The sequence below is a fragment of the Helicobacter pullorum NCTC 12824 genome, from assembly GCF_017979475.1.
Lineage (GTDB): Bacteria > Campylobacterota > Campylobacteria > Campylobacterales > Helicobacteraceae > Helicobacter_D > Helicobacter_D pullorum.
The window spans coordinates 1-57,671 of sequence record NZ_JAERIT010000006.1; the positions used below are offsets into that span (position 1 = coordinate 1).

General features: G+C 34.6%; 53 protein-coding genes and 1 pseudogene (1 of these 54 running past the window's edge). 19 read left to right on the forward strand and 35 right to left on the reverse strand.

Annotated features, from left to right (window positions below; genetic code table 11):
* Nucleotides 1–141: 141 nt before the first annotated feature.
* The gene (locus tag JJQ98_RS05575; protein WP_151105079.1) at nucleotides 142–1,464 is read right to left on the reverse strand and encodes a CDP-glycerol glycerophosphotransferase family protein; all 1,323 of its coding nucleotides are present in this window, start codon (nucleotides 1,462–1,464) and stop codon (nucleotides 142–144) included.
* Nucleotides 1,461–3,521 carry a glycosyltransferase family protein gene (locus JJQ98_RS05580; RefSeq protein WP_247596705.1) on the reverse strand — a complete coding sequence of 687 codons (2,061 nt, stop codon included), beginning with the start codon at nucleotides 3,519–3,521 and terminating at the stop codon, nucleotides 1,461–1,463. The genes JJQ98_RS05575 and JJQ98_RS05580 overlap by 4 nt, the downstream gene beginning before the upstream one ends.
* A gap of 180 nt (nucleotides 3,522–3,701) precedes the next feature.
* Between JJQ98_RS05580 and JJQ98_RS05585 the strand changes: the two genes are divergently transcribed.
* Complete coding sequence (locus JJQ98_RS05585; protein ID WP_065826474.1) at nucleotides 3,702–5,252, forward strand: flagellin B; 1,551 nt, start codon at nucleotides 3,702–3,704, stop codon at nucleotides 5,250–5,252.
* A gap of 55 nt (nucleotides 5,253–5,307) precedes the next feature.
* Entirely contained in the window at nucleotides 5,308–7,236 is a 1,929-nt protein-coding gene (locus JJQ98_RS05590; protein ID WP_151105078.1) for a motility associated factor glycosyltransferase family protein, read from the forward strand.
* A gap of 26 nt (nucleotides 7,237–7,262) precedes the next feature.
* On the opposite strand, the gene JJQ98_RS05595 is transcribed toward JJQ98_RS05590, so the two are convergent.
* A complete protein-coding gene (locus JJQ98_RS05595; RefSeq protein WP_230845590.1) occupies nucleotides 7,263–7,496 on the reverse strand; it encodes a hypothetical protein in 234 nt (77 codons plus the stop codon).
* Nucleotides 7,497–7,595: 99 nt separating this feature from the next.
* Here JJQ98_RS05595 and JJQ98_RS05600 point away from each other — a divergent pair, with 99 nt between their 5' ends.
* Nucleotides 7,596–7,853, forward strand: a complete 258-nt coding sequence (locus JJQ98_RS05600; protein ID WP_005022479.1) for a helix-turn-helix domain-containing protein — start codon at nucleotides 7,596–7,598, stop codon at nucleotides 7,851–7,853.
* A 13-nt stretch (nucleotides 7,854–7,866) separates the two neighbouring features.
* Here the strand turns inward: JJQ98_RS05600 and JJQ98_RS05605 are convergent, their stop codons facing one another.
* From JJQ98_RS05605 to JJQ98_RS05720, 24 genes are all read right to left on the reverse strand, one after another.
* Nucleotides 7,867–9,555 (reverse strand): ATP-binding protein, encoded by a 1,689-nt coding sequence (locus tag JJQ98_RS05605; protein WP_247596706.1) that lies wholly within the window; start codon nucleotides 9,553–9,555, stop codon nucleotides 7,867–7,869.
* A gap of 6 nt (nucleotides 9,556–9,561) precedes the next feature.
* Nucleotides 9,562–10,230: a response regulator transcription factor gene (locus JJQ98_RS05610; protein ID WP_104745942.1), complete on the reverse strand. Its 669-nt coding sequence runs from the start codon at nucleotides 10,228–10,230 to the stop codon at nucleotides 9,562–9,564.
* A 35-nt stretch (nucleotides 10,231–10,265) separates the two neighbouring features.
* Nucleotides 10,266–11,021, reverse strand: coding sequence for a phosphate ABC transporter ATP-binding protein PstB (gene pstB / locus JJQ98_RS05615; protein WP_065827829.1), 756 nt, complete (start codon nucleotides 11,019–11,021; stop codon nucleotides 10,266–10,268).
* Nucleotides 11,018–11,851, reverse strand: a complete 834-nt coding sequence (pstA, locus tag JJQ98_RS05620) for a phosphate ABC transporter permease PstA (protein ID WP_005022475.1) — start codon at nucleotides 11,849–11,851, stop codon at nucleotides 11,018–11,020. The genes pstB and pstA overlap by 4 nt, the downstream gene beginning before the upstream one ends.
* On the reverse strand, nucleotides 11,848–12,696 hold the full coding sequence (gene pstC, locus JJQ98_RS05625; RefSeq protein WP_005022474.1) for a phosphate ABC transporter permease subunit PstC: 849 nt from the start codon (nucleotides 12,694–12,696) through the stop codon (nucleotides 11,848–11,850). The genes pstA and pstC overlap by 4 nt, the downstream gene beginning before the upstream one ends.
* On the reverse strand, nucleotides 12,696–13,523 hold the full coding sequence (locus JJQ98_RS05630; RefSeq protein WP_151105077.1) for a substrate-binding domain-containing protein: 828 nt from the start codon (nucleotides 13,521–13,523) through the stop codon (nucleotides 12,696–12,698). Before JJQ98_RS05630 ends, pstC begins: the two co-directional genes overlap by 1 nt.
* 90 nt (nucleotides 13,524–13,613) lie before the next feature.
* Complete coding sequence (locus JJQ98_RS05635) at nucleotides 13,614–15,179, reverse strand: hypothetical protein (protein ID WP_151105076.1); 1,566 nt, start codon at nucleotides 15,177–15,179, stop codon at nucleotides 13,614–13,616.
* Nucleotides 15,176–16,309 (reverse strand): LamG domain-containing protein, encoded by a 1,134-nt coding sequence (locus JJQ98_RS05640; RefSeq protein ID WP_151105075.1) that lies wholly within the window; start codon nucleotides 16,307–16,309, stop codon nucleotides 15,176–15,178. Before JJQ98_RS05640 ends, JJQ98_RS05635 begins: the two co-directional genes overlap by 4 nt.
* A gap of 368 nt (nucleotides 16,310–16,677) precedes the next feature.
* Nucleotides 16,678–17,538, reverse strand: coding sequence for a thiamine-phosphate kinase (locus tag JJQ98_RS05645; RefSeq protein WP_151105074.1), 861 nt, complete (start codon nucleotides 17,536–17,538; stop codon nucleotides 16,678–16,680).
* A gap of 32 nt (nucleotides 17,539–17,570) precedes the next feature.
* Nucleotides 17,571–18,395: a carboxylating nicotinate-nucleotide diphosphorylase gene (gene nadC / locus JJQ98_RS05650; RefSeq protein ID WP_054198304.1), complete on the reverse strand. Its 825-nt coding sequence runs from the start codon at nucleotides 18,393–18,395 to the stop codon at nucleotides 17,571–17,573.
* 11 nt (nucleotides 18,396–18,406) lie between these two features.
* Complete coding sequence (nadA, locus tag JJQ98_RS05655) at nucleotides 18,407–19,402, reverse strand: quinolinate synthase NadA (protein WP_151105073.1); 996 nt, start codon at nucleotides 19,400–19,402, stop codon at nucleotides 18,407–18,409.
* Nucleotides 19,403–19,405: 3 nt separating this feature from the next.
* The gene (locus JJQ98_RS05660) at nucleotides 19,406–20,188 is read right to left on the reverse strand and encodes a phosphatidylserine decarboxylase (RefSeq protein ID WP_077246842.1); all 783 of its coding nucleotides are present in this window, start codon (nucleotides 20,186–20,188) and stop codon (nucleotides 19,406–19,408) included.
* On the reverse strand, nucleotides 20,170–20,904 hold the full coding sequence (locus tag JJQ98_RS05665; RefSeq protein WP_151105072.1) for an arginyltransferase: 735 nt from the start codon (nucleotides 20,902–20,904) through the stop codon (nucleotides 20,170–20,172). The genes JJQ98_RS05660 and JJQ98_RS05665 overlap by 19 nt, the downstream gene beginning before the upstream one ends.
* The gene (locus JJQ98_RS05670) at nucleotides 20,904–22,163 is read right to left on the reverse strand and encodes a murein transglycosylase domain-containing protein (RefSeq protein ID WP_247596707.1); all 1,260 of its coding nucleotides are present in this window, start codon (nucleotides 22,161–22,163) and stop codon (nucleotides 20,904–20,906) included. Before JJQ98_RS05670 ends, JJQ98_RS05665 begins: the two co-directional genes overlap by 1 nt.
* Nucleotides 22,160–22,711 carry a DJ-1 family glyoxalase III gene (locus tag JJQ98_RS05675; protein ID WP_060661614.1) on the reverse strand — a complete coding sequence of 184 codons (552 nt, stop codon included), beginning with the start codon at nucleotides 22,709–22,711 and terminating at the stop codon, nucleotides 22,160–22,162. Before JJQ98_RS05675 ends, JJQ98_RS05670 begins: the two co-directional genes overlap by 4 nt.
* 8 nt (nucleotides 22,712–22,719) lie before the next feature.
* Entirely contained in the window at nucleotides 22,720–23,283 is a 564-nt protein-coding gene (efp, locus tag JJQ98_RS05680) for an elongation factor P (RefSeq protein ID WP_005022452.1), read from the reverse strand.
* Between the two features lie 11 nt (nucleotides 23,284–23,294).
* The gene (locus JJQ98_RS05685) at nucleotides 23,295–24,218 is read right to left on the reverse strand and encodes a class II fructose-bisphosphate aldolase (RefSeq protein ID WP_005022451.1); all 924 of its coding nucleotides are present in this window, start codon (nucleotides 24,216–24,218) and stop codon (nucleotides 23,295–23,297) included.
* 9 nt (nucleotides 24,219–24,227) lie between these two features.
* A complete protein-coding gene (locus tag JJQ98_RS05690) occupies nucleotides 24,228–25,046 on the reverse strand; it encodes a peptidyl-prolyl cis-trans isomerase (RefSeq protein ID WP_005022448.1) in 819 nt (272 codons plus the stop codon).
* Between the two features lie 162 nt (nucleotides 25,047–25,208).
* Nucleotides 25,209–27,050 (reverse strand): ammonia-forming cytochrome c nitrite reductase subunit c552, encoded by a 1,842-nt coding sequence (locus JJQ98_RS05695; protein WP_040500000.1) that lies wholly within the window; start codon nucleotides 27,048–27,050, stop codon nucleotides 25,209–25,211.
* A gap of 20 nt (nucleotides 27,051–27,070) precedes the next feature.
* On the reverse strand, nucleotides 27,071–27,544 hold the full coding sequence (gene nrfH, locus JJQ98_RS05700) for a cytochrome c nitrite reductase small subunit (protein WP_005022445.1): 474 nt from the start codon (nucleotides 27,542–27,544) through the stop codon (nucleotides 27,071–27,073).
* Nucleotides 27,545–27,707: 163 nt separating this feature from the next.
* Nucleotides 27,708–28,340, reverse strand: a complete 633-nt coding sequence (locus JJQ98_RS05705; RefSeq protein ID WP_005022444.1) for a trimeric intracellular cation channel family protein — start codon at nucleotides 28,338–28,340, stop codon at nucleotides 27,708–27,710.
* The gene (locus JJQ98_RS05710; RefSeq protein ID WP_060661599.1) at nucleotides 28,340–29,536 is read right to left on the reverse strand and encodes an HD domain-containing protein; all 1,197 of its coding nucleotides are present in this window, start codon (nucleotides 29,534–29,536) and stop codon (nucleotides 28,340–28,342) included. The genes JJQ98_RS05705 and JJQ98_RS05710 overlap by 1 nt, the downstream gene beginning before the upstream one ends.
* 249 nt (nucleotides 29,537–29,785) lie before the next feature.
* Complete coding sequence (locus JJQ98_RS05715; RefSeq protein WP_151105071.1) at nucleotides 29,786–31,282, reverse strand: flagellin B; 1,497 nt, start codon at nucleotides 31,280–31,282, stop codon at nucleotides 29,786–29,788.
* Nucleotides 31,283–31,468: 186 nt separating this feature from the next.
* Nucleotides 31,469–32,614 (reverse strand): tyrosine-type recombinase/integrase, encoded by a 1,146-nt coding sequence (locus JJQ98_RS05720; RefSeq protein WP_151105070.1) that lies wholly within the window; start codon nucleotides 32,612–32,614, stop codon nucleotides 31,469–31,471.
* Between the two features lie 148 nt (nucleotides 32,615–32,762).
* On the opposite strand from JJQ98_RS05720, the pseudogene JJQ98_RS05725 reads away from it, so the two are divergent.
* Nucleotides 32,763–33,911 (forward strand): annotated as a pseudogene (locus JJQ98_RS05725) (flagellin); the annotation flags it as partial.
* 29 nt (nucleotides 33,912–33,940) lie between these two features.
* Here JJQ98_RS05725 and JJQ98_RS05730 read toward each other — a convergent pair.
* From JJQ98_RS05730 to msrA, 5 genes are all read right to left on the reverse strand, one after another.
* Nucleotides 33,941–34,867 (reverse strand): Ppx/GppA phosphatase family protein, encoded by a 927-nt coding sequence (locus JJQ98_RS05730; RefSeq protein WP_151105069.1) that lies wholly within the window; start codon nucleotides 34,865–34,867, stop codon nucleotides 33,941–33,943.
* Entirely contained in the window at nucleotides 34,867–36,108 is a 1,242-nt protein-coding gene (locus JJQ98_RS05735) for an ATP-binding protein (protein WP_151105068.1), read from the reverse strand. Before JJQ98_RS05735 ends, JJQ98_RS05730 begins: the two co-directional genes overlap by 1 nt.
* A complete protein-coding gene (locus tag JJQ98_RS05740) occupies nucleotides 36,101–36,769 on the reverse strand; it encodes a response regulator transcription factor (RefSeq protein WP_005022433.1) in 669 nt (222 codons plus the stop codon). The genes JJQ98_RS05735 and JJQ98_RS05740 overlap by 8 nt, the downstream gene beginning before the upstream one ends.
* The gene (locus tag JJQ98_RS05745; RefSeq protein WP_151105067.1) at nucleotides 36,770–37,132 is read right to left on the reverse strand and encodes a hypothetical protein; all 363 of its coding nucleotides are present in this window, start codon (nucleotides 37,130–37,132) and stop codon (nucleotides 36,770–36,772) included.
* 62 nt (nucleotides 37,133–37,194) lie between these two features.
* Complete coding sequence (gene msrA / locus JJQ98_RS05750; protein WP_151105066.1) at nucleotides 37,195–37,683, reverse strand: peptide-methionine (S)-S-oxide reductase MsrA; 489 nt, start codon at nucleotides 37,681–37,683, stop codon at nucleotides 37,195–37,197.
* A 453-nt stretch (nucleotides 37,684–38,136) separates the two neighbouring features.
* Here msrA and JJQ98_RS05755 point away from each other — a divergent pair, with 453 nt between their 5' ends.
* Complete coding sequence (locus tag JJQ98_RS05755; RefSeq protein WP_054195501.1) at nucleotides 38,137–40,710, forward strand: ATP-dependent Clp protease ATP-binding subunit; 2,574 nt, start codon at nucleotides 38,137–38,139, stop codon at nucleotides 40,708–40,710.
* Nucleotides 40,711–40,778: 68 nt separating this feature from the next.
* On the opposite strand, the gene JJQ98_RS05760 is transcribed toward JJQ98_RS05755, so the two are convergent.
* Nucleotides 40,779–42,221, reverse strand: coding sequence for a polysaccharide pyruvyl transferase family protein (locus JJQ98_RS05760; RefSeq protein WP_210670793.1), 1,443 nt, complete (start codon nucleotides 42,219–42,221; stop codon nucleotides 40,779–40,781).
* Nucleotides 42,222–42,335: 114 nt separating this feature from the next.
* Between JJQ98_RS05760 and pyrD the strand changes: the two genes are divergently transcribed.
* Genes pyrD through JJQ98_RS05795 form a run of 7 tightly spaced genes read left to right on the forward strand, consistent with a single transcriptional unit; the run spans nucleotide 42,336 to nucleotide 48,708 of the window.
* Nucleotides 42,336–43,391 (forward strand): dihydroorotate dehydrogenase (quinone), encoded by a 1,056-nt coding sequence (gene pyrD / locus JJQ98_RS05765; protein ID WP_151105064.1) that lies wholly within the window; start codon nucleotides 42,336–42,338, stop codon nucleotides 43,389–43,391.
* A 47-nt stretch (nucleotides 43,392–43,438) separates the two neighbouring features.
* Nucleotides 43,439–44,698, forward strand: a complete 1,260-nt coding sequence (locus tag JJQ98_RS05770; RefSeq protein ID WP_151105063.1) for a M16 family metallopeptidase — start codon at nucleotides 43,439–43,441, stop codon at nucleotides 44,696–44,698.
* A gap of 6 nt (nucleotides 44,699–44,704) precedes the next feature.
* Entirely contained in the window at nucleotides 44,705–45,619 is a 915-nt protein-coding gene (dapA, locus tag JJQ98_RS05775) for a 4-hydroxy-tetrahydrodipicolinate synthase (RefSeq protein WP_151105062.1), read from the forward strand.
* Entirely contained in the window at nucleotides 45,616–46,398 is a 783-nt protein-coding gene (locus JJQ98_RS05780; RefSeq protein ID WP_005022418.1) for an enoyl-ACP reductase, read from the forward strand. Before dapA ends, JJQ98_RS05780 begins: the two co-directional genes overlap by 4 nt.
* Nucleotides 46,398–46,940: a CDP-diacylglycerol--glycerol-3-phosphate 3-phosphatidyltransferase gene (pgsA, locus tag JJQ98_RS05785; protein ID WP_054198286.1), complete on the forward strand. Its 543-nt coding sequence runs from the start codon at nucleotides 46,398–46,400 to the stop codon at nucleotides 46,938–46,940. Before JJQ98_RS05780 ends, pgsA begins: the two co-directional genes overlap by 1 nt.
* 16 nt (nucleotides 46,941–46,956) lie before the next feature.
* On the forward strand, nucleotides 46,957–48,027 hold the full coding sequence (gene rseP / locus JJQ98_RS05790; protein ID WP_134044555.1) for an RIP metalloprotease RseP: 1,071 nt from the start codon (nucleotides 46,957–46,959) through the stop codon (nucleotides 48,025–48,027).
* Nucleotides 48,028–48,036: 9 nt separating this feature from the next.
* Entirely contained in the window at nucleotides 48,037–48,708 is a 672-nt protein-coding gene (locus JJQ98_RS05795) for a YggS family pyridoxal phosphate-dependent enzyme (RefSeq protein ID WP_005022414.1), read from the forward strand.
* 248 nt (nucleotides 48,709–48,956) lie between these two features.
* On the opposite strand, the gene trpA is transcribed toward JJQ98_RS05795, so the two are convergent.
* Together trpA and trpB are read right to left on the reverse strand one after the other, a co-directional pair.
* Nucleotides 48,957–49,727: a tryptophan synthase subunit alpha gene (trpA, locus tag JJQ98_RS05800; protein WP_210670794.1), complete on the reverse strand. Its 771-nt coding sequence runs from the start codon at nucleotides 49,725–49,727 to the stop codon at nucleotides 48,957–48,959.
* Nucleotides 49,728–49,730: 3 nt separating this feature from the next.
* Nucleotides 49,731–50,996, reverse strand: coding sequence for a tryptophan synthase subunit beta (gene trpB / locus JJQ98_RS05805; RefSeq protein WP_060663107.1), 1,266 nt, complete (start codon nucleotides 50,994–50,996; stop codon nucleotides 49,731–49,733).
* Nucleotides 50,997–51,117: 121 nt separating this feature from the next.
* On the opposite strand from trpB, the gene JJQ98_RS05810 reads away from it, so the two are divergent.
* The 7 genes from JJQ98_RS05810 to JJQ98_RS05840 all read left to right on the forward strand — a co-directional run.
* The gene (locus JJQ98_RS05810; RefSeq protein ID WP_151105060.1) at nucleotides 51,118–52,575 is read left to right on the forward strand and encodes a chorismate-binding protein; all 1,458 of its coding nucleotides are present in this window, start codon (nucleotides 51,118–51,120) and stop codon (nucleotides 52,573–52,575) included.
* Between the two features lie 21 nt (nucleotides 52,576–52,596).
* The gene (locus JJQ98_RS05815) at nucleotides 52,597–54,219 is read left to right on the forward strand and encodes a bifunctional anthranilate synthase component II/anthranilate phosphoribosyltransferase (RefSeq protein WP_151105059.1); all 1,623 of its coding nucleotides are present in this window, start codon (nucleotides 52,597–52,599) and stop codon (nucleotides 54,217–54,219) included.
* On the forward strand, nucleotides 54,216–55,724 hold the full coding sequence (gene trpF / locus JJQ98_RS05820) for a bifunctional indole-3-glycerol phosphate synthase/phosphoribosylanthranilate isomerase (protein WP_151105058.1): 1,509 nt from the start codon (nucleotides 54,216–54,218) through the stop codon (nucleotides 55,722–55,724). Before JJQ98_RS05815 ends, trpF begins: the two co-directional genes overlap by 4 nt.
* A gap of 96 nt (nucleotides 55,725–55,820) precedes the next feature.
* A complete protein-coding gene (locus JJQ98_RS05825) occupies nucleotides 55,821–56,069 on the forward strand; it encodes a tetratricopeptide repeat protein (protein WP_005022405.1) in 249 nt (82 codons plus the stop codon).
* Nucleotides 56,060–56,479, forward strand: coding sequence for a CiaD-like domain-containing protein (locus JJQ98_RS05830; RefSeq protein ID WP_151105057.1), 420 nt, complete (start codon nucleotides 56,060–56,062; stop codon nucleotides 56,477–56,479). Before JJQ98_RS05825 ends, JJQ98_RS05830 begins: the two co-directional genes overlap by 10 nt.
* 235 nt (nucleotides 56,480–56,714) lie before the next feature.
* Complete coding sequence (locus JJQ98_RS05835) at nucleotides 56,715–57,401, forward strand: response regulator transcription factor (protein ID WP_054198277.1); 687 nt, start codon at nucleotides 56,715–56,717, stop codon at nucleotides 57,399–57,401.
* Nucleotides 57,394–57,671, forward strand: the start of a protein-coding gene (locus tag JJQ98_RS05840; protein ID WP_005022399.1) for an ArsS family sensor histidine kinase. Its footprint extends 973 nt past the window's final position; only the first 278 of its 1,251 coding nucleotides appear in the window; its start codon is at nucleotides 57,394–57,396; the stop codon falls past the right edge of the window. Before JJQ98_RS05835 ends, JJQ98_RS05840 begins: the two co-directional genes overlap by 8 nt.

Consider the following 57,671-nt stretch of genomic DNA (forward strand, 5'->3'; position numbering starts at 1 on the left):
CTTCAAATTCTTCTAAACTCATATCTCTGTTAAATTCTGGACGTTTATTGAAATAATCCTCTTTGTAGTCGTCGCCATGATATGGACACATACCACAGGTATAATTACATTTAGAAGTGATTCTAATAGTAATAACATTCATTATATATCTCCTCTAAGTTTTTTAACAATCCAATCTACAATTTTTTCCTCTGAACAGCCAAAATTAAAACATTCATTCTTTCTATAACTTTCAATTGCCTTAGTGTATTCTTCTGATATATTAGGCATTCTCTCAACCATTTGGCAAAGCTCATCTTCGGTAGAGCAGAAAAAATGAATCCTCTCATCAAAATATCCATTATTTCCTGCTTTTTTAAAATAATCTTGAGAATCTCTGGCAAAAATAATCACGGGCTTTCCTGTAATAATAGGATATGTATAGCCAACGGATGAACAATCAGTAACTAGGCAAATAGACTTAGCAAACATTTCCCAACGATTCTCAAAATCATTTCCCGAAAAAATAAATTGATTATCAAATACATCGGCTAACTCTTGCATTACTATCTCGTAATGTGTTGGGTGCGGAGATATAACCACCTTCTTATTATTTTCTTTTAATGCTCTAGCTAAGCTTCTATATTTATCTGCATTGTGTTCTTTATTCATAAAAGTAAAAGATAGTATCACGAATTCACCACAACCACAATCAAAGCAAGCTTCAAGATATCTTTCATACTTTTTGTAATCGCTATCTAATTTTAAATAACCCAAAGGCAATGCCTCTGTTTTTGCCCCATACTTTTTATAATACTTTTCATTAAACGCTTTTATGTTTTTACTTCCAGAAACTTCGTAATCCAAAACCGATAACATTCTAGCAACGTCCTCATCCTCCTTATAAAAATAAGCATGACTTCGCCCCTGAAACCCATGCGTCAAATTAATACTTGTCACATTGCTATGAGTTGCCTCACCATTTGCCAATAGCATCAAATCTACACTATTAATTTTTTCTAAAATACTATGTGGAGCTAGCATACAAAGCCCTTTGGACGAATATTTTTCATAAAGATTTTTATCAAAAACAAAATAAACTACTCCATACCCCATTTGCAGTAGATTTTCATCGATATTTGCAAAATTGCTTTCAATATAATGACTACTAATTACAATTCCTACATATTTTCTATCGGGCTCTTTTTGCTCATTGATTAATTGGTTAATAACTTCTCCGCACCAACTAATCCCATCTAAGTAACGCAAATTTCTCTCTTGTAGCTTTTTGGCGATATTCTCATAATTTTTTGTCGATGCCACTAAAACTACATCATCCTGACAAATATCTTTTACAATTAAATCCAATGTAATTGATTCATCCCCATCATCAATAAAACAATATTGATTATCGCAAAAATAAATATCTAAAAAGTCTGCAATACTTAACCCATTTATCGCTTTAGGATAAATAAAATACTTCATACAAAAATCTCCTTTAATCCGCCAAATGTTTGATAGAATAATAAAAATTTATATTCTTGATAAGCTCTGCCTTGCCTTCTCAAAACCTCTGTAATTTCTGAATTTTTAGCTACCTCAATAAAATATTCGATTGATTGCTTATAACCTTCAATGCTATCTGGTTGCATTTTGTCATATAGTCCCTCATAAGAAACTTTATATACTTCTTTTTTGTCAATTTTTAATTGCTTGCAAATAATATCCCATATATCAGAATCTGATCCATATATTTTTTCATTAACACGTTCTCTTCTTTTTATCATTGATGGTATCTTAACAACATGCGGTCCCCTCATTTTAGCTTCAAACTCCGCGACACTCTCCCCCTGCTCCATTGGGAAAGTATTACAAAAAATATCAATAATATGCCCATAGATATGCGGATCGACAAATCCAGGCATAAAAAATCGCTCCGAGATTCCAAGCTTCTCTACTTTCTCTCGAATCACGGGTATATTTCCGCTTCCAGCTGCAATAAAAATTGTATTGCTATGCTTTTTCATTACTTCAGCAATGCACTCCAAATATTCATCGCTATCAACCTTTACAAGCCTACCAATCACTCCTAAAACCACTGTATCTTTCGTTATAGGATATTTTGCTTTCTCCACTTCTATAAGCTTTGGATCTCTTGGCGGATTGTAGAATTTCTCAATATCCATAGGGACTGAAAAACTCTTAAAAACATAAGGTGTCGTTGGAGGCACAGCATGACTAATCCTCTCATCAATCCCTACAATATCATACCTTCCATTCCCATGACTCCAATAAATCTGTCTAGGCGCACTTCTTGTAGCAAACAAAAAATCTGCACAATCAATTGTCCCTGTGATAATGATAATATCCACTCCCTCATTAAGCAGTGATTGTCGAATCAATAATGCCTTTTGCAAATGCGAATAATAATAGCTATGCTGCCTAACAAGCTGGTATGCAGGACATATGACAGGAACTCCTACTTGCACGAAACTCTGCATTGTCCCAATTCCATCTTCACTTTTTTGAATATAATTCATACTATATACAACCACTTCATACTTGCTAGCAAACTCTTCATTTTGCATTAAAGCCTTACACAATGAGTATTCAACCTTATAGGGCGAATTTTCCACAATCCTATCTTTAATGATTGCAATTTTAATTTTCTCACCCTTTCTACCCCCCACCTTTTCTTTGCATTTAGGAAGATTCTTGCCATATTCTACATAATAAGGCTCTACAAGCTTTACTACTTTATCATTGTATTCTTGCCAATCCTCTTGAGTTTGTGCGGAATTTCCAAACTTATGATAAATATAAAATTCCACATACATCGCCATATCAAGATTCCCAGCTTCCAATAGCTTCTTTAAGCAATCCAGCCAAGTAGGGAAATTCTCTCTCCATTTTAAATGGTTAAAATAATGTTTCACATTCCAAAAACAATGCATATTCCACAAAAAAATCGTTTTCTTAGTAAAATCATCTAATTTTGAAAATCTCTCCCATTCTAAAGCCTCCCTTTGAATCTCCAAAATCCACTCAATAGGAATCTCATAATAATACAAAAACTCCCTTACAAAAGGATCTAGCTCCACCATATAGTTTTCTCTCAAACTCAAATAAATGATTTTTGAAAAAAAGAATTTTACTGCTCTTTCCCTCTCTCCAGCAAGCAATAAAGCACTACTAGCAAACTCTATAAACAAAAGCTTTTCATAATAAGAAATATTGCTATCTTCCACATAAGGCGCGCAAAAATCAAAATATTTTAAAAACCTCTCATCTTTGCTAATCTTATTTGGGATTAATAATCCATAAGCCCACAATATATTTTTTTCTAAAACATCGCCCTTTGAAACTATAATCTCCAAAATCCTATCTCTAAGCAAACCTACAATTTCTTGGCGCAAAGAATCTTCTAATTTTTCTTGCCATTCTTGCCCAAATGCACGGATAAACTGCACACATTCATTAATATTTTCTTTTGTTTGTGCTTCTTTCAATCTTGTTAGAATCTCTTGAGTTTGTATCTCCATAAAATCTTTTACACCTAAAACTAAAATTTTTCATTTAAAGAATATCGGCAGATTCTAGCAAAACTTTACTTACAAAAATATTTTTATCCAAAATACCTCAATAAATGCTTCTTGTTTTCAAAAAGTGGAACACATATTGCTTTACAAATTTCAAATTTAAATTTTTGCAAAGGATGCACAATGAGTTTTAGGATATACACAAATGTTAATGCGTTGAATGCTCATACTTCTGGGCTTGTCAATAATAGAAATATGGCTGAATCGCTAGAGAAATTAAGCTCTGGTTTGAGAATCAACAAAGCAGCCGATGATGCTTCTGGTATGGCAATTGCCGATAGTTTGCGTTCTCAGGCAGCCGCTTTAGGTCAAGCTACAAGAAATGCTAATGATGCCATTGGTATGATTCAAACTGCCGATAAAGCAATGGATGAGCAAATCAAAATCTTAGATACCATCAAAACAAAAGCAACACAAGCAGCACAAGATGGACAAACAACCACCACAAGAACTGCGCTCCAAAATGATATTTTAAGATTAATGGAAGAACTAGACAATATTGCAAACACCACTAGCTTCAATGGACAACAAATGCTATCTGGTGCTTTTACCAACAAAGAATTCCAAATTGGTGCATACTCCAATGTTACAGTCCAAGCTTCAATCCAGCCAACCAATTCTAACAAAATCGGGCATGTCCGCTATGAAACTGCCGCTGAAATGATAGTGAGTGCTGGTGCAGATAGCTTTGGTGAAGTTTCTTTGAGATTCTTAAACACTGATGGAACTAACAATTATGCTATTGAAACCGTGAAAATCTCTACTTCTGCAGGAACAGGAATTGGTGCTTTGGCAGAAGCTATCAATAAAAATTCAGATACCCTAGGAGTAAGGGCTTCTTATAGCGTTATAGGTCAAGGCGGAACTGAAATTGCCTCAGGAACAATTAGGGGATTAGTAATCAATGGAATCCAAATCGGTGATATTAATGATGTCCAAAAAAGCGATAGCGATGGTAGATTAATCGCAGCTATTAATGCACAAAAAGAAAGAACAGGCGTTCAAGCATCTTTGAGCATTTCTGGAGCATTGCAGCTTACAAGCACTGATGGTAGAGCAATCTCTGTCCAAGTTACAAGCGGTTCTACAGTACTTGGTGGTGGTTCTTTTGCTGGGGTTTCTGGGACAACACACGCAATTGTTGGTCGCCTAACTCTCACTCGCCTTAATGCAAGGGATATTTTAGTCTCTGGAACTGGCTTTTCAAATGTAGGCTTACACTCTGGTGCAGCTAATATCCAAGCTGGTTCTGGTTATGCACAATACACTGTCAATCTTAGAAGTGTCAAAGGTGAATTTGATGCCAATATCGCTTCTGCTATCGGTGCAAATGCAAATGCTTCTATTGCAGCTGTTAATGCAAATGGTATCGGAGCTGGTGTTACAAGCTTAGAGGGTGCAATGGCAGTTATGGATATGGCACAATCTGCACAAGAACATTTAGATAGAATCCGTGCGGACTTAGGTTCTGTGCAACAACAACTTGTTTCAACAATCAACAATATTACTGTTACACAAGTAAATGTCAAATCCGCAGAATCTCAAATTCGCGATACAGACTTTGCTGAAGAATCCGCAAACTTCTCCAAAACAAATATCCTAGCTCAATCAGGAAGTTTTGCGATGGCACAAGCCAACCAAGTTCAACAAAATATCCTCCAACTTCTCCAATAATCTTAAGCCCTTTTGGGCTTTTAACCTTATTTATACTCTTTATAGAAGGAAACCTATGTCAGATTATACCAATCCAAGATTTGAAAAAAATCTAAAAGCACTTTATCAAAAAAATCCACTTCTTGCTGCACAACTCAAGATATTAGAGCCCAATCAAAAATACGAAGTTTATGTCGGCAAAGATCCACTAAATATTAATATCTACGACAAAGAAAGAAAAGTCGCTCTTTTTCATCAAGAACCTTTAGTGGAAGTTACCCAAAAAATCAAAGAATTTGAAGCTTATAATCTTTATCCATTTTTTTATTTTTTTGGTATGGGCAATGGAATCTTTCATAAATTTTTACTCAACAATTCCTCACTCAAAAAACTTTTTATTTTTGAACCAGAATTAGAGCTAATTTATATTGCGCTTAATTTTGTGGATTTTGAACAAGAAATTTTAGATGAAAAATTGCTTATCTTTTGGACTAAAACAGCAAGTTTTGGAGAGCTAGATCAATACCTTGTGCAAGAGGGACAATGGATTTACTCTCGGATCTATACCCTTCATATTTACAACAATTATTATGGCACATACACAGAAGAATGCCTTGAATTAAATGCAATCATCACAAGAAGTTTAGAACACCATGTGATTGCAGTGGGAAATGATTCTACAGATGCACTTATTGGATTAGAACATCACATATACAATCTCCCAGAAATGATTACTACTCCAAGCTTCAAAGAGCTCATCTCTCATGCAAAAAACTGCGATACAGCAGTGATTGTATCCACAGGACCTTCTTTGTACAAGCAACTTCCGCTCTTAAAACAATATGCACCCTATCTTACAATTATTTCAGTTGATGCTTCTTTCCCTATTCTTACCAAACATGGAATAAAACCCGATATTGTAGTAACCTTAGAACGTGTAGAGCCAACTGCAGATTTTTTCATCAAAACTCCCAAAAAAGCACAAAAAGGAATTATTTTTGCCCTCACAAGCATTGTGCATAAAGCCACTACAAAAGCAATCACTCAAGGCACTAAATCCTTTAGTATGCGTCCATTTGGCTATACAAGATTCTTTGATTTGCAAGATTATGGCTATGCTGGAATTGGAATGAGTGCGGCTAATATGGCTTATGAAATTGTCGTGCATTCAAGATTTGAAAGATGTATTTTTATAGGGCAAGATTTAGCTTTTTCAAAAGATGGCAAAACCCACTCTAAAGATGCGATTTTTGGAGAAAATGAAACCCAATACAAACGCAAAGAAAATGAATCTGAAAAGATTCTAGTCCCAGCTTATGGTGGAAATGAAATGGTGGAAACCACTTCTGTGTGGAAAATGTTTTTGAATTTTTTTGAAAAAGATATTGCAGAAACCCCTTATAACTTAGAAGTTATCAATTCTACAGAAGGTGGAGCAAGGATAGCAGGGACCAAAGAAATCCCTTTTGAAGAGATTCTAAAAACTCTCCCAAAAGTCCCAAAAAAAGAAATCAAACTAGCTCCACCAACAAAAGAGCAAATCAAAGCCAACCAAAAACATATCCAAACCAAAATTAAAGAATTTTTGGATTATGGCTACAAAAGAAAAAAGGAAGTAGAAAAAATTTTCTTAAAAGTTGTCAAAATGACAGAAGAGCTAGAACGCCTCAATAAAGAAAATAAACTCGAAAAAATTAATTTCAAAAAAATGGATAAACTCATCGAAGAAATTGATGATGTTAAGCTTTTGTTCCAAGAAGATACTTTTATCAAAGTTTTCTCTGATGCGGTGCAATCTTATATCGTGCATCAAGAATTAGAGTTTGCAAAAATCGCTGTAAGACCGATTAAAACCCTTATTGAGAAACAAGTAAAACAAATTGATTGGCTTTATGCACACAAATTTTGGCTTTTCTCGCTTGCAGGAGGAATGGATGCAACCTTAGAAATCACAAAACGCTCTGCAAAGCAATGGATGAAATTGCCAGCAAAATACAACAAATAATTTCCCCCACAAATTAGGGGGATTCACTACTTTTTCATCTCATTAAGCTTTTTATCGGCTGTTTCTTTAGTGGCATCAATAGCTTGTTCCTTCGCATCTTTAGCAATTTCTTCACTACTTTTTCCAGATAAAAATCCACTAATTGCGCCAAACCCTATATCAATAGCCTTGTTTTTAATGTCATTTGCCAACTCATCATCAGCCGCTAAGCAAAAATTAGTAGAAACCGCCATTAATAATGCAATAAATATCTTTTTCATCATTGAACCTTTTCAATAAATTTATCCTATAGGATATAGAAACTAGCATTATAACATTGTAAATTTAAATAAAATTTAATCCTATAGGATAAATTAAAGATGGACAATCAACTAGGCAATGCCACAGAAGAAGAAATCTTGAACTTTTATCAAAATATCTCCAAAACCATTAGAAATATAAGGGAAGAAAAAGGAATCTCGCAATTGGATTTGGCATTAGAAATTGGAATTAAATCCGTAGCATTTTATTCAAATTGCGAATGTTGTAGATATGGAAAACATTTCAATTTAGAGCATTTATATAAAATCTCTAAAGCCCTAGAAATAGATATTTGCAGTTTTTTTAAGTCCTCATAAATTATCTTTATTTTCAAATTTTAAAATGCACAATAAACTCACTACCAACGCCAACTTCACTTTTTACTTCAATTTGTGCATTATTATATTTCAAAGCTGATTTGACAATAGACAATCCAAGCCCACTGCCCCCAAGCTTTTTACTCCTGCCCTTATCTACGCAAAAAAACCGCTCAAAGATTCGGGATAAATACTCTTTTGGAATCCCAACTCCACTATCTTTGACTCTAAAAACCACCTCATTAGGCAATTTCTCTAAGACAATCTCAACAAATCCACCTTTTTTGTTATATTTAATCGCATTATCACAAAGGTTAAAAATAAGATTCTCCAAAAGCTCATTAACACCTACAATAGAACAATCCTCTAATTTTGGAATGATTGTTATATCATTCTTTTGTGCCACTAGCTGCAATCTTTTGATAACATTTAAAACCATATTTTTAAGATTAATTCTATTTCTTTTTAATACTTCCTCATCGCATTCATCCAAAAAAGATATTTTCAAAATTTCATCAATCATTTCCAAAAGCCTTTTAGATTCTAAGGCTATTTTATCAATAAATTCAGGCAAATCCTCTTTTGCCACCAGACCATTTTTTATCATTTCGCTACTAGCCAAAATAGAAGTCAAAGGGGTTTTTAGCTCATGCGTTACATTTGCACTAAATTCTTTACGCAGATTCTGTGCAAGCTTCTTTTCTGTAATATTACGCAAAACAATTACCATTCCTTTAAACTTCTCATTTTTTGAAAAAATAGGCGAAAAAACCACCTCACACTCATACCCCAAAAGCTGCATTTGCAAAATTTTATTATCCCGTTTTTTATTTTTTTTAAATTCCTTCAAATACTCTAAAGCAATTTTTAAAAATCTAGAATCTTCTAATTGATAAATACTGCTAATTCCCTCAAGATTAGTAAAATACGCTTGTGCGCTTTTATTAGTATTTAAAATACTTCCATGCCGATTTAACAAAATCAGCCCATCACTCATATTTTCAGTCAATAAAAGCATTTCTTGTCGCTTTTGTTTCAAATGCTTAAACTGGTTTTTAATTGTTTTGTTTTGATCTTTAATTTTTTTTACAAAACTATGCAACTCGCCATACAATGAATCTTCGCTCAAATGCTCCAAATCAATCTCTAAAATCGGCTTTAAAATCATTTTGGTAAGAATCTTTGCTAGCAAATACAAAACAACAAGCAATACAAGAATTTCAAACACAAAATAAGGTATAAACTCCCCAAACAATCCCACAATATATTCTTGCGTATTTGAAAGCCTCAAAACAACATTTTGCTCTTTTAAAAATAACGCATAATAAAATGTCTTTTCTTTCAAAGTATTAGAATAGCGGACTATCTTTGAATCCCCATTTGCAATAGCATTTTTTATCTCTTCTCTTTTGGAATGATTCTCCATTTTGCCAATATCTGCTTGATTATCATACAATACCTTTCCATTAGCACTAATCACGCTCAAGCGATAATGATTTTTTGTCAAAAATTCAAAAAAATCATCGGTATCTTTTTGCAATATTTTATGAATATAGGGCTGGATTGCTTTTGCTTGTTTTTCTAATTGTATAAACATTTCTTTTTGCAAAAATCCCTCTAGGGCAAACACAAAAAATATATTCACAAAAATCAGCAAACAAAGACAAGCACTAAAAATAGAATAAAAAATCTTTTTTTGCATTAAATTCTAAATCTCTCTTGAAAATTGATAACCAATGCCGCGAATAGTTTTAATATGCTCTCCAAAATCCCCCAACTTTTGACGCAATGTTTTAATATGAATATCCACTCTGCGACTTTCTGCATTATAGCTATCGCCCCACAATATTTCCAAAATCTCATCTCGGCTAAATGCGCGTTGAATATTTTTCAGCAATAGCCCAAGAATCTCAAATTCCTTTAGTGTTAAATCCACTTTTTTCCCTCTTAATGTAACACTATGTTTGACACTAGAATACTCCAACTCCCCAAAAATAATTTCATCTTTTTTTGTCTCTACTCTACGCAATAAAGCTCGGATTCTAGCTAGAAATTCCATAACCCCAAAAGGCTTTGTAATATAATCATCTGCTCCACAATCTAGCCCTTTTACTTTATCTAATTCGCTATTTAAAGCACTTAGCATCAAAACAGCAATTCCCTTTGTTTTTTCGCTATTTTTAATTTCTCTTAAAATTTCAAACCCGCTAATACCCGGCAACATCACATCTAAAATAAGAATTTGGGGAATCTCTTCTTTGATAGCTTCTTGCAAGGCTAAAGGCTCACTAAACCCCTTAGCCTCTATATTTTGAGATTTCAAAGCATACAAAATAAGTTCCAAAATTGAATTATCATCTTCTAATACATAAATCAAAAAAGCACCTCATTTTTGAAACAAATTTTATCATATTATCCAAATCTTCCACTAATATAATCTTGTGTTTTCTTATCTTTTGGTTTATTGAAAATTTTGCTAGTATCATCATATTCTATCACTTCGCCTAGTAGAAAAAAGGCAGTTTGGTCTGATATTCTAGCGGCTTGTTGCATATTATGGGTAACAATAATAATAGTATATTCCTTTTTTAATCTCATAATCAATTCTTCAATCTTTAAAGTCGATATAGGATCCAATGCACTTGTAGGTTCATCCATCAAAATCACTTCAGGATTCACCGCCAAAGTCCTAGCAATGCACAATCTCTGCTGTTGCCCCCCACTAAGCCCCAAAGCATTCTTATCCAATCTATCTTTCAAGTCTTCCCACAAAGCCGCATCTTTTAGACTCTGTTCCACAATATCATCTAATTTGGACTTCTTTTTAATCCCATGTGTTCTTGGACCAAATGCGATATTATCATAAATACTCATAGGAAAAGGATTTGGCTTTTGAAACACCATACCCACGCGTTTGCGTAAGATATTTACATCATAATCCTTATAAATATTTTTACCATCAAAGAGAATCTTTCCCTCAATCTTGCAATCCTCCACTAAATCATTCATTCGATTTAGACTTTTTATAAAAGTAGATTTTCCACACCCACTAGGACCTATAAAAGCCGTTACCTTTCCTTTATTAATCTGCATATTAATATTTTTTAGTGCCAAAAAATTCCCATAATATAAATTCATTTTTTTTATTTCAAAACAAGCATTTTTCATAATGACCCTTTAGTAAGTTTCTTTGCTATCAAGTTTGATGCGATATTAATCACAAGCACAATTAAAATTAAAATCATCGCTGTGCTATAAGCTTGATTAATGTGTTGTCCTTCGCTAGAAATAGCATACATATGCACACTCAAAGTTCTCCCAGAATCCATCACTCCAGCCACTTTTGCTACACTTCCTGAAGTATAAAGCAATGCCGCACTCTCTCCAACAATCCGCCCGATACTCAAAATTACCCCTGCCAAAATTCCCGGAATCGCAGCAGGGACGATAATCGCAAATATCGTCCTTAATTTACCAGCCCCCAAAGCAAAACTTGCCTCTCTAAAACTCATAGGAACACTTCTTAATGCCTCCTCAGAACTCCTAAGAATCAAAGGCAAAATCATAATAGAAAGCGTTAAAACACCCGCTATAAAACTTGTTCTAAACCCAAAATAAATTACAAATGCCAAATACCCAAACAATCCATACACAATACTAGGAATCCCAACCAAAGTATCTGAGGCAACCCTGATAAGATTTAATAAACGACTTTTTTTATTCCCATATTCACTCAAAAAAATCGCACCAAAAATCCCCAATGGAAGTGCGATTAGAAGTGAAAAAAGCACCATATTAATTGTATTAATGATTGCAGGCATCATCGAGACATTTTCGCTCGTATATTCCCAAGCAAACAAATCCCAAGAAAGATACATCACTCCTTTATAAAAGATAAAACCAATCAAAACAAAAAAAACAAACAAAGTGCTAAACATCGATATTTTCAACAACCAAGACAAACAAATAGAGAGATAATCAACTCTAGCTTTTTTCATTTTACCTCCCTTTTTAACGCATTAAAACAAGCATTGATAAGCAAAATAAACACGAACAAAACTACCGCATTAGCAATCAAAACTTCCTTGTGTAAATCTGTCGCATAGCCCATTTCAAGCACAATATTTGTAGTAAGCGTCCTCACTCCATCTAAAACACTCTCTGGAATTTGCACTTGATTGCCTGCCACCATAATCACAGCCATTGCTTCCCCAATAGCTCTCCCAACTCCCAAAATTATAGAAGAAAGAATCCCGCTTTTTGCCGCAGGAAGACTAGCAAAAAAAACGCTTCTTTCTTTGCTTGCACCAAGTGCTAATGCACCCTCACAATAACTTTTTGGAACAGAATCTAAAGCTGCTTTTGAAACTAGAATAATTGTTGGAAGAATCATAATTGCCAAAATAATAGAGGCAGCCAAAACGCTTTTTCCGGGTATGCCACTAAAAATATCCGCCAAAATTGGCACTACAACAACAAGCCCAAAAAATCCATAAACAACTGAAGGAATAGCTCCCAGCAGCTCCACTGCTGGCATTATGTATTTTTTGAGCTTTTTAGGACAAAAGGCAGAAAGATAAATTGCACTTAAAACCCCAATAGGCACACCAATAAAAATCGCCAACGCCGTTACATAAATACTCCCCACAATCATAGGAAAGATTCCAAAAATACCCTCGGTTGGATACCAATCCATTCCAAAAATAAAATGAATAAATCCGATTTCATGAATTGTAGGGATTGCATTCCCAAATAAAAAAATACAAATCATTCCCACTGCAAGAGTGGAAATGATTGCACAAAATGCAAAAATCCCTTGAAAAAACTTTTCTTTTGATATCATTATTTTACTTGTTCCCAGCTTGTAATTTCACCTAAGAAAATCTTTCTTACATCCTCTTTTTTGAGATTACTAATAGGATTTTCTTTATTCACAATCACAGCCAATCCATCGATAGCCAACACTTGCGCGTTAATTCCCTTTTTTAATTCACTCTCTTTAATCTCGCGTGAAGCCATACCAATATCAGCAATTCCTTCTACCACAGAATTTACACCAGTTGTTGAATCAGATTGTTGAATTTCAATTTCTACATTTGGATTGATTTTTTCATAAGATTCTTTGAGTTTTTCCATAAGAGGCGTTACAGAGCTAGAACCTGCAATAATAATCTTGCCACTTAGCTTTGTGCTTGCATAAGAATCTTTTGCTACTGAAATATATCCTGCTTTTTCTACAATCCCTTTAGCCTCTTTTGAAAGGGCATATTTCAAAAAATCTTCAATTACAGGATTCATAGTCTTTGTAACAACATTAAAAGGGCGAGAAATCCCATAGGTTTTGTTATTGATATTTTGCACACTCGGGCTAACCCCATCAATACTAACTGCTTTAATCGTATCATTTAAAGAGCCAAGTGAAATATAACCAATAGAATTTGCAGAGTTTGCAACTGTGGTCATCATAACTCCTGTTGAGTTTGTAACCTCTGCTTTTTGGGTAGTGGCATCAACCTTTTTGTTTCTTACTTCTTTTTGGATTCCAAAAATCTCTACAAATGCCCCCCTAGTCCCAGAACCCATTTCTCTTGAAATAGGAAAAATATCTTGTGCCATTAGCACACCACCAAACACGCAACTAGCCAAAAGCCCTAACAAACATTTTTTCATATTAACTCCTAAATTTAAAAATATTTAGAAGTATAAAATGTGTTTGTAAAGAGAAATTACACTCTTTGTAAAGATTCTGTAAAGTTTATTTTATGCGTCCCATTCATATTTGATTCTTAATTTCTCTTCCTCATCAATTTCCCCAAATCTCACCATATCTTCCACACTGCGAATCTTATAGAGATTTGCGACCACCATTTCCTTACCATCACCGGTTGTGAGGATAAAGGCATTTTGCCCATTAGCAAAAATTGTTTTTTGGATAAACTCCACTCCAAGCTCTGCTAAGGAAACAATGCTACCATTAGAATCTGTCCCAATCTGCGTAAAATCAAGCTCATTAAGCTTCTCTTCACTCATCTCACTTGCTTCAGTCATCACACTCGCTACTTGCCCTGTATTTGTGAGATTAAACTCTCCATTACTCATATAGAGTTCATTGACATTTATCGTTTTGCCCGAAACAAACCGCAAAGTAATGCTCCCATCATCATTGAGTTTTAGCCCATTAACTGCATCTAGCCCACCATCAAGTGCATTCACATATTTTTGCATTATTTCAGGATTATTGCTATTTAGCCCCTCATAGATTTCTTTAAATCTTGATTCACTAAACTCCATTCCAGTAAGCTTTTGAAACTCCCGCCTAATAGATAATTCTGTGATAAAATCCGCATCTTTGTCGTAATAATTTTGATACATATAATCAAATCGAAACTTCACCTCACTAGCCAAATCCATTTTAGAATCTCTAAAGCCCTTATAATCCTTATATCCAAACTCTTTAATCATCTCTTCATCAAAAGGACTCATTGCAAAAGTCTCTAATCTCGTAGAGCCATTAAGCATAGGCGATTTAAAAGCAAAATTAAAAGAATTCATAAAATCCCAATAAACATAATTCTTCTTGCCCTCTTTATCGATATAAGTTTTGCTTAGATCAATCCACCCACTCTCATCAGCATAAACCTCAAAAAGCTTTTTTAAGTCTTGACTTTCTATCTTTTTATAACTCAACTCTGGTGCAAAAAGTGAAGTTCCATTGCTTATCCTATCCCCATTTTCCCTAGCCTTATCCACATCTTTTTGGGTATGGACAAACTTCGTCAAATCTAGTGCCTTATACACATCGCTAAATTTCAAAATCACTTCTTCCCCAGCAGAGTTATAACCCCGAAGCTTTAGCTTATCAAAAAACTCATCACTAGAATCCAAAAAGCCATCTTTATTGACATCTAAATTAATCAGTTGTCCCAAATATTCCAACTTCCCAACCCCATATTTATCATTATCCCCCTCCAAATCCAAAAACACCTCCATATCCCCCACCGGCGTTTTTAGGACATTGCTTCTACCATAGTCATTTAGCATACTTGTGTTATTCAGTGAGGTTCTCTCTGTAGTTGTATAATAGCCAAATGGGTCTTTTATTACTTCATCATGGCGATTAAAACTCCCATAAAAATACGATCTTGTTCCATTTAATATCGCATCAGTCTTCATTTGTAATTCGTGTTTTTTAAGAGTTTCATCATTTATTTCTATATGATTGTTTCCAGCAATAGCCGATAAACTAGTCCCATTTGAATCTTTTTTAGCTTCTAAAGCCAAATTTGTCGCAAAAGACAAACTTAATCCATTCCCCAAAGTTATCATTCCCAAGCTCCTTGCCTAGTATTTCTAAAATCAATCATAATAATATTTAAAGTATTCACATCATAATAAATATCAAAATCATTCATATCTACCACCGATGAACTTCCACTAGCTAAAAGATTATAAGCTTCCAATGCTAAAGTGCTGATTGAATAAATTTCAGGATTACCCTCATCATCTACATTCTTATATAAAACAGAGAAAATTAATTTTTCTTTAGCACTATAATTATCCTTTAATTCAAACATACCCACTATAGGATTATAAAAAATTTCTTTTACTTGTATTGTATTTTTGTTGTTATTTGCATAATCCCTAATAGTATCTGTATCAAAAAGTCTATTTTTTTGCTTACTTTGCGTAAAGAATTCACTATCCTGTATATTTAATGTATCTCTAACAAATGTATCACTAACCTCTTCACTATCAACTCCATCTTTTGTTTCCCATTTAATTTGATAATCCAATACATTTTCTATTGCCTGTATATATACCCATTTATTAAGAGGTATTGATTTGCTAGTAACAAGACTATCTACGGAATAATCCGTTATTTTGGTATTCACTTCCAATTGTCCAGAAGGCAGTAATTGAAAATGAAAATAATCAGACCTATAGCCACCTCCAGCCACATAATTCTCATTTCTTGAGAAAAGCGTTAAGTTTTTGTTTGGATATTCAGAAATCTTTATCCACATTCCAAAACTATTACTATGTGGCATTCCCCATTCAGTATAGGCAGCATTGAAGTTATGCCCTCCATTGTAATATTCATAAGCATTAACATTTCTCCCTACATATTCATTAGTTTTTTTATCCCATTCTTGCACATAATAACTTGTATCATCAAACAAAGCAGAATTATCAACAAACAAATTATTACCTAAATTAACTATTTGATTTAAAGTGTATGCCACAAAAACGATTGGATTACCACTTGAATCGTTAATTGACAATAATCCTTCCTTATTATAATCAATACTAAAAGTATCAAAAGGATACATTCCTCCAACCGCCTTTACATTTCTTGCACTTTTTTGTGGAAGCTTCAAATTACCCTTCAATTCTTTTTGGGCTGTTTTTAAAGCCTCTTTAGCCTTCTCTCCACTTAGAGTTTCCCCTACTTTCACCTCCTAAAAAAAGTGAAGTTGCCAAGACTAGACAATACCAAACCAACAAAAGCTTTAAACATTTTTATTGCCTAAAATAATAAAATTTATAAATTCTATATCGGATTTTTTTAAAAAACTTTATAAATTTTAAAATAAATTTTACTTTTTATTGAAATTTAGAATCCAAAAAACCAACAACCCAATTATTTATTCCTCAAAAACTCCAAATTGCAATCCCAAAAAAACCCGACCACAAACTTAAATCAAAAATTCAAGAATCCAAAATCAATTGATAAGTTTTGCAAACCACCACTTTTCAACGCTTTTTTAGAGAATTTTTGATTTTATACTTTGGTTTTTTTTGATTATGGATATTTAAAACCCATTTAACAATGCCAATTTTTCTTTAATGATTGATATTTGCCCCTCTTTGCCCTAGCAAAAATCACAAGATGATGGCGAAATTTCTTTGCAAGATTCTGTGCTTTTTTGAGATTTTTAGCACTCAAAGCATAAAGCATTTGGTATTCTTCAGGCGAATAAAACCACTCACCCTTAGGCTTCAAAAGCTCAAAATCTACCTTATTTATCTGCCCAAGCCTCCCTAATTCTACAAAGATTCCATCTGAAATATCCATTCCAGCTTTTGCAATATCATTGAATGCAAAAATCATCTTAGGATACACAAGCGGACACTCAAATCGGCTATTTTTGGAGATTTGATTGAATCTCAACGCATATTTTAAAGCCCTCAAGTTTTTCCCAAATGCTTGTTTTGGTGCTAGATTCAAGGGACTTCTTGGACTAAGATAAGCTAGAAAATCGCCTTTTTGAATCTTTTTTCTAAAAAGTGTTTTTTTTTGTTTTTCCCCCAAAATCGTTAGTACAATCTGTAATTTCTCCCCTACAATCGTATCTCCCCCAACGATTTTTACCCCAAACTTCTCTGCTACTCTGCTAAATACCCTTGCTAACTCTCGAGCTTCTTTAAAATCTTTTGGAATACAAAGGGTGAGTAACGCATATTTTGGAATCGCATTCATCGCATAAATATCCGAGAGATTCACCAAAAAAGATTTTTGGATAAGAGATTCCAAACTTCCCCATTCTCTCTTAAAATGCACCCCTTCAAAAAAGGCATCATTTGCCACCACAAAATCACCAAGCAAAACCCCATCATCGCCTATTCCAAAGGTAGATTTGCTTTGAGCTAATGTTTTGATAAAAGCCTTTTCTCTATCTTGCATACTCCAAGCCTATACTCCCTATCCAAAAACCTCTAATCAATCTTCATACTCATATCCAACCAAGTTGCTTGATGGATAATAGCTCCACTTGAGATAGCATCTACACCACTTTTGGCATATTCTTGAATATTTGCTAGAGTAATGTTCCCACTTGCTTCTAACAATACATTAGGTGCGATTTCATCACGCATTTTGACTACTTCTGTGATTGTAGGTATATCCATATTATCGCACATTAAAATATCAATTTTAGATTCCAAGGCTTCTTTTGCCTGCAAAAGATTCTCGCATTCTACTTCAATTTTGGTTGTAAAAGGAATCTTTTTTCTAATCTCTTGAATAAATTTCTTCAAAGATAAAATTCTTGAAAGATGAGTGTCTTTTAACATCAAACAATCATCTAAACCAAGGCGATGATTCACCGCCCCTCCATTACAAGTCGAATACTTTTCAAACTCTCTAAGCAAAGGACGAGTTTTACGCGTATCCAAAAGCACACAAGAGCTATCTTGCATTGCATCAATATACTTTCTTGTAAGCGTTGCAATACCACTTGAATGCTGCAAAAGATTCAAAATCACACGCTCTGCACTTAGAATCTCGCTCATTTTGCCACTAAAAGTAGCCAATTTTGAACCCTTTTTAAATTCCATTCCATCTTTGATGACAAAATTCACTTCAATTCCTAGCAACTTACACAGCCTCTCTACATAAATTCTGCCCGATAAAATCCCGCTTTCTTTTGCCAAAATATAGCTTTCAACTTGAATATTATTCTCTATCTTAGAATACAAATCACCCCTGCCAATATCCTCTTTTAAAACCGCCTTTAAAAAATCATCTAACAAAATCTCCATTAAAATCTCCTTTATGAAAGCTCTAACATTTTGTCCAAAGCCTTTTTGGCTTTTATAGCCACTTCTTGGCTTAATAGAATCTCATTATAGGGTTTTCCACTCTCTAATGCCTCCAAAACACTTAAAACATCTTGCAAAGTTGTTTCATTCATTGTAGGACATTCGGGCTTTGTTGAAGATAATACAAAAGTATTTTGGATTCCATTGTATGGCTTTCTTAGGCGATTAACCAAATTAAATTCTGTGCCAACAACCACTTTTTGACTAGGTTTGAGGTTTTGGACATACTGAATAATTTGACTTGTAGAACCAACAAAATCTGCCTTTTTCACCACTTCTGGAGTGCATTCTGGATGCACTGCTACCAAAATCCCCTCATATTTCTCACGATAAAAATCAATATCTTCTGGAGTAAAAAGCTGATGAACTGAACAAAATCCATCATAACAAATCACATCTGCTTCCAAAACCACTTCCTTAGAATCCACACCCAAAACTGCACTTTTCAAACCATTTTGCATAGCAAGATTCTGCCCCAAACACCTATCAGGCAAGAAAAAAATCTTTTTCTTTTGTTTTAGGGCATAATCCATAATTTTAGCAGCATTCGCACTCGTGCAAACCACACCTCCCAATTCTGCCACTTTAGCCTTAACCTCTGCATTTGAGTTGATATAAGTGACAGGAAAAATCTCATTAATTCCGTATTCTTTTAATTTCTCAATTGACTTATCAAAATAAGTATCATCAATCATTCTTGCCATAGAACAACAAGCAATTTTTGGCATAAATACGCGTTTAGAAGGCGAGAGTATCTTCACACTCTGTCCCATAAACCCAACACCACAAAAAAGCACATTTTGATGAGGACTGCAAGAGGCTTTTTTAGCCAGCTCCAAACTATCACCACTCAAATCAGCAATCTCCACAACCTCATCGCGTTGGTAATAATGTGCCACCAATAAAACATCGTGTTTTTTTAACAATTCTTTGATTCTTGCTTGCATTATCTATCCTTTGTATTTCGCAATTTGTTGCCCAAAAAGCACTTTTTCTTTTATCTTTAGGTTATACTCCCAATTTTTAGAAAACATCACTATTGTAGAACCCATTTGAAAACAGCCTAATTCATCACCCTTTTTGACAAATATCGGCTTTTCATAACAAAAACTTTCACTTTCTTTTAAATTAGCGATTTTAGATTCTAAATTAATTTGGATTTTCCCCACATTTAATGCCCCAACAGCCACATAATACAAGTCATTACCAAACTCATCTTCACATTCTAAAACCACCCTTTTATTTTTGATGAATAGATTCTCATTTTTATAAAGCGACCTTTCATTGACTGGCAAAAGCAATCCTTGTATAAACGCAATTTTTTTCACCCACAAATCAAGTGGTGCATGGAATCTATGGTAATCACTAGGAGAGAGATAAAAATTAACATAAAAGAAATTCTCATCTATTTTGTGATGAATAAAGTCATCGATTTTATAGCTTTTTCCTTTAATCTGCATTGCAAGATTTTCCTTGCACACTCCACTTTCCATAACCACAGAATCACAAGGTGCGATCATTGCCACTTCACTTTTATCAAAGCTTCTCATTTTTACCAGTGAGCGCGTAAAAAGTGCATTTAATGTAGGATAACTCTGCAAAGTATCAAACTCTTCCATATTAATATTGAAGATTCTAATATAAAATTTGTTGATTAAAATTTGTATTTTAGGATAAAAAGCAAAATGTGAAATTTTTTCAAAGAGTTGTGAAATTAAGTTTGTGTAATGCAAGATTCCTCCTTTTTCCAAATAGCCTCTTCATTTAAATTCGGTCGATTAATAAGAATCTCAAAGGGTTTAAATTTCTCTTTATAGCCCATAGAATAATGGTTTTTTATCCAATATCCGGGATAAAAGTATTTAATATTATACTCTTTTGCAATTGCGATTTGCTTAAGGATAGAATAGCTACCAATAGAATATTTGGCAAAATTATGATCATAATAACAATAAACCGCAGAAATTGCATTATCCAATATATCCACCAATGCAACACCCACTAAATGCCCTTCAAAATAATAACAAAATTCATAGCCAAAATCCTCATACCCCCTAACAAAAGTATCATAATAAGATTCCAAAGAAATGCCTTGATATTGCCAACCTTTTTTGGAATTCATCACACAATGGTATTTATCATACAATTCCAAATGCTCTTTGCTTACTCTTGGCTTTGAAATTTCCAAAGTCAAAGGATTTTTGAGGATTCTTAGTTGGGATTTTGAAAAACTAAATGCCTCACAATCCTGCCTGATTGAAATGCAAGATTCACAACCTTCACACATAGGGACAAAAAAATAATTCCCAAACCTCCTCCAACCTCTTTGAAGCAACAAATCATAAAACTCTTTGCTACATTCTTTGATATAAAGATAACGATATTTGGCTTCTATCCCTTCCAAATAACCACAAGATTTTGGGGCTTGAGCAATCTCAAAAACTTCCATTATCTCACACTAAGCAAAATCCCAGAATCCTGTGTATTTGTAGCAGTCTGTTGAAATTCTTTTTTGGCATTTGTAACTTTAAGTAAGTAGTTGCGTGCTTCTTCATATTTCAAAGAAGTTCGAAGTTTCCGATACACTTCAGAGGAAGTCATAGAATTAATGACTTCTATTGCTTTTTTTCTATCGCTGTGAAAAACTGAAAGCACATTTCCGCTACCTGTATTATACGCTGCAATCACACAATATTCATGAGAGAGGGAGTTATTAATCCCCTTTAGATAACGAGTGAAGAGAATATTTAAATAAGTTGAACCATATTGAATATTAATTTTTGGTGTAAAAAGCATCTCTTTTGTAGGGACTCCATCTTTATCATTGAGTGCCTTATAAACATCTCTCCCCGCACTTGCAGGCACGACTTGCATAAGACCATATGCGGGAATATGACTTACTGCATAGGGGTTAAAACTACTCTCTGTTTTGATAATAGCAAAAATTAAAGCCTGCTCTAATTGATATTCTTTTGCATAAAGTGCAACATATTCGCCATATTTATGCTCGCTTTGTATTTCTCTATCTGCAACCATATTAAATTGCACATAATACACTTTTTTGGTTTTTCCATCTTCTGTGATATCTTTAGTTTTCAAAGCATTGTCAATCAAATAAGTTGCATAGCGATTCGCCCTCCAAGGATACAATACCACTACACCTTCATTGTCTTTTACTAAATTTGCCAAATAAGGCTTGCCGCTATAAGTAATCTCTTTATCTGAATACAAATCCACTTTTTCTGGATCTTCTGGAGTTAGCAGAGTTGCAACAATTGCTTTGTGTAGTGCCTTTTTGGGATCCTTTGTATCCAAAGTTGCAACAGAAATTATTCCTTTTGAGAAATCAACTTCTGCTTTAGAAAGATAAGAATCAGTATATTTTACATACACTTCTTGAGAGGCTGTTGCAGCATTATTTTTACCCCAATTTTTTGCAGCTTTTTGGACTAATTGTGTTACAACCTGCTCAAAATGGGTTTTAAGATTTTTAATAATATTTTCTATAGAGATGGTTTTTGTGATAGGTTCTTGTGTGTCCAAAACCTCACTTACAGTGGTTTCCAAAGCATTATGGATAACTTCCTTAACAACTTGTTCTTTGGCAATGTTTTGAGGATTGTAAATTAGATTTCTATACCCCGCCAAACAACCTGCTAATAATAATCCAATAATAGCAAATAAAATACCTACTTTAAAAAACTTCAAATAAACAACATCCCTTCTTTGACTTCCTTTTCTTTTTGAGGCGAAACAAGGGTTTTTACTAGATAATATGCAAACTCTAAAGCCGTCGCTGGTCCTTTTGAGGTAATAATATTTTCATCGTGAATAACATTTTTAGAATCTTGATAATTAGGATTATCTATCATTTTTTCAATGCTAGGATAGCAAGTAAAATTTCTATTTTTCAAAACGCCCATTTTAAAAAGCGCATAAGGTGCAGCACAGATTGCTGCGATTATTTTTCTTTGAGAATCCATTTCCAAAACAAGCTCTCTAAGCTCTTTGCACTCAATAAGATTCTCCGTTCCTTCCCAACCACCCGGAAAAACAACAGCATCTATTTTGAGTGCTTCGACTTTGGAAACATCAACATCTGCAATAATCTTCACTCCGCCTTGAGATAAAACCTCTAAATTGTCCTTTAAACTAGCTATGATTACTTGACAACCTGCCCTTCTTAGCACATCAATAATAGAAATTGCCTCTAACTCTTCAAACCCTTTTCCAAGCGGAACTAGAATCTTTGCCATAAAATACCTTATTTTACTTTATCCAAATATTCACCTGTTTCTGTATTGACGCGAATAATATCACCTTCTAATACATGGTAAGGGACTTGCACAACTGCACCTGTCTCCAATGTTGCTGATTTTTTGCCTGCACTAGCAGTATCGCCTTTGAAATTTGGTGGAGTTTCTACAACCTTTAATTCCACCACTTGTGGAACATCAACAGAAATCGCCTTGCCATTGTGGAATAAAATGCTAACTAGCATAGAATCAATCATCCATTTTGCCACATCGCCCACTTGATCCTCACTCAATCCAATTTGTTCATAAGTCTCATTATCCATAAATTGAAAAAATTCCCCATCATGATAAAGAAATTGCATTGATTTTTCTTGCAAATTTGGCTCTTCGCATTTATCGCCCGCATGAAAGGTTTTTTCCAAAACTCTCCCATCTAAAAACGATTTTATTTTAACCCTTACAAATGCAGCTCCCTTACCCGGCTTCACATGCTGATACTCTGTGATTCTGTATGGAATCCCCTCTAACTCAATCTTTAAACCCTTTTTTAAATCACTCATTGAATAAGCCATTTTTTTCCTTTTTAAATTTTATTTGAACTTCCTAAAATATCCATTCTTTCTGCAATTACTTTTATCATAAAATCTTTTGCTGGTGCAAAAAACTTCCGCAAATCAAATTGAGTTTTATCCTCATTTGCTACACGCCTTACTTCTGACATAAATGCGATTCTCAAATCAGTGTCTGTATTGATTTTATTAATTCCGCCTTTAATTGCTTCTTGCAAAAACTCAAAAGGGACTCCTTTGCTTCCTTTTAAATCCCCTCCACTTTCCAAAAATGCCTCTCTCACATTTTGAGGAATCGCACTTGCACCATGCAACACAAGCGGAATCTTTGTGCGTTTTTTGACTTCTATTAATCGTTCAAAATCAAGCTTTGGCTCTCCTTTAAACTTAAAAGCACCATGACTTGTCCCAATTGCTGGAGCTAAAAAATCTACTCCAGATTCCTTAACAAACTCTTCTGCTTCTTGTGGATTTACCAAACAAGCATCTTTTTCATCTACAGAAATATTATCTTCAATCCCCATTAATCTTCCAAGTTCAGCCTCAACGCTTACCCCTGCAATATGAGCTACTTCAACTACCCTTTTTGTTTCTGCTAAATTTTCTTCAAAAGGATGATGACTAGCATCAATCATAACCGAAGTAAAACCTGCTCTAATAGCCTTAATACAAGATTCAAAACTCGTCCCATGATCCAAATGCAAAGCCACAGGAATATGCGGATATCTTTGTGCTAGGATTCTCACCATCCCAACAGCCATATCAATCCCCATATACTTGATAGCACCTTCACTTGCTTGCACAATGATTGGAGAATTTTTGAGATTTGCCGCTTCAAAAATGGCACTTAGCATTTCATAATTGACAAAATTAAAAGCCCCAACTCCATAATTTTCTTTATTTGCCTTATCTAAAATCGCATTTCCACAAACTAGCATTACTACCCTTTATTTAGCAGTAATTTCTACTTTTGCTTTCTTACGCAACTCTTGACCTTCTTTTTTTACATTTTCTTGGAATTTCATCAAACGCAAATTTTGTTCAATTTGCCCTTTTACATCTTTGAGTGCTAAAGTTGTAGTAGGTTTTTTATCCTCTACATAAATAACATGATAACCAAATTGAGTTTTAACCGGAGTTTGTGTATATTGTCCTTTATTAAGCTTAAATGCTGCATCAGCAAATTCTGGGACAACTTGTCCTCTAGCAATCCAACCAACATCACCGCCATTTTGAGCGCTTCCATCTTTTGATTTTGATTTTGCAAGTTCTTCAAATTTGGCAAGTGAATTTTTACCTGCTCTTTTAACATCTGAAATGATATTTTTTGCTTCTGTTTCACTATTTACCAAAATATGTCGCACCTTCGCAACTTCTGGTTGAACAAATTTTGTTTTATTGTCATTATAAAATTTTTCAATTTCAGAATCACTTACTCTAACTTTTTCCATTTCTTGACGCATCCAAACTTCTAAAGCCAAATCATCTTTTACGCTTTCAAGTGCATTTTTGAAATCTTTTGTTTTCTCCACTCCATCTTTTTTAGCTTGCTCGATAAGCAATTTTCTCTCAATAGCTTGATTGATTACTTGACTTTTAGCATCTTGTGGTAATTGTGCAAAAGAAACTCCGGGCATTGCTCTCATAAGTGCTGCGATATCTTTTTCGGTAATTTCATCTCCATTTACCTTTGCAAAAGTCTCTGCAAAACTTACTCCTTGGAATAAAGCAAACGCCAATGCTGAACTTAAAATCATTTTTTTCATTTTTAAACCTTGTTAAGAAATTTTTTAGAATTTTACCTTGAAATTTTTAAATATTCCATTAACCATTTCAAGTTTTAGATAAAAACAATTAAAAATATAAACTTTATTTTTAAAATGCAGAAAACATAAGAATACTAGAAATTCTAGTATTCTTTGTTTGAATTAGTAAGAAGAAGTTTTAGAATCAATAACCTTATAATTATAAGGCTTATTGTTTTTGTCCATTTCTAAAAGTTCTTTTGGAGCTGGACCATTAATTTCTTCGTGCTTATAATATCTCTCACCTGCTTTGTGTCCGTTCAAATCCACTTTGTAGCGAATCTCTCCAGGATTTAGCTTTTGGATATCCTCAAAGCCCAAATTAGAAGTTTTGAAGTCCTTAATCCCATTTGCATTTGCAATTTCTACTAGCTTTGTTTGTCCCATTCTAGCCATTTCAACAGCTTGAAGCAACATTCTGCTTGCCTCTCTTGGATTGTGGAATCCTGTAGAATTTTCTGCACCTACAAAGTCACCTCTCATTTGTCCTTTTCTATGCAATTCCAAAGGCTCTTTTAAAACCGCTGAAATTTTGGCATTATCTGGCTTACCATCACTTTGATATTCAGGTAATTGTCCTAATTTTTCTCTCAATACCTTAATATCTTCAATCAAGCTCACAGTAGCATATTCTGCACTTCTTAAATCAAAAGCAACTGATTTTTGAATATCCAAAACTTGTTGTTTTAAATATTCTTCGCTTTGTGTATGGCAAGTTTTACAAGCTGCGTTAATATCTTGCAATGGCGAAGTAATGTTGTGTTGAGTCATTTTTTTAGCCCCTTTTCTAATATAAGGCATATGACAATCTGCACAACTCACGCCATTAGCTGCATGCACACCACCGCTATAAAGTTCTGATTCTGGGTGCTGAATCTTTAGCATAGGTGCTTTTGTAAATTTATGCTCCCAATCTTTATCAAATACATTTCTTACTTTTTCATAATGTGCATCAAACATTTCAATTCTAAATGGCTCATTTTTCTTCCATTCACTCCATGGGAATACAAGCTCCAACCCATCAACTTCAATTTCTGTTGGTTTATTTCCATCTCTCCAAACATCAATTTCATCATAAGTTTTTTGTGTGCCATTCCACCATTTTTTACTTGGATCATTAGCAATAGATTCTCCCATTACTTTGACTTTTGTCCCTGTTGGTTTGAAATAATATTCTACATGGCATTGAGAGCAAACCAAAGTTCTCATTTCTTCTCTTGTAGCTTTTACTCCCGTAACAGAATCTGGCTCATAACCTCTACTTACCAAAGCATTAATTGCAGCCTGTCTTGTTAAACGCAATTGCATGTCATTTGGATTGTGGCAATCTGCACAAGTTACACCCATTCTTGTTCCACCATGGGGACCGCTATGATCAGCCACACCTTCTACTTCAGGCACATTTTTAATCATTGTCCAATATTTTGTAGAGTTAAAAGAAATCCATTTTTCTTCTGGAGTATCTCCAATCCCTACATTTTTAAGCAACCAAGGACTCCAACCACTATGACAATTCATACAAGCTGTTGGCTGTCCGCCAAATGCACCAAATCCGTGAGCATTCAAAAAGTCTTTGTTGTTTCTTGCAGTATCCATTTGATCTACTTGAATCCAAAAATGTCCTCTTTCTTCATTAGCATCAATGCTAAAAGGATATCCAGCCCAAAGCACGGTAAGCTGTGGATAACGAATCAATTTTGAATAAGCTAAATTTCCTCCAAACTCTGTTACAATTGGTTGCTCTCTCTCAACTGTGAGATACATATCCAAATAATCTGGAAAATTTTGCCCCCAATGATCAAATGTCGGATTATCATCACTCATTTCTACAAAGCCTTTTGAGCTAATTCCACCTGTTCCTTCTGATTGCTTTTTGGTGATATCTGAATTTAACCATAACAATCCCGCAACAACAATCACAGCAATTACCACTAAAATAGGCATTACAAGCGATTTTTTTTGCATTTTAACCTCCTAAAAATAAATTAAAAACCTCTTTTATGTCCCACACCAGTATGGCATGATACACAACTAAGTGAGCCATTTCCATGTGGATTTGTCGTCGGATTTACAACATTGCTTACCATTTCGCTATGACAACGCACACAATTATCTTGAATCATATTTTTAGATTTTTGTGTTGCAGTTAAATTTGTCGGTAAGACATCTAGCTTAAAGGTAAAAGCATAAGCATGTCCTATCCCACTTTCTGCTTTTGCAACCCACTTCTCCACAAAACTATGTGGCAAATGGCAATCATTACAAGTTGCGCGTGGCTTACCTGCAATTTTCTGTGAATGCGAACCTCTTGACCAATCATTATAAACATCATTCATAATGTGGCAATTATTACAGGCTTCGCTATCATTGCTAAAATAAGACATTCCTTTTGCATTATAAAAAGTATAAAGTCCAATCACAACGATTAAAACACACAAAATCCCAAGCAATCCTGCCATCAATGAGAGCGGTTTTTTAGGCTCATTACCTTCCAATTTGCGCTCCTTAAAAGATTTTTTGAATCTAAAACACTCCTCTTTGGCTTTAAATCCAATAGTAAAATTCTAATTGTTTTTTTTGAAATTTTCCTTGACTTAAGTCAAAAAGTAAATCAATGGTAAATCAATTATTTTTAGGAGTGTATTTAAAAGTTGGCAATCCCAAATGATAACGAATAGCAATAATTCTAGCAATAAACCCCACAAGCAGGGCAAAAATCACTATAAAATTCTCATCTAATTTAAAATAGTTTTGTGCAATAAACTCCAATGCAACATACAAACTTCCAACCAACAAAGCAATGCTTGCATAAAGTTCTTTTTGAAACACCAAAGGGATTCTTGCACAAAAAATATCTCTCAAAATTCCCCCAAAAACTCCTGTAATCACAGCTCCAGCGACTGCCATTGCTCCACTTGGGTGAAAGTCCATACCAATCCTTGCACCAATCACACTAAAAACCGCTAAGCCAAGTGCATCTAAAATCAAAAATGCCTTTTCAAACCTTTCTACAAAATAAGGTATCCTTGTCGTAATCAAAGCAGCTATGCAAACCATTGCCAAATATTCTGGGTGCGCTACCCAAGTCAAAGGATAATGTCCAAATAAAATATCCCGTATTGAACCTCCTCCAATTGCTGTAACACAAGCGATAAAAATCACTCCAAACCAATCCATATTATGCCTACCAGCAGCCAATGCTCCTGTCATTCCCTCTGCAATAATCCCAATAATATACAAAATTGTTAAAAGCATTATTTAAAATCCCTAAACAAATAGCCCAAATCTATTCCATTAAGATTTTTTGCATTATACAAATATTCTAAATTCCTTGCACCTTCCTCTAATTCCTTGCTAGAAATCCCATGACTTATGGAGATTCTTGCTTCCAAAAATGCACTTAAATGGTCACAATATTTCAAAAATTCTCCAAAAATAGCACAATTAGAATCTTGATTGTATTTTTGCAAAATATCCTCTCCTTTGGGGAGATAAATCACTTCATTTGCCTTTTTGTAACGATTCACAAATTCATTTTGCGTAAAATAAATAATATCTTGCTTAATTGCCTCTGGAACTTTTGATAAGATTTTTTCTTTTACCGCTTCTTCTTCAATTTGCTTAATAAACTCATCCAACCCCTCTACACTCCGCTTAATAGGGGAGATAATATCGCGCGTAAGAATCTCTGGTAAATCATGGAATAATCCACACAAAAAATGATTGATTTGCACTTGCCTACAAAATCCCAAATCATAACCCAACAAATAACTACACAATGCCACAATCAAAGTATGCCCCAAAACAGAAGTCGCAGGGATTCTAGGTGTTTGACTCCAGCGTTTTTGGAATCTCAATTGCCCAAACATCGCAACAAGCTCTCGTATATCCTCGTATAACACGATTTGCTTAATCCCTGCTAGATGATAATGTTCTTCTACTTGCCTATCAATAATATTTTTAATATTTTGAACATCATACATTTTAGGATTAAAATGATAAATAATGTCAAATTCCCATTTTGAAGCATAATAATGCGATGCTTTAAGAATCTCTTTTTCAAGATTCTCAATATTGCCATATAAATATTCCCTCATTTCAGCAAAAAAACTAAACTTCCCCAAATCTTCTTCTAACTCTTTACAAACAAAATCTACAAGCTCTTTATTATGCTTATTAGCAAGCTTATGGAATACAGGTGGCTTAATATCTGTCAAAATAATTCTCTCAAAAAACTCATAACAAAACTGCAATATCAGCCTCTCCCAATCCACTTTTCTACCATTTTCTATTTCTTCAAAATGTGCCAAAAGATAAGCAATGACAATTTTATGAGCCTGTTTATCTAGCTCATAAAACTCCACTGGAGTGGCTTGATCATTCCACCTGCGAATATTTGCAGCTACAAAGATTCTACGCAACAATGCAATATTTAAAGTCGGCTTTCTCATTTTATCCCCTCTTGAAATAATCTCTATTTTGGTAAATTAAAAATATCAAATACAATAAAGTTACAATGCTAACAATAATCTTTTCATAAAATTCCAAAAGAAACTCCAAAAAACCAAATAATTGTATTATTATAATATTTAAAAGATTTTAATGCAAAAGAATGAAGAAGTTTTGTAATAATTAATGCTATAAACAAAATAAAACTTCCCTCTAGCCCTAAGGCTAGTGAGAAGCCAAAATATTTGTAACTACTGAAGAAGTCTTAAGATATTTTGTTGCACTGTGTTAGCTTGACTCATTGCATAGCTTCCAGCTTGTGCAAGAATGTTAAGGTTAGAGTAGTTTGCTGATTCACTAGCGAAATCTACTTCTCTAATTCCTGATTCAGCAGATTTTACATTCACTTGAGTGATTGTAATATTATTGATAGTAGATTGCATTTGTTGTTGGACAGAACCAAGGTCTGCACGAATAGTATCAAGTTGTTTGATTGCAGATTCTGCAATATCCATTACAAGCATTGCACCTTTAAGAGTTGTAACACCTGCTCCAAGAGTTCCACCAAAGTCTAATTCAGCATTTGCAGAGTTGATTCCAGCATTTGCACCAATAGCAGATTTAATATCCGCACTTAATTCACCTTTGATTTGTCTGAGAGTAGTAGTAGTTTGAGCTGCTGCTGAACCAATTGAAGTTGTAACATCATCTAGCCCTGTTCCACTTACTTTAATATCCCCAGCACCAAGTTTAGTTAATGTAAGAGAACCAACTGTTGTCCCTGCTTGCACTGCAGTAGCAGCACTTAAACCTTCACCGGTAATATTAATTGCTCTACCATCAGTAGAAGTAAGTTGCAATGAACCATCTCTTGCAATAGAAGCTTCAACCCCTGTAGTATCTTTGTAAGCATTGATTGCTTGAACCAATCTATTATCTTTGTCGTTTGCTTGAATGCCTGTAATATTACCAATACTTACACCATTGATTGTTAAGCTTGTAACATCACCACCGGTAATAGCTGATGCACCACCAGCAATAACTGTATAATCTGCACGCACACCACCTAAATTATCAGAATTTTTATTGATCGCTTCTGCGACTGCACCAAGACCTGTTCCAGCTGAAGTAGAGATAACAACACTCTCGATACTTACATCTTGTCCGCCATTAGTTGCTATGAAGTTTAATGCTACATCACCTGTTGCGGTAAATTTCATTGTCTCACTTCTAACATGTCCGATTTTATCAGAGCTTGTTGCACCAATACTTGCACGGATTGTTTGGTTAGAATATGCACCTACTTGGAATTCTTTATTAATAAAACTACCTGCAAGTAGATTCAAACCATTATAAGAAGTTGTTTGAGCAATATTATCTAATGATTCTATAAGTCTGTTAATATCTGCTTGTATCGCTGTTCTTGTAGTTGTAGTTTGACCATCTTGAGCAGCTTGTGTCGCTTTTGTCTTAATAGTATCAAGGATTTTTACTTGCTCATCCATTGCTTTATCGGCAATTTGGATAATTCCCATACCGTCATTTGTGTTACGAATTGCTTGACCCAACGCATTTGCTTGAGAACGCAAACTATCAGCAATCGCCATACCTGAAGCGTCATCTTTAGCAGAGTTGATTCTCAAACCTGAACTTAGTTTTTGCAAAGAACTAGAAAGACTAGTTTGTGTGAAAGTACTTTGAGCTGTTGCATTTAATGCATTAACATTCGTATTGACTTGAAAAGCCATTTTAAACTCCTTTTATATTGCCTCGCCTTCCTTGGCTTAGCTTGTAATTTAACCCTTCAACAAAAAAGCTTTTGCAAGAACAACTCTTGCTAACCAACTTCCTTGTTTGGTTATGTGATTATATCGGATATTTTTTTAAAAACTTTAATAAAATTTGGATATTTTTATCAAAAATTGACAATCATTTTAATTTTGATAGCATAAGCAATATTCTTTAGAATCTCGCAAATAAGCCTCTAATGCTTCAATGATATATTGTTTTATTTTTTCTGCCACCTCTTCAAAATTATTTGACATTGGATAAAATTTTTGAATTTTTCTTTTTCGTGGATTTAGAAATAACGCTCTAGGTTTCTTTTTGTTTTTGATAAAACGTGTGTAAATATTATAGGTAATGCTTAAATTCTTGTGTCCTAGCTGTGTGCTTACCCACAAAGGTTCTTCCCCTTCATTAAGCATAATAGAAGCGTAAGTGTGCCGCGTAATGTAAAGTTTTCTATGTTCAAATCCACAAATTTGCAATAAGTTTTTCCAATAAGTCATAATTTTAGCCCTAAATCTGCCAAAATTCTCTTCAAAAATAAAATCTCCATTTTTTGAAGCAAGCATTTTTTCTAGTGTTTCTTTCACTGGAGGAAGCATATCAACATTGCGTTTTGAGCTTTTTGTCTTTGGTAATCCTAATCCCAAATAACTCCCTGTTTTTTCCACTAGAATAGAATTGTTTTTAAAATCAATACAATCCCATTTTAGAGCCACAATTTCTCCTATTCTCATCCCACTGAAAAATGCAATTTGAAGATAATTAGCAAAATAAATAGGATATTCTTTTTTGGCAGTAGCAATCAAATACTTTACCTCCTCAAGATTAAATGGTGTGATTTCTTTACTATCCTCAAGATTGGTTAATTTTTTGGAAAAAACGACATTTTTACTAACTTTGTCTTCTGCTAATGCTATTTTAAAAATTTCTTTTAGGGCATAAATAATATTTTGTATAGTTACTTTGCCTAGCCCCTCTTTGATAAGATAGGTATAAAAGTTATCTATATCATCTCTAGTGATTGTGGCAAGAGGTTTTTTGCCTAGAAATTGACTGATTTTGCCATAAGCATAAGAATAATATTTTTGGGAGCTTGGTTTAAGCGTATTTTTGCTTTTGTATATTTTATTTAAAAAAGCATTTAAGCTGTAATTATCGTGTTTGTTTTTTATATTTTTGGTGTTACTTAGATGAAAACTAATAAGTCTTTGATAATTTTTTGATACATACTCTCTATTTTCTTTTGTATTAGGTAATTTGGTAGAAAATCTTATCCTCTTTTTATTCAAAGTGCAATGAATATAAATTTTTTCATTTCTAATAACAATTTTTCCTTACATTAAAGGCTCCTTAATTAAATTAATTAGTTAAATAATATAGCAAAAGTTTTCAAAATAAAAATTCTTATCTTTATTCTTTAAAGGCACATTTTCTAAAGAATCATTAGATAATATTGCTCAAACAACTTCTTATAATGGTTTAAATCTACTTGCAGGTAGTTTTACTAACAAAGAATTCCAAGTAGGTGCATATTCTAACCAAACAATCCGTGCAAGTATTGGTGCGACAAGCTCTGATAAAATCGGACATGTTAGAAGTGAGACAATGAAATTTACTGCAACAGGTGAAGTAGCATTAAACTTCATCGCAACTAATGGAGGACAAGATGTAAGTATTGAGAGTGTTGTTATCTCTACTTCAGCTGGAACAGGTCTTGGTGCAGTAGCAGAAGCAATCAATAAAAATTCTGATAATTTAGGTGGTGTGCGTGCAGATTACACAGTTATTGCTACAGGTGCAAATGCAATCGCAGCAGGTGATGTTACAAGCTTAACAATCAATGGTGTAAGTATTGGTAATATTACAGGCATTCAAGCAAACGACAAAGATAATAGATTGGTTCAAGCAATCAATGCTTACAAAGATACTACAGGGGTTGAAGCATCTACAGATAAAGATGGACGATTAGTGCTTACTTCTACTGATGGTAGAGCAATCCAAGTAAGAGGTTCTGGTATGAGTGCTGGTGGTGTTGCCGGTATCGTAGTGTCAGGTACTACAGCTACTATTGTCGGTTCTCTTACATTAACTAAACTTGGTGCTGGAGATATTAAAGTAAGTGGAACAGGGTTGGATGGTGTTACAACTGCAATTGGTTCAGCAGCAGCTCAAACTACCACTACTCTCAGACAAATCAAAGGTGAATTAAGTGCGGATGTTAAATCTGCTATTGGTGCAAATGCTGGTATAAATTCTGCAAGTATAGACTTTGGTGGAACTCTTGGAGCAGGTGTTACAACTCTTAAAGGTGCAATGCTTGTAATGGATATTGCAGAATCTGCAATCAAACAACTTGATACTATTCGTGCAGACCTTGGTTCTATCCAACAACAAATGCAATCTACTATCAATAATATTACAATCACTCAAGTGAATGTAAAATCTGCTGAATCAGGAATTAGAGAAGTAGATTTCGCTAGCGAATCAGCAAACTACTCTAACCTTAACATTCTTGCACAAGCTGGAAGCTATGCAATGAGTCAAGCTAACACAGTGCAACAAAATATCTTAAGACTTCTTCAGTAGTTTATTTCTACCCTTCTTGGGTAGGAATTTTATATTTGCTTATCTAAAATTCCCAAAATTGCAGCACCTTCACGGACTCCCTCATCAAGAATTAAGCACTCTTGAAAATCCAAAATTTCCATAAACAACAAAAACAACACAATTCCAAATGGCACCACATCAGCCCTAAATACCCCAACTAGATTTTCACGCTCTTTGTGACTTAAAGCCAAGAATCTTTCTAGCTCATCTCTAAAATCTACCCTATGCAAAGTCTCTCCAAAAACCTTTTTTGAATCATATTGTTTTAACCCCATTTTAAAAGCACAAACCATTGTTGGAGTGCCACTATTTGCCACCAAAAACTTTGCTTTTCTCCCCTGTTTTTGATTCTCTTCAATAAACTTTTGAATCGGCGCTAAAACCTCATCTTTGCATTCAAGAAGATTCTCTATACTTTTATATTTATCTTTTGCTTTTACAATCCCTATTTCAAAACTTTTTGCAAAAATCCCCTCTTTGGTGCAAAAAATAAACTCACTACTTGCCCCTCCCATATCCACCAAAACATAACAATCTTGTTTATACTTTGGATTTGTTTTCTGCAGATTTTCTATTGCCATTTGCGGAGCTAATGAAGTGATATAGGCTTCCTCATCTCCCTTGATAATCTTAAAACAAATCCCACTTGCTATCTCAATAGCTTTCAAAATCTCTTGATTATTCTTAGCTTGTCTTATAGCTTGAGTTGTAAGTGCGACGATTTTATCCTTTGGGGTCACCCTTAATTCCTTTTTCATTCTCTCCAATCCCGCAATAATCCGTTCTAATGCATTCTTGCAAATCTCTCCACTTTCTTCTAACCCCTCTGAAGTCCTCACTACTTCTTCATATTCACAAAGCACTTGATACTTTTCATTCATTCTTACCCCACGCAAAGAATTGCTTCCCAAATCAATCCCGATACACTCTTTCATTACAATGCCTTAAAAATAATCATAAAATAATGCCGATTTGCTTTATACTGATATTCTAGCTTCAAATGGTGCATTTCTAAAATCCCCTTGATAATCCCCAACCCCAAGCCATATCCTTGAGTTAATTCATGTTTTTTGTCGCGATAAAAAGGTTCAAAATATTCTTGAATATTCTTTTGCAATCTTTCCCCCTCATTACTCACTCCAAGACAGAATCTCTCTTCGTCCCACCTTTGTGTAAAAACTTCAATTTTCCCATCGCTTTTATATTTCCTTGCATTTTCAATCAGATTCTTTAAGGCTATGGAAAGAAAATTCAAATCTCCAAAAATCTTGAAATTTTCTTGTATTTGAATTTCTAATTCCGCCTCATCGACAAATATATGATTCAAGGTTTCAAGCACCAAAGTTTCTACAAAAAACTCTTTAAACTCTAGCAAATCCTTACCTTCTTGCACTTTTTCAAAAGTTAAAATTTGGCTTGTTAGTTCATCAAGATTCTTAATGGCTTTGTTTAATATCTCTTTTTGAGGATTTGGAGGCATTAGTTCTAAGGCAAGTTTTGCTTTAGAAATTGGAGTTTTTAGCTCATGCCCGATATTCCGCAAAATAAACTCTCTTACCTCCATAAGTTTAGAAATTTTTATCGCCATTGCATTAAAGCTTCTTGCCAAAAGTGCTTGTTCTGGCTCTTTTGGGACTTTAATGCGCACTTTATAATTTCCTTTGCTAAATTCTTCCAAAGAATTGCGTAAAATTTTCATTGGATGCAAAATCGCCAAAATAATTGCAAAAGTCAAAAACAAAATCAAAAAGTCCAACAAAATCCACCAATTCAAATTATTTCCAAAAGATAATTGCTCTTTGAAATTTTTTTGTGCTATGTAAGATTCTCCCAAATATTCTAACCCAAACCCATAATCTTGATGAATCTTGAAAATTTGCATTTTAGCCAAAGAATCGCTACTTTTATAAATCACAACCGCTTCTTTTGGGATTTTATCCACACGCACAAAACCATAGTTTTTGATAAGAGTTTGGATTCTGCGGATATTTCCATTGATGAGCTCTAGCATAGATTGCTGTGCCAAAAAAGTCGTTTGTGAGATGATTTTCTCTTCCTTTTCCCTCAAACTTGAAATATTCAAAGAATAAGTAATAATCGCACTAATCACAATCGAAACAAAAAAAAGTAAATAAATCTGAACAAACAAAGAAGGATAAAGCCACTTTTTAATCACAGAATTTATACCCTATTCCCCAAACAGATTGTATGTATTTTGGCTCTTTTGCATCATCTCCTAGCTTTGCACGTAAATTTCTAATATGCGTATCAATGCTTCTTAGTGAAGAATCTGGAGCAATACTTGAAATAGCTTGTGAGAGAGATTCTCGCGAATAAGGTTTGCCCTTATTAGAAATTAGAAGATTCAATATTTCAAATTCCGCTGGAGTAAGATCTATAGAGTATCCATCTAAGGTTACTTTGCGTTTATTGCTATCTACTTCCAACTCCCCACAACGCAAAACTTGATTAGCAGAATACCGCTTCAACAAGGCATTAATTCTAGCCACAAGCTCAATAGGCTCATAAGATTTTGCCAAATAATCATCTGCTCCTCGCTCAAACCCCAAAATCTTGCTCCCAATATCTCCTCTAGCTGAGGACATAATAATAGGCAAATCGCTGATTTCTCGCATTTTCTTGCATAACTCCAATCCGTCCATTTCAGGCAACATAATATCCAATACTGCTAAATGAAAATTTTGTTTTGACTTCAACATCTCCAAAGCCTCTTTTGGACTATCTGTCGCCACTGCTTCCATTCCACTTTTTTTGAGATAATCCACCAAAAGCTTTTGCATATCCAAATCATCTTCCACAATCAAAATCTTATACATTTAATCTTCCCCTATAAATTCCATCAAATTAACAATTTCTTGTTCATCCAAAATTTGCCCAATACTCCTATAAAATGTGATTTTAGCGTGAATATAATCTTGATAAATATTTTCTAATTTTCTTTGATATTCTACAAAATTCACACTTCCATAACCATTTTTTGCAATCTCAGATAAAATCCCATATTCCACAATTTCATTATTTTTATGATAATTCTGCCTTTGTTTATAAAATTCAATCATCGCTTCTCTCAAAACTTCTTTTTTTGCATTAGGAAGCTCCAAAAACTTCAATCCCTCTTCGATATTTTTTGCTCCAAGATTTATACCAAAAATCAATAAAAAAACAACCAAAAAACGCATACTTTACACCTAATCTTTTTGATGAGATTCTACTCCAAAAATGTTAAGCCATTCTTGATATTTCATTCCAACGCCTTGCTTAAATCAATATGACAATAGCCATTAGGATTTTTGGCGAGGTATTTTTGATGATAAGATTCTGCAGGGTAAAAATTTTCTAATTCCAAAATTTCTGTAACAATTTCTTGGGGTAAAGATTTTTGTAGATTTTCCACAAACTTTGCCACTTCTTGAAGCATTTTAGAATCCAAAGTATAAATTCCACTGCGATATTGTGTCCCAAAATCATTGGCTTGGTAATTCAAACTAAAAGGATTGACAATCTCAAAAAACCTCTCCAAAATTTCCCTCAAAGATAAAATATCACTTTCATACACTATTTTAACTGCCTCCACTGCCCCCGTGATTCCACTACACACTAGCTCATAGCTGGGATTTTCTATTTTGGAATTTGCATACCCAACCTCAGAATCCACCACACCCCCAACCAAATCAAAATACCCCTGAATCCCCCAAAAACAACCCCCTGCTAAATAAATCACTTGTTGCACAAAAAACCTTTAAAGAAATATTATTATTGTATAATCAAAATTTTTAAACTTCTTTAAGTAAAGAATAAAAAATAAATCCAAAATTTCTAATTTTTCGCAGAAATAGAAAAATACAAAGGGTTGCAAATTTCTCTACCAAAAGAGATTAATCAATGCTATAAATATGCCAAACTCATTGAATTTTAAAATCAAGGTTTAAAAAATCTTGCTTATCACATCAAACCACACAACAAAAATTAAAAGCTAGATTCATACATACTACCCTATCTCACAATCCAACTATCAAATCCTATCAAAACCTATCAAAACCTATCAAAACCGCTAATAATACCACTTCTGCACACCTCTTTTCCAAATCAACAATCAAACTTTTAGTATTTTATTATTATAAAACTTGACAATAATTGACTAAAGTTATATAATGCCACTAAAATAAATTTTTAGGAGAATGCTATGAATTTACTAGAAAAACTCACTAACACTATGCAAGAAACACTAGAACAAGGCGCTTCTTTGGCATTACACAACCAAAACCAAGAAATCGAACCTATCCACCTTTTTTGGGCAATGCTAACCAACACTAATTCTCTTTTAAACCAAGCCCTAAATCGCTTAAATATTGACAAAACTGCCCTAGAATTAGAAGCTAAAAGCCTAGCAAATAATCTCCCCAAAAGCTCCTCGCTTAGCAAAGAAACGCTAAAAATCTCACGAAATCTTAGCAATGCACTCAATCAAGCCGATGGTTTAGCCACAAGCAATGGAGATTCTTACATTGCCATTGATACTTTTATCCTTGCTAACCTCAATGATGAAACAATCAAAAATCTTTTTGGCAAATACCTCGATATTAGCGAACTTAAAAAAACTTTTGAGGCAATGCGTGGCGGGGCAAAAATCGATTCTCAAAGTGGCGATGAAAACCTTGAATCTTTAGAAAAATTTGGGGTAGATTTAACCCAAAAAGCACTAGAGGGCAAACTAGACCCTGTAATTGGCAGAGATGAAGAAATCAACCATATGATGCAAATTTTAATCCGAAAAACCAAAAATAATCCCATTTTATTAGGCGAACCCGGAGTTGGTAAAACCGCTGTTGTAGAGGGATTAGCCCAAAGAATCATCAAAAAAGAAGTCCCCATTTCTCTACAAAACAAAAAAGTTATCGCCCTAGATATGAGTGCCTTAATTGCTGGAGCAAAATACCGCGGAGAGTTTGAAGATAGGCTAAAAAAAGTCATTGATGAAGTAACAAAAGCCAAAAATATTATACTTTTCATTGATGAGATTCACACCATTGTCGGTGCTGGTGCGAGTGAAGGTAGCATGGATGCTGCAAATATCCTAAAACCAGCTCTTGCAAGAGGGGAACTCCACACCATCGGTGCAACTACACTCAAAGAATATCGCAAATACTTCGAAAAAGATGCTGCTCTACAAAGGCGATTCCAACCTGTGCCTGTGAATGAACCAAGCGTCAATGAAGCTTTGCAAATCTTGCGTGGAATCAAAGAAAGACTTGAAGCTCACCATAATGTAACAATTACTGATAGCGCCTTAGTCGCAGCTGCAAAACTCTCAAACCGCTACATCACCGATAGATTCTTGCCTGATAAAGCCATTGATTTGATTGATGAAGCAGCAGCAGAGCTTAAAATGCAAATTGAATCAGAGCCAAGCGAACTAGCCAAAGTCAAAAGAGAAATTGAATCTCTCCAAGTCGAAAAAGAAGCACTTTTGATGGAAAAAAGCGAAAAAAACAATGCTAGAATCCAAGAAATCCAAAAAGAACTAAGCGATAAAAATGAAACCAAAAAGACGCTTGAAGCACAATTTGAAAATGAAAAGCAAGTTTTTAACGAAATTGCTAATATCAAAATTCAAATTGATTCACTAAGGACAGAAAGCACTTTGGCAAAACGCAATAGTGATTTCAACAAAGCCGCTGAAATTGATTATGGAAAGATTCCAGAACTTGAAAAATCCCTAGAAGAGCAAAATCAAAAATGGGAAAAAATGCAAGAAGCAGGAACTCTACTTAGAAATGCAGTATTGCCAGAATCCATTGCTGCGGTTGTTAGCCGATGGACACAAATCCCAATTAAAAAAATGTTGCAAGATGAAAAGGATAGAATCTTGGGAATCGAGGAAGAGCTCAAAAAAGATGTTATAGGGCAAGACAAGGCACTTCACGCTATTGCAAGAGCCATCAAACGCAATAAAGCTGGACTTAGCGAACTAAATCGCCCCATTGGAAGCTTTTTATTCCTAGGACCCACTGGTGTAGGAAAAACAGAATCCGCTAAAACCCTAGCAAGATTCCTCTTTGATAGCGAGAAAAACCTCATTCGCATTGATATGAGTGAATATATGGAAAAACATGCTGCAAGCCGCCTTGTAGGTGCACCTCCGGGATATGTGGGCTATGAAGAGGGTGGACAACTCACAGAAGCGGTGAGAAGAAAGCCTTATAGTGTCGTGCTTTTTGATGAGATTGAAAAGGCACACCCCGATGTGTTTAATATGCTTTTGCAAGTGCTTGATGATGGAAGATTGACAGATAACAAAGGCGTGACAATTGATTTTAGAAACACTATTATCATTTTGACTAGCAATATTGCCAGCGATAAGATTATGGAACTAAAAGATGAAAATGCCAAAGAAAAGGCAGTCAAAGAAGCACTAAAAGCGTATTTTAAACCCGAGTTTTTAAATAGACTTGATGATATTGTAATTTTCAATCCTTTGGGAATAGAGCAAATTACACATATTGTAGATATTCTCTTTAGAAATATCCAAAAGAAAGTGCTTGAGAGAGATATCCAAATAGAGTTAGAACAAAGCGCTAAAGAATTGATTGCAAAAGTTGGTTTTGACCCAACCTTTGGAGCTAGACCGCTTAAGAGAGCTTTGTATGAGGAAGTAGAAGATAGATTGGCTGATTTGATTTTACAAGGGGAAATCAAAGAAGGCAGCAAAGTAACTTTCTATGCAGAAAATGAGGAAATTAAGACAAAAATTTCTTAAACACCTATCAAGCCAAAGGCTTGGTAGATAACCCCTAATAACTCCATCATTGATTTAAAATTCCAAAACTAATTAATCAATTTTTCATAGTATCTCTTTTTTAATCGCCAATACCGCACCCAAAACCATAAATATCCCCCTTTATACCATTGCTTGTGTGATTTGATAAAAGCTTCCCCTATTTTATAGCATAAACTTTGTTTGTATAATAAAGATTCTTGATAATCTTCATATTCTTCCAATTTAAACTTTTTACCCATACTGATTTCTTGATAGAAACGGTGGGTACGGAAAATATTATAAAGTACCACAGGAAGAATTAAAAACCCTATTGTATCTTTGGCATTAAAAACAATTGCAATCCCAAATTTATAGCACAAGTGATTTTTCACCCTTTTTACTGCACCTATAGGCTTTTTATTTTGAATCTTATCCAGCGTTTTTTGAAACTCCAAATAAATCCTTTGAAGCTCTTTGCCTTGCAACTTACTCACTTCCTCTTTGAAGTTAGAAATATCACACATTAGACTTTTATCCAGCTCACTAATCTTTCTTAAAAGATTGCTTTTATAGATTCTTGCCTGCAATGCCTCATAAGTTTCTTTGTGTTTATAGGGAAAAACCTCGATTAATTCTTGTTTTAATCGCTCCACTTTTTGTAATGGCACTGCATATTCTTGTATGATTTTTTCTTTCATAGAATCTTTGTATTGCAAAATCTCATCTAAACCCTTCCGGATATCAAACACAAAGGGCTTTGGCATATCATATACGCTATAATAATCTTCAAATTTCCAATTCTGTCCTACTGCCATTGTTTTAGTGCATATCACTCGAATATTTGGGATTCCCATTCCATCAGCAATAATCAGCCCATGCATTGCTGAAGATAAAATACAATGGCATTGTGCGATTTTTTCTAAATTTTCCATACATGAGTGGTGCACATCAATTAAAATACTATTTGGAATTGCTTCTTGCAATTGTTTAAAAGATTCTAAATTTACCTCTGTATGGTGAGGTATAATTCCCACGTCATAGATTTTTTGAATTTGAGTTTTATCAATCAATTTTTCAGCCAAAATTCCCGGATCTGCCAAAACAACCCCACTCAAATCTTGCCCCAAAACCTTTTCCAAAACTGCCTTAGTTTTCCGCCCTCTTAGTGCATAAATTTCAATCTCCCTTGAAAACTTCATCGGATTTAAACCTGTTTGCGAAGGCTGCCTTATAAACCCACTTCCCCAAATTTTTAAAGGCTTTTTTATCATTTCTAAATTCGCAAAATTCATCTCCAAAGAGGGAGGCAATCCCCAACCCAAAATACTCCCGATAGCCAACAATTCTGCTTCTTGGACATTTTTATAATCCACTTTAAATCCAAAAAATCGCTCCACTAACTCCAAATTCAGAGCATCACCTAAATTATACTCTCCCCTCCAATAATACAAGGGAATGCTTGATAAATTACTATTTAGCCCCCCCCCCCCCAATCTATCAATTCTACTCATTTAGATTCCTTATTTCTTTTTTAGATTAAATTATGATTATACTTTCAGAAAGTTTAAAAATTTATTTAAATAAAAATGCTACAATTACAGAATCAATTTTAATTAGAGGCAATAATGTTTAGTTACCAATCCATACGACCCTATTTATTTAAAAGCGACCCAGAAAAAGCACATCATTTTATTGAAATATGTGCAAAATTAGCTCCAAAGATTCCGGGAATATTACCTCTACTTTCTCAAAAAACTTGTATTGACAATCCTATTTTGGCTCAAAAAATTGATGGTATGGACTTTTATAATCCCATAGGTTTAGCAGCAGGATTTGATAAAAATGCCACAATGATACATTCCTTAAGTGCATTAGGATTCTCACATTTAGAGCTTGGTGCAGCCACTCCAAACCCACAAAGCGGCAATGAAAAACCTCGTTTATGGCGACACATACAAGAAGAATCAATCCAAAATGCAATGGGCTTTAATAATGACGGTGCAGATACTATTGCAAATCGCTTAGAAAAATTATATCCTTTTGCGATTCCTCTAGGTTTGAATATCGGCAAAAACAAAACTACTCCACAAGAAAAAGCATTAGAAGACTATCTTTCTTTGGCAAAGAGTTTTGCAAATTGCACGGATTACCTAAGCGTCAATATCAGCTCTCCAAATACCCCAAATTTGCGTGATTTACAAAATGAATCTTTTATACAAGAATTATTTTTAGAACTTTGCAAAATCTATCAAAAGCCTATATACCTCAAAATTGCACCAGATTTAAGCATAGATTCTATCCTCAAACTCACAGAAGTTGCTATCAATGATGGTGCTAAGGGAATTATTGCCACTAATACCACTTTGGATTATTCACTTCTCCCAAATCCAAAAGAAAAAGGCGGTTTAAGCGGTAAAGTTTTAGCCCAAAAAAGCAAAGAAATCCTAAAAGAAATCGCCAAAGTTTATGCCAAAAAAACAACCATCATTAGCGTAGGAGGTATAGCAACCCCTCAAGATGTTTTTGAAAGAATCACACTTGGTGCAAATTTGGTTCAAATCTATACTTCCCTTATCTTTGAAGGTCCTATGTTGATAAAAAAACTCAATGAAGGCTTGGTGCAAATTTTGGAAGACCATCATTTTGTAAATATACAAGATGCAATAGGTATCAACTTATGAAAATAGCTCGATTATTAATTTTATTTGCTTATTTAACAGGAGTTTTAATGGCACAAGAATCTGTTCTCCCAAAACATTATCAAACAACGCTAAAAAATGGTTTAGAAGTTTTTATTATCCCTTTAAAAAACCAAAGCAATGTTATCACAACAGATATTTTTTACAAAGTCGGAAGTCGCAATGAAACAATGGGCAAAAGCGGCATTGCACATATGCTAGAACATTTAAATTTCAAATCTACAAAAAATCTTAAAGCAGGTGAATTTGATAAAATCGTAAAAAGTTTTGGAGGTGGGACAAATGCCTCTACAAGCTTTGATTATACACATTATTACATCAAATCAAGCTCCCAAAATCTAGGCAAAAGCCTAAAACTTTTTGCTGAACTTATGCAAAATCTCAAGCTCAATGATGAAGAATTTCAACCCGAACGCAATGTCGTAGCAGAAGAAAGATTATGGCGGACAGATAATAATCCGATGGGATATTTATATTTTAGACTCTTTAATACTGCCTATGTGTATCACCCTTATCACTGGACACCCATTGGCTTTATGGAAGATATTAGAAATTGGAGTATTGAAGATATTAGAGAGTTTCACAAAACCTATTATCAACCCAAAAATGCTAGTATTGTAATTGCAGGTGATATCAACGAAAAAGAAGCACTAAAAGAAGTAAAAAAATATTTTGAATCCATTCCTAATACCAACTTAGAGATACCAAAACTTCACACAATTGAACCCAAACAAGATGGCTTGCGTCAAACCAACATACACAAACAAACAGAAGTAGAAATTCTAGCCCTTGCTTATAAAATCCCTCCCTTTAATCACAAAGATCAAATTGCCCTAAGTGCTTTGAGTGAGATTTTAAGTGGCGGGAAAAGCAGCATATTATCAAGCGTCCTTGTAGATAAAAAAAGGCTTGCAGCAGAAGTTTATGCCTATAATATGGATTTAATTGATGAGGGGGTGTTTATCATAATGGCTTTGGCAAATTCCAGCATTAGCCTAGATAAAATCCAAAAAGAGATTCTAGCCCAAATTGAATCTATCAAGCAAGGGAAGTTAAAACAAAGCGAGCTAGACAAAGTCAAAACGAATATGCGTGCAAATTTTTTATATGAATTAGAATCTAGCAGTGGAGTGGCAAACCTCTTTGGCTCTTACATTGCAAGGGGAGATTTGCAAACTCTACTTGATTTTGAAAAAAATTTTGAAGCACTCAAAATACAAGATATTATAGAAGTAGCTAATAAATATTTTAATCTCAACAATGCTACTATTGCAACTTTGCAAAAGTGAGGAAATATGCAAACAAAAGAACAAATTATTGGTGCGATGACTGCCTTAATCACACCCTTTAAAAACAACAAACTAGACTTAGAAACTTACGAAAAATTAATCCAAAGACAAATTAATAATGGCATTGATGTTATTGTGCCAGTTGGGACTACCGGAGAATCCGCCACACTTAGCCACCAAGAGCACAAAGAATGTATCGAGGTCGCCCTTAGTGTTGCCAAAAAAAATAAGCTTGATGGCAAAAATATCAAAGTCTTAGCGGGAGCTGGGAGCAATTCCACACAAGAAGCCATCGAGCTTGCAAAATTTGCAGAAAATACCGGAGCTGATGGAATCTTGTGTGTAACTCCTTATTATAATAAACCCACACAAGAAGGACTTTATCAACACTACAAAAGTGTTGCAAATGCAATTTCTATCCCATTAATGCTCTATAATGTCCCCGGACGCACTGGAGTAAATCTCGAAAATCACACAATTTTAAGGCTTTTTAACGAAGTGCAAAATATCTATGCTATCAAAGAAGCGAGTGGGAATCTCGAAAAAATCATTGATTTAAATGCCAAAGCAAAAAACCTAATTATCACAAGCGGAGATGATGTTATTAATTACCCCGTGCTTTGCTGTGGAGGTATGGGAGTGATTTCAGTAACCTCTAATCTCTTACCCAACAAAGTTGCAGAACTCACTCATAGCATTCTATTAGAATCTAATTACCAAAAAGCACACAATCTTAGCAATGAACTTTATGCTATCAACAAAGCCCTTTTCATCGAAAGCAATCCAATCCCTATAAAAGCTGCGATGTATCTAAACGGACTTCTTCATACTTTAGAATACCGCTTACCACTTGTTCCACCAAGTGCAGAAAATCTTAAAATTTTAGAAAATATCTTAACAAAATACGAGGTAGTCAAATGATAGAAAATTTCAAAGGAAAAACATTAGTTATCAGCGGAGCGACGCGTGGGATAGGCAAAGCAATTCTTTATCGTTTTGCACAAAATGGAGTAAATATTGCCTTTACCTACAATAAAAACGAAGAAGAAGCGCAAAAAATAATTGCCGATGTAGAAACCAAATACAAAATCAAAGCCAAAGCCTATCCGCTAAATGTCTTAGAGCCTGAAACATACAAAGAATTATTTGCAAAAATTGATGAAGATTTTGAAAGAGTGGATTTTTTTATTAGCAATGCAATTATTTATGGCAAAAGCGTAGTTGGTGGATTTGCTCCCTTTATGCGTCTTAAACCAAAAGGTTTAAACAATATTTACACAGCAACCGTTCTAGCTTTTGTCGTAGGAGCACAAGAAGCAGCTAAAAGAATGCAAAAAATAGGTGGCGGGAGCATTATCACTCTAAGCTCTACTGGGAATCTTGTCTATATGCCAAATTATGCAGGGCATGGCAATTCAAAAAATGCAGTAGAAACAATGGTAAAATACGCCGCAATGGAGCTTGGAGAGTATAATATACGAGTTAATGCGGTGAGTGGTGGTCCTATTGATACAGATGCACTCAAAGCATTCCCAGATTATGCTGAGGTAAAAGCGAAAGTTGAAGAGCAATCTCCACTCAATCGAATGGGCAAACCAGAAGATATTGCGGGAGCTTGTTTATTCTTATGTGACGAAAATGCAAGTGCATGGCTCACAGGACAAACAATTGTAATTGATGGTGGCACAAGCTTTAAGTAATGAATTTAAAAACCCTACCTAATATTCTAACTACACTTAGAATCGGTTTTGCATTTTTGCTTTTAGCCATTTTGCTTTATGGGCGAGATTGGTTGCCAGATTCAATCCACCCCACTTGGATAAATTACCTTGCTTGTTTGGTTTTTTGCCTTGCTAGCATTACTGATTTTTTTGATGGCTTTATTGCGAGAAACTTTCAAGTAACAAGTGTTTTTGGTGAGATTTTTGACCCACTTGCAGATAAATTATTAATGCTGAGTGCTTTTATTGGGCTTTTAATCCTCAATAGGGCTGATGCATGGGCAGTTTTTTTGATTTTGGGGAGAGAATTTTTCATCACAGGATTAAGAGTTATTGCAGCAAGCAAAGGTTTAAAAGTCGCTGCATCTAACCTTGGCAAATACAAAACCGGCTTACAAATCACCGCCATTGCCTTTTTATTGATGGATTATTCTTTTGCCAATGCGACTTTATGGCTTGCAGTTATCATTACACTTTATTCGGGCTATGATTATGCCAAAGCCTACACAAAAACAAGATAATAAATAAGGGATTCTTATGGGATTAATCGGTTCAATTCTAGTTTTAGCCTTTTTGGTTTTTTTCCATGAATTAGGGCATTTCTTAGCTGCAAAATTTTTTGGAGTGAAAGTAGAAGCCTTTAGCATAGGCTTTGGGAGTCAAAAACTCTGGAAAAAACAAATCGGCGAGACAGAATATTCCTTGCGACCTATTCCACTTGGCGGTTTTGTTCAGCTCAAAGGGCAAAGCGATATAGACCCAAAAAATCGTAATTATGATAACGATAGCCTATATGGGATTGCAGGATATAAAAGATTGATTATCTTGGCTGCTGGTTCTTTTTTCAATCTTCTTTTAGCTTTTTTGCTTTATATTGCCATTGCCCTAATAGGACAAAATGAATTAGCCCCCGTTATAGGTAAAGTTCAAGAAAATAGCCCTGCAAGCCTTGCAAACCTAAAAGCCGGAGATGAAATCACCTCAATTAATGGAGAAAATATTCGCACTTGGAATGCTCTTAATGAAACAATTGCCGCTTCGCAAGGGAATTTAGAAATTACATTTTTACGCGACAATCAAGAGCATACCACCACCTTAACACCCAAAATTGGCACAAGCAAGAATCTTTTTGGAGAAACAATCACACGCCCACTCATTGGGATTGTCGCTGCTAATGAATTAAGGATTGTTTCTTATTCACTCACAGAAAGTATCCCTTATGCGTTTTTTCAAACTCTACAAGCTGGGACTTTAATTTTGCAAGGTTTGGAAAAAATGATTATGGGAGTTGTGCCTCTTAGCGAAGTAGGCGGAGTTGTATCCATTGTCTCTATCACCAAAAAAGCAACCGAGCTAGGAATTGTTACTCTTTTTACCTTTACTGCTTTGATTTCGGTGAATCTTGGTATTTTAAACCTCTTGCCTATCCCTGCATTAGATGGCGGACACATCGTTTTTACCCTCTATGAAATGATTACCAAAAAAATTCCAAGCCTTAATACCCTTTATCGCCTAACAATTGCTGGTTGGGTTTTTTTGTTTGGACTTATGGGGCTTGGGTTGTATAATGATATGATTCGGATTATGAATGGCACAATGCCTTTTTAAAGGAATTTTATGAATCGCTTTCAAGAAAACCTCATCAATGCAATTGACAAAATAGAAAAAGCTAGAATCTCTGTGGATAGACACCGAATCATAAGGCTTGTAGCAGTGAGCAAGTATGTAAGCCACCAAGAAATCCAAGCTCTCTATGAATGCGGACAAAGAGCCTTTGGAGAAAACAAAGTGCAAGATCTATCTTATAAATCCCAAACCTTAGAATCTCTACCCTTAGAGTGGCATTTCATAGGAAATCTCCAAAGCAATAAAATCAATGCCTTATTAAAACTCAAACCTTTTATGTTTCATAGTTTGCACTCCCTCTCTCTTGCTAATGAACTTCAAAAACGATTAGAGAGGGAAAACCTCACACTAAAAACGCTTCTACAAATCAATAGTGCAAAAGAAACCACAAAAAGTGGATTTGATCCAGAATCTGCCTATGAATCTTATCTTCAGATTCAAGAAACCTGCCCTAATATCAAGCTTTGTGGATTAATGAGTATCGGAGCACACACACAAGATACCAAAATTATCCAAAATAGTTTTGAGCTAACTTCAAAAATCTATGAAAAACTCCAAAAAAATGGTGCAAATATCTTAAGCATGGGAATGAGTGGAGATTTTGAACTTGCTATCAAATGCGGAAGTAACTGCGTAAGACTTGGGAGCACCCTCTTTAAATAAAATCTCATTTCAATGCAACCTTTCTATACAACAATATAAAAACAACTTCAAAATCTAGGAGGCTTAAGATTACCAAACCTATTAGCCCCCAAATATAAATCCCAACTTTCCTACAACAAAAACCTTCCAAATCTCTTTATATCGCTGCAAGATATATAGGCATTCATAATCCTTTTTTCAACGCATATTATTTCTATGGTTGCTTTAAAGTTTTTGTTTGTCAAAATGCGTATAGATTCTTGAGGTATCTATTTGCCTAATAGCTCTTTTGTGAAGGCACTAAGGCTTTCTTGCAAATCTTTCCCTTCTTTCACGCTTTGGGCTATCATTCTCACAAAAGCACTCCCAACAATCACAATAGGCACAATCCCCCTTAGTGCATCAATCTGCTCCCTACTTTGTATCCCAAATCCCAAAGCAATAGGCTTTGTAGTGTGTTTTTTGACTTTTGCTATATATTCCAAAAGCCTAGAATCAATTTGAGTTTCATTGCCTGTAATTCCATTTCTTGCTACTACATAAATAAAGCTTCCTGTGGCTTTATCAAGCTTTTCCATTCGCTTAGAATTTGTGTATGGGGCAATAAGTGCGATATTTTCTAATCCATATTGCTTGCTCAATCCAAAAAGATTCTCATCATTTTGCAAAGATAAATCCGGCACAATAAGCCCAAAAACACCGCACTCTTTTGCCCTTTTTAAAAATCTCTCCATGCCATAAGCAAACAAAATATTCCCATAAGTCATAATCAAAATTTTAGTTGAGAGATTTCTATCCACAAACGCCCTCTTAAGTTGCACCAAAAATTCAAATCCCAAATCCGTATTAAAGCCTTTTTGGAGAGATTCTTCACAAGCATTTGCAATTGCTACACCATCCGCATTAGGATCCGAAAAAGGGAATTGCACTTCCAAATACTCTGCCCCACACTCTGCTATTCCAAGTGCTGCCTCCAAACTTCCTTCCAAGCTAGGAAATCCAGCGACAATATGCCCCATTAGCTGTATTTTTTGCTCCATTATCTACCCTTTCATCTCAACAATCTCATTTTGCAAAAACTCACACCAACGATCCTTTTGCAAGGCTTTTGCAGTGATAAAAATATCCTTATCCCCACGTCCTGAAACATTGATAATGATTTTTTTATTCTTCACTTTTTTGGCAATTTTCAATGCTCCAGAAAGTGCGTGGCTTGATTCTAAAGCAGCAATGATTCCTTCATTTTTAGCAAAAAACTTCAAAGCTTCCAATGCCTCATCATCGCTACTAGAGCCAAACTCTACCCTCCCAATCTCTTTTAAATGTGCTAATTGTGGTCCAATCCCAGCATAATCAAGCCCAGCAGAAATCGAATAAGTTTCCAATAAATTTCCATATTCATCACTCAAAAAATAGCTTTTATAGCCTTGTGCGATTCCAAGATGAGCTTCTTTGTTGCCCATTCTTATGGCATTTTCTCCAATTCTGCTTCCTTTCCCCCCTGCTTCAATCCCCACTAAATGCACTTCCTCATCTTTTAGATAATGGCTGAAAAATCCCATCGCATTGCTTCCTCCTCCCACACAAGCCACCATAATATCCGGATTCCCTTTGAAAAACTTTTGAGTTTGCTTCTTTAGCTCCTTGCTAATCACACTTTGAAACTCCCTTACAATATCTGGGTAAGGATAAGGACCTAATGCACTCCCAAGCACATAAAAAGTATTTTTACAATCTTTACTCCACTCTCTTAATGCCTCATTCACCGCATCTTTTAATGTCTGTGAGCCACTCTCTACACTCACAACCTTTGCCCCCAAAAGCTCCATATTAAAAACATTAGGAAATTGTCGTTTGACATCTCTACTACCCATAAAAATCACACATTCTAAACCAAGCTTTGCACATGCAGCACTTACAGCAAGCCCATGCTGTCCAGCTCCTGTTTCTGCAATGATTCTTTTTTTGCCCATTTTTTTAGCCAACAGCACTTGCCCTATGGCATTATTAATCTTATGTGCTCCCGTGTTTGCTAGCCCTTCAAACTTCAAATAAATTTCATTACCCAAAATCTTGCTTACATTTTTTGCATAAATTAACGGAGTAGGACGTCCTACAAACTCTGCTAAAAGCCTTTTAAACTCGCTTTTAAATTCATTAGAATCCAAAATACTATGGTATGCCTTTTCTAATTCATCTAACGCAGGATACAAAATTTCAGGGACATATTGCCCACCAAATGAGTGAGTATGCTTTGTCTCTTTTCCAAAAAATCCTTTTTTAGATTCCACAAATATTTTCTTTTTCATTGCCACTTCTTTATGTGCTAAAATTTTTAGCATTATACCCCAAGTAATCAAATTTATTTTTAAAAAAATCCATAGTATAATCCTATCTTTAAATTTTAAAATTAATTTTATGAGAGAGTTTATGTTTAAGTTTTTAAATCCAAAACAAAAAGGCTACCCAGCTTCTTTAGAGTTTCGCAAGATTCCAGCATCAAAAATCACTCCTTTGATATTGTGTGAATCTTTCAATGCTCCTGTATTGCTAGAATCTGCGTTTTTAAAAACCGGCAAAGGGCGTTTCTCAATTTTAATCTTAAAAGAAGCTTTTAGAGTTACACAAGAAAATCAAAAAATCTCTTTAATTAATGAAGACTTGAACCATACTTTTAAAGATAGCCAAAACTTTTTGCAAATTTTAGAAACTTTAAGAAACCTCGCTCCAACACCACAAAATCTTCCACAAGATTTGCCCTTACCACTTGGAGGTGTCGGATATTTGGGGTATGAATTTTTTAGCCAAATAGAATCTATTCAATTCAAAAACCCCTCTCTTTATGATTGCTATGATAATGCCTTTATTTTTGGACGGGATTTTGCTATTTTTGATCATTTCTACGAATCTCTTTATCTCATTAGCGTTACCTATCAAGATGAATGTGAATCCCATAATTTAAATCAGCGTTTAGAACGGATTATCCAAAAACTAGAAAATCTCCAACCCACGCAAGAATCCTCCAAAAACTATACTTCAGAAATTATCTCAAAAGACAAGCAATCCTACTACACACACATGGTTACCACCCTCAAAGAAGAAATTTACAAAGGCAACCTTCTACAATGTGTGCCAAGTCAAAGTATGCAAATAAAAAGCAATTTACCACCTCTTAAAGCTTATATGAATCTCCGCACTAACAATCCAAGCCCTTATATGTATTATTATAATTTTGGGCATTTCCAAATCATAGGAAGCTCCCCTGAAGTCCTTATAAAGCTAGAAAGTCTTGATGAAAAAACAGCCAAACTTACGCTTAGACCTATTGCTGGAACGCGTAAAAGAGGTATGAATGAAATTGAAGATTCTCGCTTAGAAGAAGAATTAATCCACAATGAAAAGGAAAATGCCGAACATTTAATGCTTTTGGATTTAGGACGCAATGATATTGGCAAAGTCGCAATAGGCGGGAGTGTAAAAGTTACTCAAGAAAAAGTTATCGAAAAATACGCCAAAGTAATGCACCTAGTTTCTGAAGTAGAAGGCATTATGGATTTACAAACCCACAAAAAAGATGATGCACTCCTAGCAGCATTCCCTGCAGGAACAGTAAGTGGAGCGCCAAAGATTCAAGCTATCAAAACCATCGAATCCCTAGAAGAACATAAAAGAGGAATTTATGCAGGGGCTATTGGGTATTTTACACAAAGCGGGGATATGAACTTTGCTATTGCTATTAGAACAGCAATCTATCAAAATGGCATTTATTATTTACAAGCAGGGGCTGGGATTGTTTATGATTCTATCCCCAAAGAAGAATATTTAGAAACCAAAAACAAAATGCTTTCTTTAGTAGAAGCCATTATGGGAGAAAACAATGGAAAATAACCTCATCACAAAAGAGACACTATGATTATTTTAATTGACAATTACGATTCCTTTACCTATAATATTTATCAAGCTTTTAGTCAATTTAACTACCCTATCAAAGTTTTACGCAATGACAAAACCACGCTCAAAGAAATAGAATCCCTAAACCCAAGTTATATCATCATAGGACCCGGACCAAAATCCCCCAAAGAAGCTGGGATTAGCATTGAAATTGTGCAGAATTTCAAAGGAATCTATCCTATTTTGGGAATCTGTCTTGGACATCAAGCAATTTTGAGTGCTTTTGGAGTAGAAATCAAAAATGCTAAAAATATCGTGCATGGCAAGGTTGAACCCCTTATTCACAATGGCAAAGGAATCTTCCGCCACATTAGCCCAAAAACCCCTATTGCTCGTTACCATTCCCTTGTGGGTAAGAAAGAAGAGATTCCAGAATGCTTTTTGATTAGCGGAATGAGTGAAGATGGCGAAGTTATGGCAGTGGAACACAAACAATACCATTTAGTAGGTTTGCAATTCCACCCAGAATCCATTGGAACCAAAGAAGGCATTAAAATGCTCCTTAACTTCCTGCATTACACAAGAGAACCAATCCCTACAAAAGATTATCTCAAAAAAGTTTTGCACCAAAAATCTCTCAATTTTCAAGAAAGCTACAATCTAATGGACGAACTCACAGAGGGGAATCTCAGTGATGCACAAATAGGAAGTATCCTTACAAGCTTAGAAATTAAGGGCATTGATGAATATGAACTAGCAGGTTTTGCTTCTGTACTCAAAAAAAAGGCTGTGAAAATTGACTTAAAAGATAGCCTAACAATGCGTTTTGATATGGTGGGCACAGGTGGAAGTAATGCTAAAACTTTCAATGTCTCTACCACTTCTGCACTGCTTTTGGCTTCACAAGCCAAAAAAAATAATTTTGGAATTATCAAACATGGCAACAAAGCCATTACCTCCAAAAGCGGTTCAGCAGACTTACTTAATGCACTTGGAATTAATGTAAATATGGATTTTGAAAACATTAAGCAAATTTATAAGAATCTCCATATCACTTTTCTTTTTGCACAAAAATTCCATTCTGCAATGCGATTTGCCGCTAATGCACGCTCTTCACTCGGATTTAAAACCGCTTTTAATCTCATTGGTCCCCTAAGCAATCCAAGCCCCATAACTCACCAGCTCATCGGTGTTTTTGATAAATCCTACACAGAAATTATGGCAAAGGCTTTAGCAATTTTGGGAGTTAAGCGCGCAATGGTTGTTAGCGGACTTGATGGCTATGATGAAATCTCTCTTTGTGCGCCCACACAAATTACAGAATTACACAATGGCGACATCAAAACTTATATTTTTAACCCCATTGAAGTGGGACTAGATTTCGTCCATCATTCTTTACTTCAAGGTGGAGATAGTCAAGAAAACTTACAAATTACCTTAGATATTTTCAATGCCAAACCTTCTCCAAAACTCGATTTAGTGGCACTCAATATGGGAGCTGCACTCTACCTTTGCAACCAAGCACAAAGTATTCAAGATGGCTTTTTTAGGGCAAAAGAAATTATCCAAAGCAAAGAAGTTTTTGAAACCATAGAATCCTTTAAAACTCTAAGTCACCAACGCTTAGAAGGCTTACAATGATTCCTACAATCTTAAAAAATATTTTAGACAAAAAAGCCAAACATCCCATTTTAAAAGCCACAAGAGATACTCCACTCACTCCGCCAAACCTTGATTTTCCTATCATCATCGCAGAAATCAAAAGAGCAAGCCCCTCAGCTGGAAGTATCGGAAAAATAGAAAACCCCAAAGATTTAGCAAATTCTTATTTAAAAGGCGGTGCGAGTGCCATTTCTATTTTGTGTGAAGAGGATTTTTTCAAAGGCAGTTTAGAGGATTTGCATCAAGTCAAGCAATCCTATCCAAATGCCACCATTTTACGCAAAGATTTTATTACCAAAATAGAACAAATCCAAGAATCTTATGATTTTGGTGCAGATATGGTACTATTAATTGCGGCAGTTTTCATCGGGGAAAATAACGAAAATGGTGGTTTTTCTAGGCTAAAATCTCTCTATGAAGAATCGCTAAAGCTTGGTTTAACCCCTCTTATTGAAGTGCATAATCAAGCAGAAATTGATTTCATCACCCCTCTAAAAGCAATGCTTATTGGGATTAATTCACGCAATTTACACACTTTTAAAATCAATAAAATTCAAGCCTACAACCTCTTAAAATATTTAAAAACCACCAACCCGCAAAGCAAAACCATTTTTGAATCTTCTATTGAATGCAGTTTTGATGGATTTGTCATAGGAAATATCGGATTTGATGGAATCTTGTGCGGAAGCTATCTTGTGCGAGATTCTAACCCTACACAAACTCTAAAATCACTAAAAGATTCAATGATTTGTGGCAAAAACTCTCCTAATGCTTTTTATAGCAATGCTTTTGAGCTTTTAAATTCGCCACAAGGCTTTTTGAAAATCTGCGGAATTACCTCCAAAGAAGATGCTCTAATGTGTGCAAATACCCTAGAATCAACTCTCCAAAATCACACACCCAACGATTCAAGTCCCAAAAAACTCGCTGCACTAGGATTTATCCTAGCCAAAGATTCTCCAAGATTTATAACCCCACAAGCCATAGAAGAGATTTCTAATGCCCTCAAATCTCACCCAAAAATACTCAAAATAGGCGTGGTAAAAGAAGATGAAAAAATGCTACAACAAGCCATCAACCTCTATAAAAAAGGGATCATTGATGCCTTGCAACTCCATGGAGTAAAACAACAAAACTTCGCAAAAATAGATTTAAAAAATGCGGATTTTTCTTTTTATGAAGTATGGAATATTGCAGAATCTGAAGATTTAGGGGACTTCATTAGCCCCTTTGTTTTATTAGATTCAAAAAGCCAGCTAGGGGGAGGAAGTGGGAAAAGCATTAAACCAGAAGTATTAAAATCCCTCAAAGAAAAAGTAAATGACTATCTTTGTGTTGCTGGTGGAATCTGTGCAGATAATGTTATCCCCCTAAAAAATATCGGTGCAAAAATGCTAGATATAAACTCTAGCATAGAATCCAAAATAGGCAAAAAAGATTCACAGAAATTACAAACCTTACTCCATTTGTATTTTTCATCATAAATCAACTCGCCTAAAATTTATGGGATTTTTTCAATATTTTTAAAATTATGCTAGAATTACGCATTTTAGTTTTGACTTAAAAAGGTTAGTATTCCAATGAAAACCTTAACACTTGCAAGCATTTATGAGATTCAAGGTCATCGCCATGAAGCCGCTGAAATTTACAAAACTATTTTGCAAGAAAACCCTGAAAATATCGAAGCAAAGATTGCCCTAAAAAGACTTACAAGCAATCGAAAAAATTATGGAAAAGCCAATGAAGAAATGCTAAATTTCTTTATTAGCATGGATTCACAAATCGAATACAATGAATTTGAAAGGTGGTTATTGAAACTATGGAATTAAAAGAAGCGATTTTACAGACTTTAGCCGAGATTGACGCCTCACAAACACAAACTAATTTACCCAATCAAATTAATCCTCCACAACAAGAAACCAAACAAGAAAGGGAAGCACTTTTGGATATTTTACCCACAGAAGAAAATCTCCACAAAAATTCACTAGATTCTCAAAACCCTTATGAAAGAAAAATAGAAAAGCTAGATCTTAAAAATACAGAAGAATTAAAACAAATTCTCATCAAACAATACAAAGAAGAAGAAAGATTCCTCAATGCAATGCAAGAGCGAATCCTCGTTCTTTTTGAAGGGTTACAATCTCCAAACAACAGAAATATCGAAGATAAGGTTGATATGATTCTAAATTTTTTGGAATTCACTTTAGCCATTATTGACGAAAAAAAGAATCAAAAATGAAAAAAATTTTTTCATTTACTTTTGATTTACTATATTGTTTTATAATTTCATTGTCTCAAGCGGGATGGCTTGAGATACAAATGTTCCGCACAACATTGGTTAGAGTTTTTCATCCGTTTCTCCTTTGTGAAGAGAGTTTATTTTTAATTAGAGATATTTATTCTAGTGGGTGTTTTCCTAAATTTTTAATTACCCCCCTAAAATACCCAATCCTCCTTTTTGTAAGGAAAACACCATGCTAGAAATTTTGATGATTGAAGATGATTTAGAGTTAGCGACTATTCTTAGCGAATACCTCAAGGCTCACGATATTAATGTGACAAATTATGATGAGCCCTATACGGGTATGAGTGCGATTAACACTCGACATTTTGACCTCCTTCTTTTAGATTTAACACTCCCAAATTTAGATGGGCTTGAGGTTTGCAAGAAAGTCGCAAAAGAAAAACATATCCCCATTATTATTTCCTCTGCTAGAAGTGATGTTGAAGATAGAGTTTTGGCATTAGAATATGGTGCTGATGATTATATTCCAAAACCTTATGATCCAAAAGAATTAGTTGCAAGAATCCATAGTGTATTGCGTCGATACAATTCTACTAGCAAACCTAATGAAACAGAAATTTCCATTTTTCCTTTCCGCTTAGACAAAGGCAGCCGAGAGATTTATCTCTATGATGAATTATTAGATTTAACCAAAGCAGAATACGAAATTTTGAGCTTTATGCTAGAAAACAAAAATCAAGCTTTAACGCGTGATGCAATTGCCACACATTCTGATTCTATTAATCCTGATAGTAGCAATAAAAGTATTGATGTAATTGTCGGGAGACTGCGTTCAAAAATCGAGAAAAATGGCAAGAAATATATTTTTTCTGTCCGCGGAATTGGCTATAAATTTCAAATAAAAGACAATGATTAAAAATTCCATTATCGTTAAAATCACTATTTTATTCCTCATTGCCATTATTGGCTTGAGTGCTTTTTCATATTATTTTATCCGCGAAGAAATTGATAGAAAAAACTATGAAAATCAATTAAAATACACGCAATTTTTAGCTACCATCAATCAACTCGTCCGCTTTGGTGGCAATATCACTTTAATTGAAAAATATCTTAATGAGTTAGGTTTAGTTCAAATCAAAAATACAGAAATCTTAGATCTCTTTGAAGCCCATATTACGCCAAATTT

Bases quoted from the DNA above. Each gene is read 5' to 3' on its own strand.
- JJQ98_RS05575 (WP_151105079.1), bottom strand. From the start codon at position 1,464: ATGAAGTATTTTATTTATCCTAAAGCGATAAATGGGTTAAGTATTGCA.
- JJQ98_RS05580 (WP_247596705.1), bottom strand. From the start codon at position 3,521: ATGGAGATACAAACTCAAGAGATTCTAACAAGATTGAAAGAAGCACAA.
- JJQ98_RS05585 (WP_065826474.1), top strand. From the start codon at position 3,702: ATGAGTTTTAGGATATACACAAATGTTAATGCGTTGAATGCTCATACT.
- JJQ98_RS05590 (WP_151105078.1), top strand. From the start codon at position 5,308: ATGTCAGATTATACCAATCCAAGATTTGAAAAAAATCTAAAAGCACTT.
- JJQ98_RS05595 (WP_230845590.1), bottom strand. From the start codon at position 7,496: ATGAAAAAGATATTTATTGCATTATTAATGGCGGTTTCTACTAATTTT.
- JJQ98_RS05600 (WP_005022479.1), top strand. From the start codon at position 7,596: ATGGACAATCAACTAGGCAATGCCACAGAAGAAGAAATCTTGAACTTT.
- JJQ98_RS05605 (WP_247596706.1), bottom strand. From the start codon at position 9,555: ATGCAAAAAAAGATTTTTTATTCTATTTTTAGTGCTTGTCTTTGTTTG.
- pstB (WP_065827829.1), bottom strand. From the start codon at position 11,021: ATGAAAAATGCTTGTTTTGAAATAAAAAAAATGAATTTATATTATGGG.
- pstA (WP_005022475.1), bottom strand. From the start codon at position 11,851: ATGAAAAAAGCTAGAGTTGATTATCTCTCTATTTGTTTGTCTTGGTTG.
- pstC (WP_005022474.1), bottom strand. From the start codon at position 12,696: ATGATATCAAAAGAAAAGTTTTTTCAAGGGATTTTTGCATTTTGTGCA.
- JJQ98_RS05630 (WP_151105077.1), bottom strand. From the start codon at position 13,523: ATGAAAAAATGTTTGTTAGGGCTTTTGGCTAGTTGCGTGTTTGGTGGT.
- JJQ98_RS05635 (WP_151105076.1), bottom strand. From the start codon at position 15,179: ATGATAACTTTGGGGAATGGATTAAGTTTGTCTTTTGCGACAAATTTG.
- JJQ98_RS05645 (WP_151105074.1), bottom strand. From the start codon at position 17,538: ATGCAAGATAGAGAAAAGGCTTTTATCAAAACATTAGCTCAAAGCAAA.
- nadC (WP_054198304.1), bottom strand. From the start codon at position 18,395: ATGGAGATTTTGTTAGATGATTTTTTAAAGGCGGTTTTAAAAGAGGAT.
- nadA (WP_151105073.1), bottom strand. From the start codon at position 19,402: ATGCAAGCAAGAATCAAAGAATTGTTAAAAAAACACGATGTTTTATTG.
- JJQ98_RS05665 (WP_151105072.1), bottom strand. From the start codon at position 20,904: ATGGAAGTTTTTGAGATTGCTCAAGCCCCAAAATCTTGTGGTTATTTG.
- JJQ98_RS05675 (WP_060661614.1), bottom strand. From the start codon at position 22,711: ATGGCAAAGATTCTAGTTCCGCTTGGAAAAGGGTTTGAAGAGTTAGAG.
- efp (WP_005022452.1), bottom strand. From the start codon at position 23,283: ATGGCTTATTCAATGAGTGATTTAAAAAAGGGTTTAAAGATTGAGTTA.
- JJQ98_RS05685 (WP_005022451.1), bottom strand. From the start codon at position 24,218: ATGCTAGTTTGTGGAAATGCGATTTTAGATAAGGCAAATAAAGAAAAT.
- JJQ98_RS05690 (WP_005022448.1), bottom strand. From the start codon at position 25,046: ATGAAAAAAATGATTTTAAGTTCAGCATTGGCGTTTGCTTTATTCCAA.
- JJQ98_RS05695 (WP_040500000.1), bottom strand. From the start codon at position 27,050: ATGCAAAAAAAATCGCTTGTAATGCCTATTTTAGTGGTAATTGCTGTG.
- nrfH (WP_005022445.1), bottom strand. From the start codon at position 27,544: ATGGCAGGATTGCTTGGGATTTTGTGTGTTTTAATCGTTGTGATTGGA.
- JJQ98_RS05705 (WP_005022444.1), bottom strand. From the start codon at position 28,340: ATGCTTTTAACAATTTTGTATATTATTGGGATTATTGCAGAGGGAATG.
- JJQ98_RS05710 (WP_060661599.1), bottom strand. From the start codon at position 29,536: ATGAGAAAGCCGACTTTAAATATTGCATTGTTGCGTAGAATCTTTGTA.
- JJQ98_RS05715 (WP_151105071.1), bottom strand. From the start codon at position 31,282: ATGGCTTTTCAAGTCAATACGAATGTTAATGCATTAAATGCAACAGCT.
- JJQ98_RS05730 (WP_151105069.1), bottom strand. From the start codon at position 34,867: ATGAAAGAGTGTATCGGGATTGATTTGGGAAGCAATTCTTTGCGTGGG.
- JJQ98_RS05740 (WP_005022433.1), bottom strand. From the start codon at position 36,769: ATGTATAAGATTTTGATTGTGGAAGATGATTTGGATATGCAAAAGCTT.
- JJQ98_RS05745 (WP_151105067.1), bottom strand. From the start codon at position 37,132: ATGCGTTTTTTGGTTGTTTTTTTATTGATTTTTGGTATAAATCTTGGA.
- JJQ98_RS05755 (WP_054195501.1), top strand. From the start codon at position 38,137: ATGAATTTACTAGAAAAACTCACTAACACTATGCAAGAAACACTAGAA.
- JJQ98_RS05760 (WP_210670793.1), bottom strand. From the start codon at position 42,221: ATGAGTAGAATTGATAGATTGGGGGGGGGGGGGCTAAATAGTAATTTA.
- pyrD (WP_151105064.1), top strand. From the start codon at position 42,336: ATGTTTAGTTACCAATCCATACGACCCTATTTATTTAAAAGCGACCCA.
- JJQ98_RS05770 (WP_151105063.1), top strand. From the start codon at position 43,439: ATGGCACAAGAATCTGTTCTCCCAAAACATTATCAAACAACGCTAAAA.
- dapA (WP_151105062.1), top strand. From the start codon at position 44,705: ATGCAAACAAAAGAACAAATTATTGGTGCGATGACTGCCTTAATCACA.
- JJQ98_RS05780 (WP_005022418.1), top strand. From the start codon at position 45,616: ATGATAGAAAATTTCAAAGGAAAAACATTAGTTATCAGCGGAGCGACG.
- pgsA (WP_054198286.1), top strand. From the start codon at position 46,398: ATGAATTTAAAAACCCTACCTAATATTCTAACTACACTTAGAATCGGT.
- rseP (WP_134044555.1), top strand. From the start codon at position 46,957: ATGGGATTAATCGGTTCAATTCTAGTTTTAGCCTTTTTGGTTTTTTTC.
- JJQ98_RS05795 (WP_005022414.1), top strand. From the start codon at position 48,037: ATGAATCGCTTTCAAGAAAACCTCATCAATGCAATTGACAAAATAGAA.
- trpA (WP_210670794.1), bottom strand. From the start codon at position 49,727: ATGGAGCAAAAAATACAGCTAATGGGGCATATTGTCGCTGGATTTCCT.
- trpB (WP_060663107.1), bottom strand. From the start codon at position 50,996: ATGAAAAAGAAAATATTTGTGGAATCTAAAAAAGGATTTTTTGGAAAA.
- JJQ98_RS05810 (WP_151105060.1), top strand. From the start codon at position 51,118: ATGTTTAAGTTTTTAAATCCAAAACAAAAAGGCTACCCAGCTTCTTTA.
- JJQ98_RS05815 (WP_151105059.1), top strand. From the start codon at position 52,597: ATGATTATTTTAATTGACAATTACGATTCCTTTACCTATAATATTTAT.
- trpF (WP_151105058.1), top strand. From the start codon at position 54,216: ATGATTCCTACAATCTTAAAAAATATTTTAGACAAAAAAGCCAAACAT.
- JJQ98_RS05825 (WP_005022405.1), top strand. From the start codon at position 55,821: ATGAAAACCTTAACACTTGCAAGCATTTATGAGATTCAAGGTCATCGC.
- JJQ98_RS05830 (WP_151105057.1), top strand. From the start codon at position 56,060: ATGGAATTAAAAGAAGCGATTTTACAGACTTTAGCCGAGATTGACGCC.
- JJQ98_RS05835 (WP_054198277.1), top strand. From the start codon at position 56,715: ATGCTAGAAATTTTGATGATTGAAGATGATTTAGAGTTAGCGACTATT.